Source organism: Microbacterium sp. UBA3486, assembly GCF_002377845.1.
Classification (GTDB): Bacteria; Actinomycetota; Actinomycetes; order Actinomycetales; family Microbacteriaceae; genus Microbacterium; species Microbacterium maritypicum_A.
Window position 1 is genome coordinate 595 of the sequence record NZ_DFQP01000115.1, and the last position, 54882, is coordinate 55476.

The window sequence follows — 54882 nt, forward strand, 5'->3', positions numbered from 1 at the left end:
CCGGTCGATCCCGAGGTGTAGATCACCGAGGCGAGCGCGTCGGGCGCGGGCGACGGGAACACCGTGTCCTCCGACGCCGCGGGCAGACCGGCCGTCCCGTCCCCGTCGAGCACGAGCGCACGCGGATGCGCGGCGGCCGGCGATCCTTCGATCGTGACCACGAGCCGTGGATCCGCATGCCGGAGCACGAAGGCGATCCGCTCCTCCGGGTAGGCGAGATCGATCGGCGCGACGGCTCCGCCGGCCTCGAGCACCGCGAAGATCGCGACGATCAGGTCGATACCGCGCGGCATCGCGAGGGCCACGACGTCGTCGCTGCCGATGCCCCGCGAGACGAGCACCGCCGCGAGCGATCGCACCCGCGCGTGCAGGTGGGCGAAGGTCACCTCGTCGTCGGATGCGCGGATCGCGATCGCCTCCGGAGCGGCCGCGACCGCACGGGCGAGCGCCGCCGAGATGTCGACGATCGGATATCCGCCCTCCGGCAGGGGCTCGGAGCCGGAGGCGCCGCCGTCACCGATGGCGAGCGCGGCCGACCGACCGAGCGGCTGCGCGGGTTCGGCGGCGATCCGGGAGAGGAAGCCGGCGTATCTTCTCGCGATCGCGTCCGCGTCCGCCGCGGAGTGCACATCGGGGTTCACCTCGAGTCGGAGACGCACTCCGCCATCCACCGTCGGCGTGATCGTGAGGTCGATGTCATCGACGGGGCCTGCGGCCACGGTGGCGATCGTGCCCTCGGCACCTGCGAAATCGAGCATCGGGGTGTAGGGCTTGATGTTCACCCCGGGCCCCCGGAGCAGCGATGGGATGCCGCGCTCCTGTGCGAGCGCCTCTCCGCGGATCCGCTGGGCGCGCCGGAGCACGCCGAGGTCACGGCATACGCGCAGGGCGACGGTGCAGAGGGTGTCTGCGGGGTCGACCCGCACCGGAAGGGGGAGGACGGTCACGGACATCGACGGGGTCCGCGCCGCACCGGTCGTCGCTCGCGCCGCGAAGGGCACACCGAGCACGAGACGGCGGACGCCTGCTGCTCTCCCGGCGAAGGCGGCGAAGGCGGCGACGTTCACGTCCGCCCAGGTGAGGCGGCGGTCCGTGGCCACGACGGCAGCGAGGGCATCCGCGGTCTCCGCGGGAAGGGGCACCTCGACCGCGTGGGCCCGACGCACTCCCGGTGCGGAGATTCCCGACACCGTCGGGACGTCCGCGGCATCCGCGACACCCGCCTCGTCGAGCAGCGTACGCACGGATGCCCGATCGGCCTCCGCAGCGGCCGACTCCGCGTACGCCCGCTCCTCGGCGCGCAGCGACGCGGCCCGGCCGAAGTCGGGTCCCAGGCCCCCGGCTCCCACGAGCACCCGATAGCGCTCGGCCACCCGGTGCGCCACGAGAGATATCGAGTAGCCGTCGAGAAGGGCGTGGTGCGAACGGATGAGCCACACCACGTGATCCGCAGCGGTTCGCACCACCACCTGCCCGGTCATCGACTCCGCGTCCAGTCCCCCGTGTCCGCGTGCCAGCTCCTGGGCGAACAGCTCGTCCGCTGCGGCCGTCGGGTCGGGGCGGTCCGAGACGTCGTGCACGTCGATCCGCACCGGGGCATCGACCTGCACCCGACGGGGGTGCCCCTCCGCATCGCGCACGATCCGGTCCCTCAGCGCGTCCGTCTCCGCGATGGCGGCGCGGATCGCCTCCGCCAGCAGCGCCGTCGACACGTCACCGACGATGTCCACCCGATCGGCGACCACGAACACGTCGGAGTCCGGATCCAGGAGCTGTGCGTCGACGATGCTGCGTGCGGCGGCACTCAGCACGTCGCCGTCGTCGTCGCTGTCGCTGTCGCCGTCGAACGGGGAAACAGGGGAGGTCGTGATCATCGCGGTCTTCTCTTCCTCGGGGCGTCCTTGTCATGGGCGGTCCCCGGACGGGGTCGGGCGTGCGGGACGGAGGTCAGTCCTCGTCGTCCTCGGTGTCGTCCTCGTCGTCCTCGTCGAGGTGCTCGTGCGTATCGGCGATGCCGCGCTTCCAATAGCCGGTGATCGACGAATGGTGCTTGGTGAGGCCCAGCTCGTCACGCACCCAGCGTCGGAGGGGCTTGATGGCCCCGGCCTCTCCCGCGAGCCAGACGAAGACCCGCGAACCCTCGGGGATCTCCACGGCGAGCGCACCGCGGATCAGGTTGTCGGTCGCGGCACCGCCCCCGTGCAGCCAGGTCACCGAGACGCCGTCCGGTGCATCGAGCGGCTGCTCCGACCTCGGCCCCTCGACCTCGACGACGACCGCACCCGATCGGGAGCGCGGGCTCTCCTCCAGCCAGCGGGCGACGGCGGGCAGTGCCGTCTCGTCGGCGACGAGCACGTAGAAGTCGTAGTCATCGCTCACCCGGTATCCCCCGGGAGGGCCGGCGATGTGCACCCTGTCTCCCGGCTGCGCGTCTCGCGCCCAGTCCGAGGCGAGTCCGCTCGCGTGCACGACGAAGTCGATGTCGATCTCCCGTGCGTCCGGTCGGTGGGCACGCACCGTGTACTCGCGGCTCGTGGGGATCGGTCGGGGCCAGATGAGGTCGTCGCCGTCGGGCAGGGGCAGTCGCAGCTCCCCCGTGTCGGGCTCGGGGAAGATGAGCTTCACGTGCTCGTCGAAGATCGCGCTCTCGAACCCCGCCGCTCCCTCGCCGCCGAACGTGAGCCGGATCATCGTGTCGGACAGGCGGGTCGTGCGCACGACCTCGACCTCGCGGATCCGCACCGGGAAGTCGACGTACTCGACCGGGGCAGGTGCGATCGCGGTCATCGTGCCGTCTCCGCTGCCATCGCCTCACGCAGCGAGCGCGGTCGCAGGTCGGTCCACGTGGTCTCGATGAACTCGAGGGTGGCCGACCGATCGGCCGGGCCGAAGACGATCCGCCAGCCGGAGGGGACCTCGGCGAACTCGGGCCACAGGGAGTACTGCTCCTCGTCGTTGACGAGTGCGAGGAAGACTCCGTCTTCGTCGTCGAAAGGGTTGGTGCTCATCATTCGCCTTCCTGGTGTGCGGGGTGTGCGGGGTGTGCGGGGTGTGCCGAGGCGAGTGCCGCGGCGAGGATGTCGAGGGTCGTTCCGCCGACGACGTCGGCGTACTCGATCGCGCCGCCGGCGTCGCGCACGGCGGTGAGGAGTCCGATCACGCGGACCGAGTCGAGCCCGTAGTCACGGAGGTCCTCGTCTCCCGCGACGTCGGTGAGATCGTCCGGGACGACGGCGGCGGCGAGCGCGCGGGCGCGCTCGAGGGCTTCAGACGGCGACATGTGTTCCTTTCCTGTCGTCGGCGGTCTCTCCCGCCGACGTGTCGTGGGGGTGGCGGTTCCGTCCGACGGCGGCCACCAGGGCATCCGCGATCTCCCCCGCGCGCACGGCCGTCGTCGACAGGAGCGTCGAGGTCAGACCGTGCTGGTGCTCGCCCTGACCCACGAGCACCAGGCGCGCCGTGCCGGGTTCGGTGAGGGCGGCCGAGTGATCGCGGCGGAGGACAGGGCGGCCCGCGTCATCGCGACGGAGGAGACCGGCGTCGTCCTGCAGCAGCTCTGCGGTGTCGAAGGGGCGGTAGCCGGTGCCGAACACCACCGCATCGACGTCGAGCAGAGTTCGGGAGCCGTCGAGTTCTGAGTGGATCGTCGCCTGCACTCCCGACGGCTCCTCCTGCAGGGCGACGAGTCGACTGACTCGATGCAGCACCAGACGCTCCCGGCCGAGCCACGCATCGCCGTACATCCGGTCGAAGAACGCGCGGATCACCGCGGTGCTGGCGACGCCGTTGTTGGCGTTCCGGTGCAGGGCATCGAGACGGGTGCGCACAGCGTCCGGGGCATCGAAGAGCAGGTCGACCGAGTCCGGGTCGAAGATCCGGTTCACCAGCGGCCCCTGGTCGCTCGGCGCGACGCCGAACTGCGAGGAGACGAGGTGCACGGCGGCCTCGGGGAACCGGTCGGACAGGTCGAGCGCGACTTCCATCGCGCTCTGCCCCGTTCCGATGACGGCGAGCCGTCGCGGAGCGCGCAGCTCCCCCACCCGGTGCACGTGGTCCGCCGAGTGCCATACCCGTCGTCCGGGGAGGATGCCTGCCGGGAACCGCGGCCGGAGTCCCGCGGCGACGATGACGCTGCGGGCGCGGACGGTGTGCACGCCGTCGGCCGAGGTCACGAGCACGTCGAAGGCCTCGACCTCGCCGTCGATCCGGATCGGTGTCACGCGCTCGACGCGGGATCCGTAGCGGACGACATCGGAGAAGGCTTCCGCCACCCAGCGCAGGTACGCGGCGAACTCGATCCTCAGGGGCTCGGCGCACCCGCGGTTCGTGAAGTCGACCAGACGCTGCCGCTCGTGTAGGAAGGCGACGAACGAGTAGGGCGAGACCGGATTGCGGAACGTGACCAGGTCCTTCAGGAAGGAGATCTGCATGCTCGCGTCTTCGAGGAGCATTCCCGGATGCCAGGTCGGCTCCTCCTGCGCCTCGAAGAACACCGCGTCGAGCGGCCTGCCCTCCTGCGCGTGCTCCCGGAGCGCGATCGCGATCGCCAGGTTCGCCGGACCGAATCCGATGCCGACGACATCCACCGTCTCGGGGATGTTCTCGGCGCCCTCCGTCATCGCGGCGTTCACGAATGGTTCCTCTCCTGCGCGGCGACCCCTCGACGGTCGACCTTGCCGACGCCGGTGGCCGGGAGCTCATCGACGAGGGCGATCACGTCGGGGACCTTGTACACCGCGAGCCCCACCGCCGCGAGGTGCCGACGCAGATCGACCGGGCGCAGCGGGATCGGGGTGCCGTCCGGTCGCGCACGCCGCACGACGGACGCGTGGACCCTCTCCCCCATCGCCTCGTCGGAGATGCCGACGACGGACGCGTCGTGCACGTCGGGATGCGTGAGGAGGGCGTTCTCGATCTCCTCCGGCGCGATCTTCTCGCCGCCGCGATTGATCTGGTCCTTCGATCGGCCGACGACCGTGAGGTACCCGTCCTCCCGCTCGACCACGATGTCGCCGGTGCGGTAGAAGCCATCGGCGGTGAAGGATCGCGCATCGTGCTCCGGCGCCCGGAAGTAGCCGCGGATCGTGTACGGGCCGCGCGTCAGGAGCGCCCCCGGCGTGCCCGGCGGCACCGGCCGGTCCGTCTCGTCCACGACCCGCACCTCGTCGTCGGCGCTGATGCGCAGGCCCTGGGTCGAGAGCACGGTCTCGATGTCGTCGTCCAACCGGGTGTAGTTCACGAGTCCCTCCGCCATGCCGAAGACCTGCTGCAGGCGGCATCCGAACGCGGGCTCGATCCGCTCGGCGACACTGCGGCTGAGCTTCGCCCCGCCGACCTGCACCACCTCCAGGCTGCGCAGATCGTGCTCCTGCCGCTGCGGCGCATTGAGCCAGGAGAGGATGAGCGGCGGCACCGCGGGGACGATGGTCACACCGTGACGTTCGATGAGCGCCAGCACGGCATCGGGGCCGGGGTCGGTGGTGAGCACGATGGCACCGCGCGCGGCGATGATGCCGAGGATGCCCGGCGAGGACATCGTGAAGTTGTGGGCGACGGGCATCGCCACGAGCATGCGGCTGCCCGCGTGCAACCTGCAGATGCGGGCGCTCTCGCGGACCGAGTAGAGGTAGTCGTCGTGCGTGCGGGCGATGAGCTTGGGCGTGCCGGTCGTGCCGCCGGACAGCTGGAGGAAGGCGAGATCACCGGGCGCGACCGCAACGGTCTCGGCTTCGGGACGCCCTTCCGATGCGGGGTCGACGTCGCTCGCGAGCAGAACCCCGCGCACACTCGGCACGAGCCCTGCGACCTCGGCGGCGAGCGCCGCGTGGTCGAATCCGCCGATCCGTTCCGCTGTCACGATCAGGACCGCTTCCGCCTCCCGGCAGAAGTGCAGCAGTTCCGAGCGGCGATGTGCGGGCAGGGCGAACAGGGGAACCGCACCGACCCGGAACAGGGCGAACACGACGACGACGAACTCGGCGATGTTGGGAAGCTGCACGACCACCCGGTCTCCGCGGCGCACACCGTGGTCGGCGATCAGCACCGTGGCGAGCCGCCCGACGCGTGCATCGAGGTCGCGGTAGGTCCAGGAGCGTTCGCCGTCCACCACCGCGAGGCTGTTCGGCGCCGCGGCGACGGCCTCGCGCAGCAGCTCGTCGAACGTCGCGCCGATCCAGTGCCCCGCCTGCCGGTACCGCGCCGCGAACTCCGCAGGGTAGGGCACCACGCCCTCCACCGTCAGCGGCTGTACGGTCGGCGGATCTGTGATCAGCGGATCCGTGGCGACGGGATTCATGCGACACCCGCCAGGGAGCGACGACGCACCGGCGTGACGGCGGCGAGAGCACGGAGGGCGGAGCCGAGCTTGGCTGCGGTCTCGCGGTGCTCCGCGACCGGGTCGGACCCGGCGACGATTCCGGCCCCGGCATGCAGGCGGGCGGTCGTTCCGGAGACATGGATACCCCGCAGCGCCAGCGCCCACTCCCCATCGCCGGACGAGTCCATCCACCCGACGAGGCCGGCGTACAGTCCGCGGTCCTCCGGTTCGAGGATGCGGATGAGGTCGCGCGCGGCGGCCGTCGGCGTTCCACACACGGCGGGGGTCGGATGCACGGCAGCGGCCACCTCGAGCACGGTGGCCCCCGGGAGGAGCTCGCCCTCGATCGGCGTGCCCAGGTGCCACAGACGCGGTGTCTCGACGATCACCGGTTCCGCGGGGACGGCGAGCGTCGGCGCGAAGGGGCGCAGACGCTCGGCGAGGGCCGAGACCAGAACCGCGTGTTCGTGCCGATCCTTCGCGGAAGACGTGAGCGCCGCGCGCGCGGCGTCGTCGGCGCGCGGATCGTCGTGGCGGGCGGCGGGCCCCGCCAGAGGGAGGGAGCGCAATCGCGTGCCCTCGACCGCGGCGATGAGTTCGGGCGAGGCCCCGACGAGCACGCCGCCCTCGTCGTCCGGCACGTGATACGCGTACGCGGCCGGGTTCTGCCCGGCGAAGGCCCGGAACAGCGCAGGGGTGTCGATCGGATCACCGGCCTCGAGGTGCATCGTGCGGGCGAGGACCACCTTCGTCACGATGCCGGCCTCGATGGCGCGCAACGCGGCTCCCACCGCGACCCGGTAGCCGGGGTCGTCCGGTGGGATGACGGCAGCGGCCCTCTGGGCGGGTTCGGACGATGCGCCGACGATCGGCCCCACCGGGGATCCGTCGGTCTCCCCCACCTCCGGGAAGACCTCGACCACGTGCTCCGGCACGATGATGTGCGCCGGCTGCGAGGGGTCGAACGGGATCGCGCCCAGAGCGATCCGACGCACGCCGTCTTCCGCCTCCGTCCGGCGCAGCATCGAGAGAACCGCGTCGGCGAGGCCGGGTCCGACCGCCTGCTCCCGCGCCAGCACCGCGCGACGGCCGGTACCGTGCCACCGCCGACGACCATGGAAGATGACGTCATCCGATCCGTACATGTTCTCTCTCCTCACACTGCCTGCGGGTTCGTCCGGGATCCCGGGACATCCGGGATCCCGCTCAGCACGCCGTCGCCCCGCCGTCGACGGTCAGCGTCTGCATCGTGATGTGGCGGGCGTCCTCCGACACGAGGAAGGCCACGGCGGCGGCGATGTCCTCGGGGTCGGCGACGCGTCCGAGCGGGATGCCGTTCCGGAAGCGCGCGGCGTCGCCGGTGATCGCGGCCGCCACGGCCTGCGCCGTGCGATCATCGCTCCCGGGGATCCCCTCTGCTGCGGTCGCCGCCGCGAGGGGCGCGGACTCCCGCTGTCGCCCGGCCGCGACGAGCATGGCCGTGCGTGTGCTCCCCGGAGCCACGACGTTGCATCGCACCCCGTCTGCGGCGAGCTCGAGCCCCAATCCGATCGTGTACTGCGCGACGGCCGCCTTGGAGGCGCCATAGCCGACCATGCCCGCTCGTGCGGTCGCGGCGGCGTTCGAGGAGACGGTCACGATCGACCCCTGTCCTCGCCTCGCCATCCGCGCCCCCACTGCTCTGGATACCGTAGCCACGCCGAGCACGTTCACGGCGAGCATGTCGGTGAGATCCTCCGGGTCTCCTTCCAGGGCGGATCCCGTCCGCAGGATCCCTGCGGCGTTGACGAGCACGTCGATGTCCGCCTGCGTCTTCTCGATCTCGGCGACGACGCCCTCGATCGCGGCGCGGTCGGTGACATCGATCATGACGTCCGCACCCGGATCACGGTCCAATCCGACGACCGCCCGTCCGTCGCGGCGGAGTCGGGCCACCACCGCGGCGCCGATGCCTCCCGCCGCCCCGGTCACCAGTGCGACCGTGCTCACCTTCCGGCTCCTGGAGCGCCCGGGGCGAGAGCGGCGAGAGCCGTGTCGGTGTCGAGCACGCGCGCGCACCGATTGGCCGCGTAGTCCAGCGCGAAGAGGTGATCCTCGCGAGAGAAGTCCGCGACGGCGTCGGCGACGAGAAACGGGCGGATGTCGTTCATGAACGCGTCGGCAGCGGTGAGCAGGCATCCGATGTGCGCGTAGACGCCGACGATCACGAGCTGATCCCGCTCCTGGGCCGCGAGGGTCTCGCGCAGGGGCGTCCGGATGAACGCGTTGTACCGCCACTTCGTGAGGATCGTGTCGCCCGCGACCGGACGCAGCTCGTCGACGATCGCGGCGCTCTCCTCGTCCTGCAGACCCGGACCCCAGAACTCGGACAGGAGCCCGCGATCGACGGGGTCCTGTCCGGCCGGCTGCGCGGTGTAGATCACCGGCACGCCGGCAGTCCGCGCCGCGTCGAGCAGACGGGCGATGTGGCCGATCGCCAGACCGACGGGGCCGTCGGCGTCCGCGAAGGCGTCGACGAAGTACTGCTGCATGTCGTGCACGAGGATCGCGCTGCGGGTCGGATCGAGCGTCCAGTCGACACGGCCTTCCGGGTGCTCGTCGACACCCGGAACGTCATAGGTCGCGATACGGGGAAGCCCCATGTCACTTCTCCCCGTTGCCGGCCGCGGCATCGGCGAGCACCGGGACGAGCCGCTCCAGCAGCCACGGCTCCGTGAGCGGTGTCGGGTAGGCGAGCGGCGAGGCGAACGCGTCGTCGATCACGGCGTAGCGTCCGGCGGCGACCGCGGGGATCTGGCGGAACAGCGCGTCCTTCTCCAGGTCGGAGCGGGTCAGCAGTCCCTCGTCGCCGAACGGATATCCCATGAGCAGGATGTCGGCGTCGAGCAGGTCGAGGTTCTCGCGGCTCACCGCGGCGGAGGTGGCGCCGAAGTCGGACGCGCGCTCCGGAAGGGTGAGGCCGAGCTTGGTGAAGAACGTGACGTCGCTGCCCTCGTACGAGATGTAGGTGATCTGCTCGGGGTGGATGACGGCGTAGGTGAAGGTCGTCCCGGCGAGCTCGGGGTTCGCGGCCGCCGCGGTGGCGAAGTCGGCGGCGATACCGTCGATGACCTCCTTCGCCTGGTCGCTGCGTCCCAGAGCGGCGGCAGCGGATTCGGTGCGCTGCTCCCAGGTCATCGCGCTCAGTCCGTCCTCTCCCGTGTACGAGACGATCGGGGCGATCTTCGACAACTGCTCGTAGTCGGCATCGAGGGTCCAGCCGCTGGTGGCGAGGATGACGTCGGGTTCGGCCACGGCGATCGCCTCGTAATCGACGCCGTCGGTGGAGTCGTAGGTCTTCAGCGTCGTCTCGCCCAGCTCCTCCAGAGCGTCGGTCTCCCAGGGATCGAGCTCGGCGTCGCCGTACTGCGGGCTGATCACCGGGACCACACCGAGAGCGAGGGCGATGTCGAGATCGACGGAGGACACCACGGCGACGCGCTCCGGCTTGTCCTCGAGCGTCGTCTCTCCATAGGGGCTCGTGAGCGTCATCGGATAGCCGGCCGCGGACCCGGTCGATGAGGACGGAGTATCGGCGGAGGCGCCGCATCCGGCGAGCAGCGAAGTGCTGACGACGAGGGCGGCGGCCGCCGCGGTCAGACGGCGGAGCACGGAGCGGGTCATGTGTCTCTACTTTCTTGAGGGTGAGAGAGGCTTCAGGGCGAAAGAGGCTTCGGGTAGGCGAGGCTTCGGGTGAGAGAGGCTTCAGGGCGAAAGAGGCTTCAGGTCACATCCCGTGTCGCCCCCGTGGCAGCACCAGCGGTGCTCCGGTGTCGGGGTCGGCGATGATGCGGGCCTGCACCCCGAACACCTCCGCGACGAGGTCGGCGGTGATGACGTCGGCGGGTGGACCGGAAGCGACGATGGCGCCGTCGCGCAGGGCGACGACGGTCGACGCGTAACGGGCGGCGTGCGCGAGGTCGTGCAGCACCACGACGACGGTCGTCCCCTCGGCGACGAGGTCGACCAGCAGATCGAGCACCTCCACCTGGTGGGCGATGTCGAGCGCACTGGTCGGCTCGTCGAGCAGGAGGAGCGGTGTCTCCTGCGCGAGCGCCATCGCGATCCACGCGCGCTGCCGCTGCCCGCCCGACAGCGTGTCCACCGGACGGTCGACGAGGTCGGCCACCCCGGTGCGCAGGAGCGCCCTGGCGACGATCAGGTCGTCGGAGGCCCGGGTGCTCGCGAAACGTCGGTGCGGGTGGCGGCCACGTCGCACGAGCTCGGCGACGGTGATGCCCTCGGGTGCCACCGGGCTCTGCGGGAGGATTCCCAGTCGCCGCGCGACCTCGCGGGTGGGCATCGCGTGGATGTCGGCGCCGTCGAGGAGCACCGATCCGGCCTGCAGGGGCACGAGGCGGGAGAGGGCGCCGAGCAGCGTCGACTTGCCCGATGCGTTCGGCCCGATCAGTGCGGTGATCCCGCCGCGTGCGACGAGGAGGTCGAGGTCGCTGACGATCGTCTTCGCGGCATAGCCGGCGCGAACGCCCTGTGCGGCGAGGATCGGCTCCTCCGCACGACCTGCGTGCGAGGGAGCGGAGGGCGTCTCGTCGAGTACGGTCATCAGGCGTCCGCCTTCCGGGTGAGGAGCAGGAAGATGAGCACGGGTGCGCCGATGAGTCCGGTCACGACACCGGTCGGAACGGGGCTCACGAACGGCGCGGACTGCGCCACCACGTCGGCGAGCAGGAGCAGTGCGGCGCCGACGAGCGCCGCTGGGAACGGACCGCCCTGCCGGACCAGGCGTGCGGCGATGGGTCCGGAGACGAGCGCCAGGAACGCGATCGGCCCGACCACGCTCGTCGCGAGCGCCGCCAGCAATGCCCCCAGGAGAAGCGCGGCGACGCGGATGAAGCCGACGCGCGTCCCCAGCCCCCTGGCGAGCGGATCACCGAGCCGGATCGCGTCGAGCGAGGGGTCGATGACCGCGACGGCGACGACCCCGAGCGCGAGGGCGGCGAACAGGAGCGCGACGTCGGACCACTGGGTACCGGCGAGCGAGCCGATCATCCAGCGCATCGCGCGCGTCGAGGTCATGCTGTCGGCGAAGGTGAGCAGGTAGCTCGTCACGGCCGCGAAGCACGCCCCCACGCCGATGCCGACGAGCACCAGGCGATAGGTGGAGGATTCGCGTTTCCAGCTGAGACCGAAGATCACGAGCACGGCGAAGACGGCACCGACGATGGCGCCTCCCTGCACCGCGATGCCCGTTCCGCCCAGCCCCACCAGGACCGCGACCGCCCCGGCGCTCGCTCCGCTGGAGACGCCGATGATGTCGGGGGTCGCCAGCACGTTGCCGATGAGGCGCTGGTACACGACACCCGCCATGCCGAAGAGCGCGCCGACGAGCACGGCGGTGAGCGCGCGGGGAAGGCGGGACTCCCACACCACGAGTCGTGAGACGACGGTCCCCTCGCCGAAGAGCGCCTCGAAGACGGCGTCGGGCGAGAGCTCTGCACTCCCGCCGATCAGGATCTCGATCGAGAAGGCGGCCAGTCCGACGGCGACAAGGGACGCGAAGACAGCGGTCAGACGAATCCGGGCCCGCCGTCGAGCATCTCTCAGGCTCGTGACGACGGTTCCCTCGGAGGTGACGTCCCGGTCGGGGAGCGCCCCGGCGGTGAGACCCATGACGCCCGCCCCGCTCATGCTTCGACCAGCTTCCTGGTGCGGGCCAGGACGACGAAGACGGGCGTTCCGACCACGGCGGTCATGATGCCGACCGCGATCTCCCCGTTTCCCGGAGTGATGCGTCCGGCCACGTCGGCGGCCAGCAGCACGGCGGCACCGCAGACCATTCCGAAGGGGACGAGCAGCCGCTGATCGGCGCCCACGATGAGCCGGCCGAGGTGTGCGCCGATCAGACCGATGAAGCCGATGGGTCCTGCGGCGGCGACGGCCGCGGCGCAGAGCAGGACCGCGACGAACGCGACCCCCAGCTGGGCACGGCGCACGCGGACGCCGAGAGCGGCGGCGGTCGACTCGCCCAGGGAGAGCGCGTTCAACGTGGCGCCGCACAGGAGTGCGAGGACGATCCCGGTCACAGCGAAGGGCCAGAGTTCGGGGATGGTCTCCCCGCGTCCCGCGAGCTGTCCGATCGACCAGAACCGGTAGCGGGAGAATGAGGTGTTGTCGCGCACGATGAGGAGGTTGATGACGGCGGCGAGCATCGCAGCCGTCGCCGCCCCCGCCACCACCAGGCTCATGGCGGTGGACGCCGCCCGTGAGAGGCGCGAGATGGAGAAGACGAGTGCGGCGGCGATGCCGGCGCCGGCGAGGGCGAACCAGAACGTCGCACCGACCCCGGCGAGCCCCATGAGCACGATCCCCGCCACGACCGCGCAGGCCGCTCCCATCTCGACGCCGAGGATGCCGCCGTCGACCAGCGGATTGCGGGTCAGTCCCTGCATGAGCACACCGGCCCCGCCGAGGCAGGCGCCGACCAGGAGGCCGAGAACGGTCCGAGGCAGTCGCTCGGTGATCACGACCGTCGCCTCGAAGTCGCCGTCCGGGGCGCCGCTGAGAGCGGCCGACAGCGCGCGGACGACGACGTCGGGCGCGATGTCACGCGCCCCGATCGCGAGCGAGAGCAGTGCGGCCACCGCGAGGAGAACGAGGAGCGCGACGAGCCCGAGCAACCGTCGTCGCGTGCTCGAGCGCACGGGGCCGAGGACGGCACGAGGGTCCGTGGCGATCTCCTCAGCGACCTTCCGCTCAGAGGCATCCGCCGTCTGGGTCGTACTCACCTCGTGCCCTGCTCCCGTCATCCGCGGTCATGACCTCACGCGAAGTCCGAGGTTAGGCTAACCTAACTATTTCCCACTCAGCGTTCCAGGAGTCCCATGTTCCGTCCACTTCCATCCGTCGCTCCAGAGCCGCGCTCCGAGGCGGGAGAGGATGTCGACGCCGAGACAGAGGAGCGGTCGGAGGAGGATGGATTCGGCCCATGGGGACACGGCACGCATCGCCACGACGACGATCAGTTCATCGTCGCGTTGAGCGGCAGCGCCGTGATCGACGTGGACGGCGAGCGGTTCGCGGTCGACCAGAGCCAGGGGGTGTGGATTCCCGCGGGATTCCCGCATTCCGCGCGCTTCCATCCGGGATTCGCGCCGTTCGTGCACCGCACGGGTTCGCCGACCGACGTGGTGCCGACGCCGTGTGCGGTCAGCGTGACCGGAGAGCTGCGCAACCGCCTGCTGGCGACCTCGATCTCCCGCACGGACGCCTCCCCGATCCTGTGCGCCGCGTTGCGGAAGGGCGGGTTCCACCGCCCGGTCCGCGAAGGAGGGACTCCGGTCGCCGCGGGCGGAGATCCGGTCGCCGCTGGCACGCCTGTGGAGGCCGCGGGCGGAGATCCGGACGCCGCCGGGAGCGGGTGTCCTGCCACAGAGCGCACGCGGATGCGGGCGGAGATCGCACGACTCGCTCGAGCCGAGCTGCACGGCCCCCTCACGGTCGCGATCAGTGCCGCCCTCCATGCCGACCCCTCGGATGACCGCACTCTGGACGGATGGGCCCGACGGCTGCACACGAGCACGACGAGCATCCGCCGCGCGTTCGTGGCGGAGCTCGGAACGAGCTACACGACGTGGCGTACGGCGGTCCGCCTCGAGGCAGCGGTCGCTCTTCTGCACCGGGGCTATCCGGTCGCGAACGCCGCGCGAGCCGTGGGGCTCACCCACAACGGTCTGCTCGCCGCTTTTCATCGTGGTTACGGCTGCCGGCCGAGTGCGATGCGACTCTCGCAGACGCGCGATGCGTCGCCGTCGAGCGGGAGTGCGGCGTCGCGAAGTCGGTAGTGTGAGCATCCGGCACTTCACGAGGGGAACACCCATGTCCGTTGGACTTCTGGCCGTCGTCGACGACATCCTGAGCGCAGCGATGAAGGCGTCGGCCAAGGCGGCCGGCGTCGTGATCGACGACGCCGCGGTGACGCCGCAGTACGTGCAGGGCCTCACGCCCGCCAGGGAGCTGCCCGTCGTCGGCAAGATCGCCCTCGGATCGCTGGCCAACAAGTTCCTGATCATCATCCCGGCAGCGCTGCTGCTGACCGCGTTCGCGCCGTGGGTGCTGCCGTATCTGCTGATCCTGGGCGGGGCCTACCTGTGCTTCGAGGGCGCCGAGAAGGTGCTCGAGTGGTTCGGCGTGCAGCACGGTCACGCCGACGAGGGTGCGCGTGATGAGAGGAAGCTCGTGCTCGGCGCGGTGCGCACCGACCTGATCCTCTCGACCGAGATCATGCTCATCTCGCTCGCGAGCCTCGAGAAGGGGCTCGACGTCTGGGCGACGCTGGCGATCCTCGCTGTGATCGCCCTCCTCATGACGGGTGTCGTCTACGGCGCGGTGGCGCTGCTCGTGAAGATCGACGACATCGGCCTGAAGATGGCGAAGAACCCGGTGCAGCGTGTGCGGCACACCGGCACCAGGATCGTGCGGTCGATGCCCGCGGTGTTCCGCTTCATCAGCATCCTCGGCACGGTCGCGATGCTCTGGGTCGGCGGCCATCTCGTGCTGGTGAACCTCGGCGAGGTGGGGTGGCATTTCCCGGTCGACGTGCTGCACGCCGTCGAGGACGCGCTCCATGGCCTCGGTCCGGTCGTGGTCTGGATCGTGGACACCATCATCTCCGCGATCGCCGGTCTCATCCTGGGGCTGCTCGTCGTCGGGATCGTGCTCGGCATCGCCCGCCTGTTCGGCAAGACCCCCAGCTTCCACGAGGGCGAGGCATCCCCCGCCGACGTGCACGTCTGAACATCGAGACACGACTGTCCGCACAGGCCAGAACACGAATCCACGCCGGCGCACTCACGCCGCGATGTCGTACCGGGCTCGGCCGCCGAGCCTCGGCATGCGCTCGGGGTCGACGTGCGGCGGCGGAATGAGCCACACCCGCGCCGCGAACCCCCGTCCCTCGATCCTGATCTCCCACTCGTTGTCGTGGATGCGATGATGACAGCTCCCGCAGAGCAGCACTCCGTTGTCGAGATCGGTCGGTCCGGCATCCCGCTGCCACCAGCGCAGGTGATGCGCCCTGGTGAGTTGCGGGGGCAACCCGCACATCACGCAACCGCCGTCGCGTTCTACGAGCGCGAGTCTCTGGGCGCGGGTGAACAGCCGCTTCTCGCGCCCCCAATCGAGGATCTCGCCGCCACCGCCGAGCACGACGGGGATGATGCCCCCACCCGCCGCCATCCGACGACAGGAGGCGATGCTGACCGGCCCATCGAGGCCGTCGACCGTCGCGAATCCGGTGCCGGCGGTCAGGTCGTCGAGCCCCACGCGGACGACGACGGTCGCACCGGATACCGGAAGCCCGCCGTTTTCGCATCCGCTCGCATGCGCGCAGATCTCGACGAGCGCATCGGCCTGGATCATCGCGACCGTACGACGGTCGGCATCGGGCGCTTCGGGGTCGAGCACGTGCGCCCGCGCCTGGAACGTGGCCGTCACGTATGCCTGGATCGCCGCCTTCACGGAAGTGCCGGACGCGATGTCGGTCTGCAGGGTCAGGTGCAGCGATCCGTCGCGCTCGAACATCGTCAGCGAGCGCCGCGACCGGGCCTCACCTTCGCGCGGAGCCACGCCGTCGGGGTCGAGCCAGGCCTCGGCGTGCACGACGAGCTTGCGCACGTCATCGAGCGACAGCCCTGCCGCGCGTTCGACGAGCAGTCGCTCGGCATCGACGATCCGCTCGATCCCGGCCTTCACGCGCGCCCGGTCGAGCAGGGCCACGATCAGCGCCACGGCCGCCGCACTGAGCTCACCGGCACCGATCGCCCGCTGCACCTCGGGGTACCGCGGGGGCAGCTTCTCGCCGATGATGTTCACCCGCGGCGCGGTTGCCTCCCCCACCTTGACGAGCCGCACCGCATCGCCCGTCGATCCGCCGGTCGTGGCGGCGATCATGGTCGCCGGGTTGCGGAATCCCTGCTGCTTCGCGAGACCCGCAGACCCCAGTTCCGGACGCGATTCCCGCGCGATGCCCGCCGCGATCTCGGCATGGATGCCGTCGAGCCGACGCTGTACCAGTCCCATCGCCCGGTGCGCATCGAGCAGCTGCGCGCGGCTCAGATCGGCCGCGTTCGTCGCATCGCCCCACGCGTCTTCGAGGTACGTCATCGCCTCGAGGAGCGGGCTCAGATGCGGGTTCGCCATACCTCCATCTTAGAAGATATGTTCGAATCTCAGGAAGGCCTGTGGATAACTCCGCGCCTCGTCATTGCCGTAGTCTCATCGCCATGTCCGCGTCCCCGAAGCTGCGCAGCACGAAGCGCGATGCCGACCGCTGGTTCCGTGAGCAGGGCCTTCCGACGTTCGTTCCGCTGCGCCGCTGGTTCACCGACCTCCCCCGCCGCGTCGCGCCACTGATCGCGTGGGTCGCGGTGGCCGCGTACCTCTTCCAGGACGGGCTCGAGGTCGTCTTCGATTTCGCCCTCGACGACGACTCCACGGAGTGGGAGATCCTGCTCGTCCTCTTCGCCGTCGTGATCTTCCTGCTCGCGATCGGGCTCGCGTGGGCCGCCTACTACCTCGTGCGCACCCTGCTGCGTCGCCTCCCGGTGGGCATCGGCACCGCGGTCGCGCTCGTCCTGATCGCCGCGTGCCTCGCCTTCACGATCGTCTACGGCTACAGCGCCCAGCCCGACGCGACCGTCGGGCCGGTCCTCCGCACGATCCTGGTGCTCGGCCTCTGCATCCTGGTGACCGGCATGGGCGGTGGCGCGATGATCTCCTGGGCCTCCCGCCTCGCGGTGCGCAACGCCTCGGCGATCGGTCACATGGCATCGATCGCCCTCCCGGTGATCCTGATGCTCGTCGTGTTCTCGTTCTTCTCCGCCGAGGTCTGGCAGATGGCGTCCGCCCTCTCCTGGGGATCCATCGCCCTGCTCGGCCTCGTCGTCGCGGTGCTCGCGGGCATCGTCGTGCTGCGGGTCAGCGCCTCCGAGATCGACGATGACGCTCAGGCGCCGAGCGCCGAACAGCGCGCCGCCCTGCTCATCGGCACGCCCGCCGAAGGCCGCCCCGTCGCCGACGGCACCCCGACACGCCTGCGCGCGCCGCAGCGCATCAACATCCTGCTCGCGATGACCGTGGCGCAGCTGGTGCAGGCCCTGTTCTTCGCCGGGCTCCTCGCGGCGCTGCTGATCGTGATCGGAGGCATCGCCGTCCCCACGGGCGTCGTCGGCATCTGGCTCGGACCCGGCAGCACCGCACAGCCCCTCGCGGTGCAGCCTCTGGAGTTCTTCGGGGCGAAGCTGCCACTCACCGTCAACCTGCTCAAGGCGGCCACCCTGCTCTCGGTGATCGCCGCCCTCCCCTTCGTGTTCTCCGCCGTGAGCGAGGCCCGCTACCGGGAGCGCTTCTTCGACCCGATCATGGCCGACATGCGGCGTGCGATCCTCGTGCGCGAAGCCGTGAGCACGACGGCGGCAGGCTGAGCTCTGTAACTGTTCGGTCGCAGCACGCCCGGCGCCCGCTCCTCCTGCTAGCGTCGGCGATGCGCACCCGAAGCGCCGAAGAACGATGCGCACCCGAAGCGCAGAAGAAGAGAGAACGCCCGCCGATGACAGCCGTGCGAATCAGGGACGCCGAGACCGCCGATCTCGAGACGATCACCGCGATCCACAACCATGCCGTGCTGCACACCACCGCGATCTGGAACGAGGAGGCGGTGGACCTCGCCGACCGTGTCGCCTGGCTCGCCGATCGCACCGGCCGCGGCTACCCAGTCATCGTGGCGGTCGACGACACGGGGGTGCTGGGCTACGCGTCGTACGCGCAATGGCGTCCGCACAGCGGCTATCGCCACACAGTCGAGCACTCGGTCTACGTCGTCGACGGCCAGCACGGTCGGGGCATCGGCACCGCCCTGATGTCGGCGCTCGTCGATCGTGCGCGGAATGCCGGGATGCACGTGATGATCGCCGGGATCGAGAGCGGGAACGCCGGCTCCATCGCGCTGCATGAGCGCCTGGGCTTCGTCGAGGTCGGACGCATGCCGCAGGTCGGTGCCAAGTTCGGACGCTGGCTCGATCTGAGCATGCTGCAGCTGGTGCTCGACGACCGCCCCGAACCCGACGCCGGATCCTGACGATGAACCTGCTGCAGTGGTTCGTCGACGCCTTCAACTCGCAGTGGATGCTGCCCGGCGGGCAGACGCTACTGGTGCGGGAGGTCGTGGGCAACGCGTTCGGTCTCGCCAGCGCGCTCGGCGGCATGCGACGCAAGGTGTGGGCATGGCCGGTCGGCATCATCGGCAACCTGCTGCTGCTCACCGTCTTCCTCGGCTCCGCCCTCAGCCCCGATCCGTCGCTGCCGCACCTGCTGGGTCAGGCCGGGCGGCAGATCATGTTCATCGCCGTCGCGATCTACGGATGGGTGCGCTGGCGGAACCTCGACGGCGGACGCGTGGTGCCCCGCTGGGCGCCGACGAGCGCCCGCATCGGCATGGTGCTGGTGATGGTCGTCGGCACGGTCGCCCTGACACCGCTGTTCCGCCTGCTGGGCTCGTGGGAGCCGGTGTGGGCCGACGCCTGGACGTTCGTCGGCTCGCTGCTGGCCACCTACGGCATGGCGAAGGGCTGGACCGAGTTCTGGCTGGTCTGGATCGCCGTCGACGTGGTCGGGGTGCCGCTGTTGTTCAGCTCCGGCTACTACGCCACCGGCTTCATGTACGTCTTCTACGGCGTCTTCACCGCGATCGGCTTCGTGATCTGGTGGCGGGCGCAGCACACCGCCGCACACCCGATCGAGATCCTGCCACCCGACCCGAGCCCGCGACGGCCGGAGGAGGAAGAGCTCGCCTGAGCTCCCCTCCCCCGGGCATCCCCCTCCGCCTCGATGTCGCCCCTCCTCGACACGAGGCCGTCTTCAGCGCCGGCGCTTCGCCGTGCGCGTCGTCTTCGCTGTCAGCGCCATGGCGTCGGCTGCCCACGCCGTGAGTCGTTCGAGCGGGCCCTTGCCGACCGTGCGCGTCCAGATGAGCGCGCCGGCCATCATGAGCAGTGAGAGCGCGATCCACGGCAGCACCGGGTTGGGCAGCCAGGTCGCCGCCCCCGCCAGGATGAGGATCGCCTGGACGACGTAGCCGGTGAGCGGAACCGCGCCGTAGGCTGCCAGCGGGAGAACGGCCCACCGCGCATAACGGGTCACCAGCAGGCACAGGCCGAGGACGGCCACCGCGAAGCCGCCGGATGCCAGCACCTCCAGCACGCCGCCGGAGTGGGCCGAGACGCTGATGACCGCTTCGAGCATCTTCGCGGGCGGGTCCTCCGAAGCCACGCGATCGATGTACGACTGCCCCTCTTCGATGCCGCCGCCGTCGTCCGTGAACAGCGAGGCCGTCTCCGGAGGGAAGCAGACGATGACGCCGTCACTGGTCTGGCATGTCAGTCCGGAGACGTCGACCTCGTCCCCGGGGATCATGCCCATCGAACCCGAACCCGAACCCGAACCGGACGTCGAGCTCGACGACGCGACGTCGAGCTGCGGCGGCGTGAGGAGCGCGCCCAGCGCGTAGCCGCCGATCGCGATCAGCCCTCCGCAGACGAGCATCACGACCGCCGTCTTCGCCCTGGTCAGGTCGAGGCGCCCGATGACGAGGCCGGCGCAGAGCAGCGCGGCCCAGACCGTGATCGGGTAGGTGCCGAACAGCACCAGCGACAGCCCCGGGCCGCCCAGATCCGGCGAGAGCGTGCCGATCAGGGCGAGCAGGGGAGGACCGAGGATGGCGAGCGCCGCGCCGGCGATCACCAGCACCCTGGTGCGCAGGTGGACGGTGAACGCCGCCAGGATGTAGAGCACGCCGTAGAGCGTGAGGATCACGGCGATTCCCGAGCCCAGCAGCTCGACCACGAGCCCGATCACGAAGATCGCCGCCCCGCGACCGACCAGACGCAATCGGATCTTCCGGAGCTCGTCCGGTGACGCGGTACGGGCACCGCCCGTCATCAGCGCGAGCGAGACCCCGGCCAGCAGGGCGAACAGGATCGAGGAGCGACCGTTGACGATGTCGAGCCATGTCGACGGGTCGGTCAGGGTCAGGTCGGGACCGCTCGCGACCATCAGGTGCGCACCGAACATGCCGACCAGGGCGAGCCCACGAGCGACATCCACGCCGACGATGCGGCGCCTGCCCGTGGGGGCGCCTCCGCCGCGGCGCGGGCCGTCGCCGGAGTCGGCTGCGGAGGCGTCGGCCGTCGGCGCGGCGGAAGACGGGATGATGTGGGGCGTGCTCACGTGGGGACCTCTCGAGGAATCGGCGGAGACCTCAAGCTCAGCACGCGCCTCCGAGGGCGCGCATCCACCCTCAGTACCGCTTCGATCCGTCGAGCGGATGAGCGTCGACGCCGCGCGCTTCCCGCCGGGCGTCAGTGCTGCACGCGCGCCAGGAACTCCGCGGTGGCCGCCTGCTGCGGGGCATCGAACACCTGGGAGGGCGACCCCTGCTCGACGACGACACCGTGCTCGAGGAACACGATGCGGTCGGCGACCTCACGCGCGAACGACATCTCGTGGGTCGCCATCACGATCGTGGCGCCCTGCTGCTTCAGCTGTCGCACCAGATCGAGCACCTCGCCCACCAGCTGCGGGTCGAGGGCGCTGGTGATCTCGTCGAGCAGCAGCACCTCGGGGTGCGTGAGCACCGCGCGCACGATCGCCACGCGCTGCTGCTGTCCGCCGGAGAGCCGGTCGGGGTACTCGTCGGCCTTGGCGCCGAGGCCGAGCGTGTCGAGCAACGCGCGTGCCTGGGCGCGCGCCTCCGTCTTGCGCATGCCGTGCACGCGCACGGCGGCGAGCGTGACGTTGTCGAGCACGGTCAGGTGCGGAAACAGGTTGAAGTGCTGGAACACGACCCCGATCCGGGCCCGCACCGCGTCGGCGTCCACCCGCGGGTCGGTGATGTCCTCGCCGGAGAGGAAGATCTGCCCGTCGTCGATGCCCTCGATGAGGTTCATGGTCTTGAGGAGGGTCGACTTGCCCGAGCCGGACGCGCCGATCAGCACGACCACCTCGTGCGTGCCGACCGCGAGGTCGATGCCGCGCAGCACGTCATGATCGCCGAAGCGCTTGCGCACACCCCTGGCCTCGATCACGGGCACGCTCATACGACTCCTCCGGCTTGCTCGCGCTTGTTCAGACGCGCGGTGACGACATCGGTGAGGCGGATCATCGGCCAGCTGAGCACGATGAACATGAGGCCGGCGACGACGTACGGTGTGAAGTTGTAGGTCTCGGCGACCATCAGCTGTGCCGCACGGACCGCATCGACGGCGCCGAGCACCGAGATCAGCCCCACGTCCTTCTGCATCGAGACGAAGTCGTTCATGAGGGCGGGGACGACCTTGCGCACGCCCTGCGGGATCACGACGATCCGGAGCGTCTGCCCGTGGGTCAGCCCGAGCGACCGCGCGGCGATGCGCTGCGAGGGATGCACGGCCTCCATGCCTGCACGGAGCACCTCGGCGACATAGGCGGAGTAGGTGAGGACCAGCGCGATCGTGCCCCAGAACATCGGGGGCATGCGCGGGAAGATCATCAGCGCGGGGATGCCGAACCCCACGAGGTACAGCACGATCAGCAGCGGGATGCCACGGAAGAAGTCGGTGTAGGCCGCGGCGATCGCGCGCAGAGGGAAGAACACCGGGCCGCGCAGCGAGCGCATGGTAGCCAGGAGCGTGCCGAGGATCGCGACGCACACCACGGCGATGACGAGCACCAGGAGGTTGACGAGCAGTCCCTGGAAGATCGGACCGATGCTCTCCAGCGCGACCTGCGGATCGAAGAACGTCTGGCTGACGATCGCCCAGCCGGGGGTGTTGACGACGACGACGACGAGCACCGCCAACAGTGCGATGCTGCTGCCGAACGCGATCAGGATGGATCGGGTGGTCGCCCGACGCCGCAGAGCGCGGCGTGACAGCTCGAGTTCGCTCGGCTGCCACTCCGCGTCGACGGAGGTCGAGGTCATTTCAGGACGGGGACGTCGACCGCGTCGCTGAGCCACTTCTGCTGCAGCTCGTCGAGCGTGCCGTCGTCGCGCAGGGCGTCGACGGCCTTGGTGACGTCGGCCGTGAGCGCGGAGCCCTTGGGAAGGACGATGCCGAAGTCGTCGCCGCCGTTCGCGTCGGCGAACTGACCGGTCACCACGCCGTCGTCGAGCTGGGCACCGACGACGTAGAAGGCGCCGGGGAGGTCGGTGATCATGGCGTCGATCTGTCCGCCCTTGAGCGCGAGCACCACGTCGTCGACCGAGTTGAAGACGTTGAGGTTCGCTTCGCCGAGCTGGGCCTTGGCGACCGTGTAGCTGGTGGTCCCGCTGGCCACGCCGACCTCGGTGGCCTTGAGCTCGTCGATCGTGGTCGCCGATGCCGCGGGCGAGCCGCCGACCGCGACGACGGCCTGCGTGGTCGTGTAGTACGGCGACGAGAAGTCGACGGCCTTCTTGCGGTCATCCGTGATGGAGAACTGCTGCAGGTTGATGTCCCAGTCCTTGGGGCCCGGTGCGATGGCGCCGTCGAAGGTGGTGCGCACCCAGACGATGTCGTCGGCCGTGTAGCCGAGTTGCTCGGCGACGGCGTTGGCGACCGCGCCCTCGAAGCCCTCACCGTTGGAGGGGTCGTCGTCGACGAACCACGGCTCGTAGTTGGGCTCGCCGGTCGCGATCGTGAGCTTGCCCTCGGTCACGGTCGGAAGGCCCGAGCCGTCTCCGCTGCCGGAGCCCGTGGACGGCGAGCTGCAGGCGGAGAGGGTGAGGGCGATGGCGGCGGCAGCAGCGGCGACGGCTGCAGCGCGGCGGAGGGCGGGAGCGAAGGGCACGATGACTCCAGGGCGAGGAAGGGTATGGAGAAGACGGCGAGGCAGGACGGGTCTGCTTCTGCAGACACGGTCTGCCTCTACAGAGTAGGCGATGCGGCGAGTCGCCAATCGGCGAAGTCGAAACCTGGGGACACGAAGCACGACACCAGCACCTCGTCGGCGTCGAGCGGCCTCGCGGCCTGCCAGACGCCGGCCGGCACACGCACCTGCGCCGCCTCTCCGGGGCCGAGCACGATCGCCGTCGCCTCGCCCGGTTCCGCACCGTCTCCGCCGAGGCGGAGTTCGAGTCGGCCGGGCCCGTGCCACAGCCACAACTCGTCGCTGGTCACGACGTGCCATTCGCTCTTCTCCGATGGCAGGAGGAGGTAGTGGATGCAGGTGGCCGCCGGCCGCTGACCGTTCGGCGTCTCGACGGGAAGCGGGCTCGTCCAGGTGCGGCGGAACCAGCCGCCTTCCGGATGCGGGGCGAGGTCGAGCCGCTCGGCGGTCGCGGGGCGCTGCGTCATGAGATGCCTCCAGTTCCAGGGGTGGCGATCGGAACGGTCACGGGGTGACCGCTGCACGGTCGAAGGAGTCGATCGCGTAGCGCACCTCGCCGGAGATGATCGTGGCAGCGGTACGGCCGGCACCGTGCTCGACGAGTTCGACCACCGCATCGGGGCCCGCCGGGACGTCGAAGAAGGTGAGGTCGGCGAGGGCCCCCACGGCGAGGTAGCCGGTGCGGTCCGGGCCCACGTCGATCCCCATGGCGTGCGCACCGCCGAGGGTCGCGGCACCGAGCAGGCGCGCGTGCAGGTCGCGGTCGGTGTACCCCTGCGCGCGGGCGATGCGCGCGAGCTCCGCGACGTCGGCCAGCACGTCGAGCGACGGGCTCGACGACAGCGAGTCGGTGCCGACGGCGATCGGGCTGCCCTCGCGCAGGTACGCGGCGATCGGCGGCTCCTCGAGTCCGATGACGGCGTTCGACCGCGGGCACAGGGCCACCGTCGTGCGGCGTTCCCGCAGGATCGCGCGGTCCCTGGCGCTCATGTAGACGCCGTGCGCGATGTGGCAGTCGGGCCCGAGCACGCCGAGCTGATCGACGAACTCGGTGGCGCTGGTGCCGAATCCGGCCTGGCGCAGTTCTTGGAAGCTGGCGAGCCCGGCCGTGTGCCACGCCTGGGGATGCTCGTGGGCGAACTCGCTCTCGAACGCGGCCTCGCCGAGGTGGATGTGGATGCGTCCGCCGCGCTCGCGCACGATGTCGGGGATCTCCAGCAGCGGCTCGATGTCGAGCGAGTAGGGGGCGTGGGGTGAAAGGCCCGTCCCCGGCGGGGTCGGCAGGGCGTCGAGCGCCTGCTCCACCTGCGCGCGCCCGGTACGGGCCCAGTCGGCGTTGGTCCAGCTCATCACCTCCCAGTAGGTGATGCCGTGCAGCCGGGCATCGTGCAGCGCGGTCGCCGCCGGACGATCGGTCACGACATCGGCCACAGCCGTCGTGCCGGAACGCAGCGCCTGCGTCGCACCGTCGGCCGCATCCGCCGCCCAGTCGCGACCGCCTTCGTACACCGGGTCGAAAGCGCGCACCCAGTCGTCGAAGCCGTCGTACTGCCCGCGCCCGACCGAGGCCATGCCGGTGTACTGCAAGTGCGTGTGCGCGTTCACGAGCCCGGGGGTCAGGACCCCGGGCCAGTGCACCTCGTCGGCGGCGATGCCCCGTTCGGACAGCGACCGCAGCACCCACTCGCGCTCTCCGACGTGCATGATGCGGCCGTCGCGCACCGCGACCGCGCCGTCGACGATCGGCGGCGCGGTGATCGGCACGACGAGTCCCGCGGAATAGACGGTCACGGCGGTCATGCGGATTCTCCTCGGAATCGCGGCGAGCGCCACTCGCGCTGCGCTTCGACCTGCGCCGGGCTGCGCTGGTCGATGTGCGCGCCGCGCAGGGCGAGAGCGGCCGCGCCGATGACGGTGTCGGTCTCGGGCGGCAGCGCATGCACGCCGGCGGGCAGACCGTGCGTGAGGAGGTGCTCGACGGCGAAGAGCTGCACCGAGAACGAGAGGTCCATGATCTCGATCGGGTTGCCTTCGCCGGCAGACAGGTTCACGCACCCGCCTCGGGCGATCACGAGCGCACCTTCGCCGGCGCGCTCGACGAACGGAGAGGATGCGCCCTTCTCGCCCGCGAACGGTCGCAGCGTCGCAGGGTCGAGGTCGACCTCGTGTGGAACCCCGCCCGCGACCGCGACGATCGCCGCCGCTCGCAGCACCTCGGCGTCGACCGTGTGCGGCGCCCCGGTGGCCGAGACGACGAGCGCTCCCGGGGCGAGGTCGTGCAGTCGTCCGATCCGATAGCCGTCGTGCGCGGCTCGGAGAGCACGCACCGGATCGGTCTCGGCGACGCCGACCTGCACGCCGAGGGCCCGCAGGTGCGCGGCGACGCCCTCACCGACCGGGCCGTAGCCGACGACGACGGCAGGCTGGTCGCGGAGGTCGATGCCCACTTCGTCCAGCGCATCGGCGATCGCGAACACGCACGACTGGCCGGTGCCGTAGCGGTTGTCGAAGGAGGTCTTGGTCAGGGCGTCGTTCACCGCGATCACGGGGATCTCGAGCAGCCCCTCGCGCTCCATGAGCCGCAGCGGCGTGAGTCCGCTCGTCGTCTCCTCCGCCGCACCCCGCAGCTGCCGTGCGAGACCCTCTTCATGAGCGAGGCGGATCAGGTGCGAGCCGTCGTCGAGCAGCAGGTCGAAGCCGCGGCGCAGGAACGACACCGCGGCAGCGCGCTCCGCAGCACCGGAGAGCGAAGGATCACCGTCGACGGGGATGCCGCGGGAGCGCAGCACCTGGGCGACCTCGACGTCGATCTCATCGGGGTGGGCGTAGACGGCGACCGTGGCGCCGGCATCCCGCAGCAGCAGGGCGAGCTGGGCGGTCTTGGGCTCGAGCACCATCGCGATGCCGATCCGCAGACCGCGCACCGTTCCGGCCTCGCGCAGTCGCGTCGCGAGAGCGGTCGCGACGGGCATGTGCCGTCCTGCGGCGTCGACGCGATCCTCCGCCGTCTCGCGCATCGGGAGCGCGTGGCCGTCGAGCAGGATCTCGGGGGCCTCCCCTGGCGCGAACACGACACCCGCATCGCCGAGATGAGCCCCGAGCGCCGGCAGCAGCCGGCGCAGCTCGTCGGCCACGGCATCCGTCCCGACGACAGAGAAGTCCCGACCGGAGACGAGCAGGTTGGTTTCGCGGGCGAAGCGGCGCACCAGACGCTGGGCTGTCGCGGTCTCGTCGGTCACCAGTCAAGGGTAGAGCCACGGGAGGAGGGCGCCGGACGAAACATGTACATCTCCAACACCCAGATGTACAATTGATTCATGTCCACCATCAGCGTCGCCGACGCGCGCAACAACCTCTCCACGGTCATCGCCCGCTCCCAGGAAGAGGCGGTCTTCATCGAGCGGCGCGGCCAGCGGGCAGCAGTGGTGGTCAGTCCGGAACAGTACGAGCGGATGCTGGACGCGCTCGAAGACGCCGAAGACGCAGCCGCGTTCGACATGGCGATGACAGAAGAGGGGCCCAATATCCCCTGGGATCAGGTGAAGGCCGACCTGGGCTGGACGTGAGCTATCGGATCGAACTGCGCCCAGCTGCGGTTCGAGCACTGAAGAAGGTCGACCATCAGGATCGCGACCGGATCCGCGGGGCCATCGCTCTGCTCGGTGAGAATCCCCGCCCGCCGGGAGCGAAGGCACTGCAGGGACGCAACGGACTCCGCGTCCGCGTCGGGAACTACCGCATCATCTACACGATCGACGACGACGTGCTCGTCGTCGCGGTCGTTACGCTGGGGCATCGGCGGGACGTTTACGAGCGCTGACCCATCCGGAATGTGTCCGTGCATGTCGGAGACCCTGGCTTCGCCGGCGCCCTTCGCCTTTCATGGAGCCCATGACCCGTCAGATCCGCTTCAACGCCTTCGACATGAACTGCGTCGCCCACCAGTCGTCCGGCCTGTGGCGGCACCCCGACGACCGGTCACGGCAGTACAACACCATCTCGTACTGGACCGATCTGGCGAAGCTGCTGGAGAGCGCGACCTTCGACGGCATCTTCATCGCCGACGTGCTCGGCACCTACGACGTGTACGGCGGCACGAACGAGGCCGCGATCCGCAACGGCGCGCAGGTGCCGGTGAACGACCCGATCCTGCTGGTGAGCGCGATGGCGGCCGTCACCGAGAACCTGGGCTTCGGCATCACGGCCGGCACCGCGTTCGAGCACCCCTATCCGTTCGCGCGCCGGCTGAGCACGCTCGACCACCTCACGCAGGGCCGCGTCGGCTGGAACGTCGTGACCGGCTATCTGCCCAGCGCCGCGCGCAACATGGGTCAGGAGGACCAGCTCGCCCACGACGACCGCTACGACCACGCGGACGAGTACGTCGAGGTGCTCTATAAGCTCTGGGAGGGCTCGTGGGAAGACGATGCCGTGGTCGAGGACCGCGAGCGCGGCATCTTCACCGACCCGGGCAAGGTGCACCCGATCGGGCATGAGGGCAAGCACTTCAGCGTTCCCGGCATCCACATCTCCGAGCCGTCGCCGCAGCGCACGCCGGTGATCTACCAGGCCGGCGCGAGCCCGCGGGGCGTGAAGTTCGCGGCCGAGAACGCCGAGGCCATCTTCGTCGCCGCGCCCTCGAAGGAGGTGCTCGCCGGCACCGTGAAGCGCATCCGCGGTGCCCTCGAAGCGGCGGGCCGCGACCGGTACGACGCCCGCATCTACACGCTTCTCACCGTGATCACCGCCGCGACGAGCGAGGAGGCGACGGCGAAGCACGCCGAGTACCTCTCCTACGCGAGCCCCGAGGGCGCGCTCACGTTCATGTCGGGGTGGATGGGCGTCGACCTGTCGCAGTACGCGGAGGACGAGCCGGTCGGCAACGTCGAGTCGAACGCGATCCAGTCCGTGCTGCAGCATCTGAAGGAGGAGGCCGACCTCGGCCGCGAGTGGACGGTCGGCGACTTCGGACGCCACAACGCGATCGGCGGCCTCGGGCCCACGATCGTCGGATCCGGCACTGAGATCGCCGACGAGCTGCAGTCCTGGGTCGACGAGACCGACATCGACGGCTTCAATCTCGCCTACGCGGTCACCCCCGGCACCTGGCAGGACATCATCGAGCACGTGATCCCGGTGCTGCGCGAGCGCGGCGCCTACCCCGAGGAGTACGCGCCGGGCACACTCCGCAACAAGCTCCACGGCCGTGGCGACCGGGTGCAGGACACGCACCGCGCCGCGAAGTACCGCGTCGGGGCGTTCGCGAAGGCGTAGCCGCTCTCGAATCGCGCACGTGGTCGCTTCCGCGGCGAATCGGCGACCAGGTGCGCGATTCGACGGCCGTGGGTCAGTCGTCGCTGCGGGCGAAGATCCCACGCAGGACGAGGAAGACCACCACGGCCACGACCGCGACGATCGCGAGCTTGAAGATGAACGCGAGGACCGAGAACAGGGCGCTCACGATCCACCACGCGATCACGACGGCGAGGACGACGCCGAGGATGGTCCAGAGGTTCTTGGTCATACCTCCAGCCTACGGAATCACCGCCGGGGGATCTCCTCGAGGGAGCGGTAGACCGGCAGCCCGCGCTGCTGCGCGATCTCGACGTCCTTGTCGGCACCGGACGACTCGCCCGGCAGGCGCAGCACCGCGTCGCAGTGCTGCAGCAGGCGGTGCGCGGTCTCGTACATGACGTCACCGTCACCGGCATCGGCATCGGCCGCCTCGAGTGTGCGCAGGATCGGCAGCGCGACCCACTCCCCGATCATCGGCACGTGGCCGAGGCGGAAGATCGGGCCCGAGACCTCCTCCAGGCGCGCGAGGTTCCGGGCGATGAGGTCGGGGTCGCCGTTCGTCCCGGAGCGATAGGGGCCGGCGATGAGGATCAGGAGTGGCTTCGTCATGGAGATGACTGTAGTCTGAATCATGCACAATCGTGCAACTTCGTGAGGAAACAAATGCTCGCTGCGCAACGCAAGGACCACCTGCTCGACCTTCTCGCCCGCGACGGACGCGTCGTCGCGAAAGCGGTGGCCGACGAGCTCGGAGTGTCGGAAGACGCCATCCGCCGAGATCTCCGCGAACTCGCCGAGGAGGGGAAGCTCCAGCGGGTGTACGGCGGCGCCCTGCCGATCCCCGAGCCCGAACGACCGGTGCGCGACCGGCACGGCCTCGCGACCGAGAGCAAGGAGCGGGTGGCACGTGCGGCCGTCGCGCGCATCCGTCCCGGAGCGACGATCGTGCTGGACGCCGGGACCACGACCCTCGCGATGGCTCGGCTGCTCCCCTCCGGCGCCGGCACCACGGTCATCACCCCGAGTCCCGTCGTCGCGCTCTCCGTGGCCGAACACTCCGACGCCCGTGTGGTCATGATCGGCGGGGAGCTCACCCGGCACTCCCTGGTCACCGGCGGAGGACTCGCGATGGAGGCCATCCAGCACCTCGCCGCCGATGTGTTCTTCCTCGGCGTGACCGGCGTCGATCCCGTGCACGGTCTCACGACGGGTGAGCTCGACGACGCGGTGACGAAGCGGGCACTCGCTTCGCGGTGCACGGAGACCGTGGTGCTGGCCAGCGAGGAGAAGGTCGGTGCCGCCGCCCGCTTTCCTGTCCTCCCGTTCGAGGCGATCACCGCGATCATCACCGATCCGCTCGACGCGAATCCGATCGTCGAGCGGCTCGCCGCACTGATCAGCGCTCGGGAGTGACCGACGATCCCGCCCCGGGGAGACGGCCGGCGAGCAGGTCGTGCAGGTGCCCCGCGGTACCGAGCAGGGCGACGCTACGGCGCGTGAGGTCGGCCAGCCTCTCCGTGAGGATCCGCTGGACTTCGGAGGTGCGACCGTGCGTGCGCACCTCGTCGAGGATGCGGGCGATCGCCGGAATGCCGTAGCCGCCGGAGCGGAGAGCCGCTGCCACCCGCGCCTCGGTGATCGCGGCGGCACCGTAGGAACGGGTCGACGCCGCACCCCGCAGCGGATGCACGAGCTCCTCGCGCTCCCAGTGACGCAAGGCCGACGGACGGATGCCCAGCGCCTGGGCGAGTTCGCCGATCGTCATCGCGTCCTCCTCGGCGAACACGTCGTCGGCCTCGGCCACGGCGACATCGAGTCCGCTCAGCGCCTCCCGCACCCGAGAACGCTCACGGGAGAGGTTCGCGTGCAGATCGTCGATCCGCTCGGCGGCTCCCTCGACCGTCCCCTCGATCAGGTCCGGCATGAGCCGGCGGGCGGGCACCGGGCCGAGCGCGGCTGCCATCGCGCGGTACGCCTGCAGGGCCGTGACATGCGGCATCCGATACCGGCGATACCCGTTCGCACCGCGCTCTGCCGCGGGGATGACGCCGAGGCGCTCGAGATCGCGCACCTGCTGGGTCGAGTAGCCGACCAGCCGTCCGAGCTGCACCGTCGTGAATGTCGCCTCTTGAGGGTTCTGCACCTTTTCCCCCTTCGCTTACGGACAGAAGTCCACATAAGCACTTCCACCTCACCATTGAAGGATGGAAATGCAGAAGATCATCGAGACGGTCCGTGGCTTCGACGGTGTCCTCGTCGTCGCGCCCGGGCCCGGAAGCGACTTTCCGGAGCTGTCGTGGGGAGACGCGTACTTCTCCTACGCGCCCGACGGACGGATGCCGGAGCGCACTCAGCCGTACGGCACGATCATCACGAAGGACTATCCCGACGACGCCTCATCCGCCCTCGACGCTCCGGGACGCTTCCGGGTGAACATCCACGTCGGGCGGGCACAGACCGAGTCGATCGTGGATGCTGACGCCGATCCGACCGAGGCCGACGTGTTCCACCGGCATCCGCTCTACGGCACGTCCGGTTGGGTGTGCGTGATCAACCCTGCGGAACGGACGGGGGATGCGGTGCTCACCCTTCTTCGCGAGGCGCACGAGGCTGCACGATCACGCATCGAACGCCGAGCGAGGTGAGCATGACGACCCCACAGGGCATGACCGACACAGACCGCCGCACCGTCGCGGTGTGGGCCGCCGACTGCGCGGAGCGGGTGCTCCCCTTGTTCGAGGCCGAGGCGCCCGACGACGCTCGGGCCCGGGACGCCATCGCCAGGGCACGGGCGTTCGCACGCGGTGACCTCACGGCCGCGGACGAGATCCGACGACGCTTCGTCGCCGGCAGGGCTGCCCGCAGCGCCACCTCCTCCGCCGGAGTCGCCGCAGCCCGCTCGGCAGCCCAGGCCTCAGGAGTCGCACACATGGGCGCGCACGCGCTCGGAGCAGCCGCCTACGCCGCGAAGGCCGTCGAACTGGCCCACCCGAACGCTCCCGAAGCACGTGTCGAAGAGGTGCGATGGCAGCTCCGCACGCTCTCCGTCGAGGCCGCCTGCGCACTCCGACACCTGCCGCCCCTCGGCACCGACACCGCCGGCCCCCTCGGCCCCGGGCTGCTCGACTCCGGCACCCTCGGCGAAGTGATCCGTGAGATCCAGGCTGCCCTCGCCGACTGACTTCTTCGAATCGGAGCAGGGCGAGGCGACCGCTTCAGCCCCGATTCAGCGTGGAGCCACCACACTGGAGGGATGCGGATCCTGGTGGTGGACGACGAGGTGCGTCTCGCCGAGGGCGTACGCCGCGGCCTCGAGGCCGAGGGCTTCGCCGTCGACGTGGCGCACAACGGCGTCGACGGACTCTGGCGCGCACGCGAGACGCGGTACGACGCGATCGTGCTCGACCTCATGATGCCCGGCATGAGCGGCTGGAAGGTGTGCGAGGCGCTTCGGGCCGAGGAGAACTGGACGCCCGTGCTGATGCTCACGGCGAAGGACGGCGAATGGGATCAGGTGGAGGCGCTCGAGACCGGCGCCGACGACTACGTCACCAAGCCGTTCTCGTTCGCGATCCTCGTCGCGCGCCTGCGGGCCCTCGCGCGCCGCGGAGCCGTCGCCCGTCCGGCCGTCCTGGAGGCCGGCGATCTCCGACTCGACCCCGCCGCGCACCGCGTCTGGCGCGGGGAGACGCCCGTGACCCTGACCGCACGGGAGTTCTCGGTGCTCGAGCACCTGATGCGTCATCGCGGCCAGGTGCTGTCGAAGCGGGCTCTCATCGACGGCGTCTGGGACGACGACTTCGACGGCGACCCCAACATCGTCGAGGTCTATGTCGGGCATCTGCGCCGCAAGCTCGACAAACCGTTCGGCCGTGAGGCCATCGAGACCATCCGCGGGGCGGGCTATCGGCTGGCGGCTGACGGTGGCTAGCCGCGGCTGGCGCTCAGTGCGCGGAAGGACGACGCTCGGCGCCACCGTCGTCGTCGCCGTCGCCCTGCTGATCGGCGCCTTCTCGTTCTACGGGGTGCTGAGCGCGAGCATCCACGGCAGCACCGAACGCGCCGCGGAGCAGCGGCTCAGCGAGCTCGCCGAACGTGCCGGTGGGCCGGGCGGCAAGGGCGTGGACGCGCTTGACGACGAGATCCTGCAGATCCTCGGTCCGGACGGTTCGGTACGCGCGGCGAGCGAGGAGGCTCGCGACAAGCTGGGTTCGACGCCGCTCCCCGCCGATGACGACCCGCAGACGACCACCGTCGACGGCGACACCGTCTTGGTGGTCTCGGAAGACATCGACGGCGATCAGACGCTCGTGCTCGCCGTCTCGATGGATGACGATGCCGAGACCCTCGCGACGGTCGCGACGCTGCTCGCCGTCGCGGTCCCCCTGCTGCTGCTGCTCGTGGCCGTGACCACCTGGCTCGTGGTCGGTCGCGCGCTCCGCCCGGTCGAGCGCATCCGCGAAGAGGTCGACGGCATCACCGCCGAGCGCCTGCACCAGCGAGTGCCGGTGCCGGAGACCGCGGATGAGATCGCCGCACTCGCGACCACCATGAACGGCATGCTCGACCGACTCGACGCCGCGGCCACCGCGCAACGGCGCTTCGTCTCGGATGCCTCGCACGAACTGCGATCCCCGCTCGCGACGATCCGTCAACACGCCGAGCTCGCCCAGGCCCACCCCGACGTGACGAGCATCGGCGAACTCGCCGATGTCGTGTCGGAGGAAGGGCTGCGTCTGCAGGGGATCGTCGAATCGCTGTTGCTGCTCGCCCGTCTCGACGAAGGCGCGAGCACGCTTGACGAAGCGGTCGACCTCGACGACATCGCTCTCGGGGAAGTGCGTCGGCTCCGCGCAGCGGGGATCGACGTCGACGGCTCGGGCATCCACGCCGCGCGCGTGCACGGCGACCCGCGGCTGCTCGGCCAACTGATGCGCAATCTCGCCGACAACGCTGCGCGCCACAGCCGAGGACGCATCGCGATCGGGGTGATCCCGTCCGACGGCCACGTGTTCGTCACGGTCGAGGACGACGGCACCGGGGTGCCGGCCGAGGAACGCGAGCGCATCTTCGAGCGCTTCGTGCGCCTCGACGAAGCCCGCAGCCGCGACGCCGGAGGCAGCGGACTGGGGCTCGCGATCGCCCGCGGCCTCGCCACCCGCAGTCGGGGAACCCTCACGGTCGACGACTCCCGCTGGGGCGGCGCACGGTTCGTCCTCGCCCTCCCCCTCAGCACCTGACCGGCCGGAAGTCCGGTTCCTGAAGAGGTCTTCAGGACGCTTCAGGGAGGCTTCAGCGCCCGCGCGGCACCATCGAGACATGGACGACAAGACACCCTCTCCCGACCAGACGCCGACTCCCGACCAGACGCCCACTCCCGACCAGACCGCACAAGGCACCCCGGATGCGCAGACCGTACCGGTGACCCCGGCCCCGGATGCGGCAGCCCCGAACGCGGGTGCCGGTCACCACCCGACCTTCCCCGCGGCGGAGCCGGTCGCCGTCCCCACGACATCCGCACCGAAGCCCGGACGCAAGCGCGCACTGCTCATCGGCGGGGGCATCGCGGCAGCCGTGGTCCTGGCGGGCGGCGGCATCGCGATCGGTGCCGCGATCGGCGACGAGTTCGGCGACGACGACCGCTCCTCCATGTCCGACGGTCCCCGCCACGACGACGCGGATGACCACGCCCAGCGCGACGGCAACCGCGACCACGACCGCGGCGACGCCCCCTCGAACGGCCGCGGCCCGGTGACAGGCATCGGCACGGCATCCGCCGACGAACTCATCACGATCGCGGATGCCGCACGCGGAGCCGCCGATGGCGAGGTCACCTCGATCAATGCGAAGCGCGACGGCACATGGGAGGTGCAGCTCACGACGACCGCGGGCGATGAGACCGAGGTCCGTGTCGACAAGGACCTCGCCGCATCTGTCATCTCGACCGATGTGGCCGACGGCGACGACACCGGCCCCGCGCTCACGCTCGACGACGAGACGATCCGCGCCCTGGTCTCCGCGGCCCTCGCCGAGGCCGAGGGCATGATCACCGACCTCGATGTCGACGGCGACGACGTGAGCCCGTACGACGCCTCCGTCCTCACGTCGGACAACCGTTCGATCGACATCGACTTCGGCGTCGACTTCGCGGTCGTCGGAACCGACATCGACTGAGTTGCTCGAGGAGGGGACCGAGTCGTTCGAGGAGCAGCCCCCTGCGTCCTGTCGGGCGAACCCGATGCGCCCGACTCGAGATGATGCCGCCGCCCCGCACGGGCGGCGGCATCGTCGCGTCCGGACTCGGTCGAAGCCGATTAGCATTCAAGGATGACGAACTCCGCACCGATCGACGACATCTCCATCGGCGGTGAGGTGATCCGCCTCGGGCAGTTCCTCAAATTCGCCGGCCTCCTCGATTCGGGCGGCGACGCCAAAGAGGTCATCATCGACGGATACGTCACCGTGAACGGCGAGGTCGATCGCCGACGCGGGCGCCAGCTGCGCGACGGCGACCTGGTGACCTTCGAGGGACGCACGGTCCGCGTCCGCCCCTGACCGAACATCGACGTGCGGTGGATTCCGAAGAACCCACCGCACGTGTCAGCGGCCGATTCAGCCGATGACGGTGTTCGTGTCGGTGATCTGCGACATCGGACCCGAGAGGTCCTGATAGACGTAGGCAAGGGTCTGCAGAGTGGTTCCGGGGGCGACGTCACCGACCTGGGCCGTGATGACCGCCGTGCCGGTCTCGCCGGGCTCCAGCTCGCCGAAGGAGGCGAACACATGGCTGCTGCTGACGATCGGCTCGCCGAGGGACGATTCGGCACCGGTCACGGTCAGACCGGAGGCCGTCGGGATCGCCGTGGAGATCAGGCGAGCGAAGCTGGAGCGGTTGGTCGCGGTGACCGTGATGCGCACCTTCTCGCCGACCTGCACCACATCGACGTTGTCGTCGAGAGCGACCTTCGCGGCCGATCCGAAGGTCTGCTCGGACTCCTGGCCCAGCGTGCCGTCGGCAAGTCGCACCCAGCCGATTCCCGCCTGGCCGACGCTCGTGTCATCGCTCGGCGCGAAGGGGTAGTTCACGGCTCCGTAGTTGTCGATCTGGGCTTCGGCAGCCTTGGCGGCCGGTGCGCCGATGAGCGCGACACCCGCGGCCAGGGCGATGGTGATGCCGGTGGCGGCGATTCGGTTCTTCAGCTTCATGGTGTTCCTCCGGTTGATGTCCGGCCAGGATCCGGCCGGCAACATTCAACATTTCACTGCCGCGATGGAGGTGGCCGCGTTCAGGGAATCTGTATGCCGATAGATCGGAATGCGTGGGCTTTCGGAAGAGGAGGTGCGGAGCGGTCGACTATCGCGCTTCCGACGGCAGGACCCGCCGCACGGTGACGACGATCAATGCGATGAGGAGCCCGATGATCGCCACGTCGGCGGCGATGTACGCATAGTGCGCCCAATTCGTGCCCGGCGCCTCGGCCCCGGCGATCACCAGATCGCTGCGCCGGTTGAGCACCGGGCGGATGACGGCGATCTCGAGAAGGAACACCACCCAGATCACGCCGAGGATCACCAGGGGCGTGCGCCCGACCTTCGCCCGGGCACTCACGGCTGTGAGCACGACCAGGACGACACCCGCGAGCACGTTCAGCGCGGTGAAGACGAGTCGACCGATGCCGAGTCCGATCGGGATCGTGACGCCGGGCGCGAGGAACTTCAACGGGGCTTCGAGGAAGGAGAGCGCGAAGATCGCCCCGAGCAGGAACGCCGGCAGCAGCAATTGCAGAGCCGTGTTCGTCCGTCCATTGGAAGTCATGAAGCCCCTCTTCTCCCGCCGATCGCCGCCCTCCCTCCGACGCTACTGCGGCAGGTCGAGGTCGCAGACGGTATCGACCGGAGAAAAGACGGCATCGACGGGAGAGAGACGTAGGCGCTCACAGCCACTCGATCACCTGCTCCGCGAGGATGCCGACGCCGATGACGGTCATGGCGATGCCCGCGATCCGGGTGACCACAGAGCTCGCACGCGGCCGGGTGCGCAGGAGACGACGGGCGAGCAGCCCCACTGTCGTGTAGACGATCGCGATGTTGAACAGGTGCAAGCCGCCGAGGGCGAGCATCTGCGTCGTCGACGGCCAGCCGTTCGGGCTCGTGAACTGCGGCAACAGGGCGAGCAGCAGCAGGAGCCCCTTCGGGTTGATCCCGCTCACACCGGATCCCCGCAGGAACTGCCCCCACCCCCCGGTGGCGACCGGTTCGCCGCTCTCCGCGATCGGCGCAGGGCGTGTGGCCAGCGTCGTCGCACCGAGGAAGATCAGATAGAGCGCGCCGATCACGGTCAGGGTCGTGAGGGTTACCGGATACGCGGTGACCAGCGCTCCGAGACCGAGCGCGACGGCGACGATCACGACGGTGTACCCGGCGATCATCCCGAGGATGGAAGGCGCGATCGAGCGGGCGCGCAGGCCGGCGGAGATCGCATACGCCCAGTCCGCTCCGGGGGTCAGCGCCAGCATCACGGCGACCACCCAGAACTGCATGACCAGAGCGATATCCATCGGTCCTCCTCAATCCGAGGAAGAGACTACGAAGGATCACGCGAAAGGTGCTCCGATTCTTCGAGTGATCGCGCCCTTCACCTGCAAGAATTGTCACCATGGACGCACTTGACCGGGAGATCCTCTCCCTGCTGCAGGATGATGGACGGATGAGTGCGACGCACCTCGCCTCCCAGGTCGGGTTGAGCCTGTCCGCGTGCCATCGCCGACTCAAGGAACTGGAGCAGTCCGGAGCGATCGAGCGATACCGCGCGGTCGTCGCGCCCGCAGCCGTCGGCCTCACGTTCGAGGCCATCGTGTTCGTGACGATCGGACGCACCGACAAGGACACGATCGTGGCGTTCGAGGAGGCCGTCGTGGCGATCCCCGCGGTGGTCGAGGCCCAGCGCCTGTTCGGCGACCCCGACTACATGCTGCGCATCCTCACCCGCGACATGAGCGCCTACCAGGAGCTCTACGACAACACCCTCGGGGCCCTGCCGGGGGTGCAGCGACTCACCTCGACCATGGTGATGAAGCGCCTCGGAGCGGATCGGGCGGTGCCGATCCCCTGAGGCGGCGAGCCTCCGCGTCGGCGATCAGACCGCGACGGCGCTGATCGACGCGTGCGGACGCCGTTCGTCCTGTACCCGCGCCTCGCTGTCGAGCACGGAGAACCCCGCGCGTTCGAGCAGCGCCGACATCCCGTCCACCGACCAGTAGTGCGCCGTGGTGACCGCGTGCGGGAACGGTTCGCCGTCCGTCCCGTCGAAGAACCCGATCAGCAGGTGACCGCCCTCGCGGATCGCGCGCCGCGCGGCCGCGAGCAGGGACGGCAACTCATCCGGAGTCGCATGGATCAGCGAGTACCAGGCGAGCACGCCACCGAGTGAGCCCGCCGGGACGTCGGCGTCGGTCAGCGATGCGACCCGATACGGCACCTGCGGGAACCGTGCGGAGGCATCGTCGACGAATTCCGGCACGAGGTCGATGCCCTCGGCGTCAGCGCCTCGATCGACGAGGAAGGCGGTCCAGTGCCCGGGCCCGCAGCCGACATCGAGAATGCGCCCGTCGATGCCATCCGACCAGCGTCCGATGCGCTCCCGGTCGATGTCATCCATCTGCCCGATGTCACCGAACAGCTCCGTGTACTCGCCGGCACGCGCGGCATATCCGTCGCGGATGCGCACGTCGCTTCCGGAGTGGTTCATCATGGCGCTCTCCCTTCACCGTGCGCTCACGATCGCTCCTCTCCACGGTATCCGGAGGCTGCCTCGGCTCCCCTCGACGCGAGGACAGCCGACCGATACTGTCTGGTCATGACTACGACCGACGCACCGGTGCACTCACCTCGTTGGCACCTTCTCGGCTCGCTGCCCTTCGCCGCAGCCGCGCTCGTCCTCGTTAACGGGCTCTACATCTTCCTCGTCGCCCTCGGCAACATCACCGACTACGGCACGAACTTCGACTTCGTGCAGCACGTGCTCGCGATGGACACCACGAACTTCGGCCAGGAGGCCGGAAAAGGTCTCGACCCTGACGTGATGTGGCGGGCGATCGACAATCCCGTGCTGTGGAACATCGCGTACATCGGCGTGATCATCTGGGAGTCGCTGAGCGCGATCGTCCTGATCGTCGCGGTCGTGTTCTTCGTGCGCGGATTCCTCGGCCACGGCTTCCATGCCGCCCGCGTCTGGTCGTCGATCGGACTCGTGATGATCATCCTGCTCTTCGTGGGCGGATTCATCTCCATCGGCGGCGAGTGGTTCCAGATGTGGCGCTCCACGTCGTGGAACGGGGTCGACCCCGCCTTCCGCAACTCGGTGATCGCCGGCATCGGCCTGGTGCTGCTGCACCTCCCGTCACCCCGATGGGATGACGCTCCGCCTCGGCGCGACGCCGCCCGATAGGCACGTGGGCCCACGGCGTCCTCACGAACGCCGTCGTCCCAGGGCCCAGAGCCCTCGCACGATTCCCACCGCGACGGCGCCGATGATCCCGCCGATCGTGTTCCACACGATGTCCTGCACGTCAGGGACACGCCCAGGGATCGCGGCCTGGACACTCTCGATCGCGAACGACGCACAGAAGACGAGCACGGGCGCGAGCATCCAGAGCCGCCGGCTGAGCGCAAGCGCCACCGCGGCTCCGAGAGGGACGAAGAGCAGTGCGTTGAGGGTGCTCTCCACCTCGATGAAGGTCATCGGCTCGACCAGAGGCGCCGCGAAGACATGGGCGAGGTCCATGAAGAGCGCACGAGCAGGGCTCGCGAACCGGCGCGGCGTCAGCGTGACGGCGACGACCGCCAGAGCCGCGAGGCCCGCGACGAGGAGCCGCGGGCCGGACGACGGGCGAGAGTGAGCGGAGTGAGCCATACGCCCACCTCACCGCATCCGATGTTGCGTGAGCGTATGCGTTTCGGTCGCTAACACTCGGGGGTGGAGAGCGAACCGCGATGGAACCTGACCGTCGGGCTCTGGCTCATCTACACGCCGGTCCCCTCCGGATTCGGCGACGGCGTGGTGGGTCGGGGCCGATACCTGACCGAGGCGCTGCACCGTGACGTCCGGGAAGGGCGGGCCGAAGGGTACGACTGGAAGATCGAACCCGACGGCTCCTGGAGCATCGCAGAGCGCCTCGTCGTCTTGGCGATGAGCGAGAACGGCGACTACCCCGCCTGGGACACCGGTGCCCGAGACGACGACGGCGAACTGCCGATCTTCCACACGTCTCGCTTCAACTCACTGACGCGCATAGGTGACGACCTCTATGAAGCGATCGAATGGCTTCGTCAAGGCGACCGCGAACCGGATCCCATCGACCTCACTCCCCCTCGCTCCCACCCCGCTGTGAGCGACGGAGCCGACGCTCAGTTGAAGTCGCCGCCGGGAGCCATGTCCATGAAGCGCGAGTAGTGCCCCTGGAACGCGACCGTGATCGTCGCGGTAGGTCCGTTACGGTGCTTGGCGACGATGAGGTCGGCCTCGCCAGGACGCACGTCCTTGTCGTACACCGAGTCGCGGTGCAGCAGGATGACCATGTCGGCGTCCTGCTCGATCGAGCCCGACTCTCGCAGGTCGCTGATCGCGGGCTTCTTGTCGGTGCGCTGCTCGGGACCACGGTTCAGTTGCGAGAGGGCGATGACCGGAACCTGCAACTCCTTGGCGATGAGCTTGAGGCTTCGGGAGAACTCCGAGACCTCCTGCTGACGCGACTCGACGCGCTTGCCCGAGGTCATCAGCTGGAGGTAGTCGATGATGACCATGCGCAGCCCCTCGCGCTGCTTCAGTCGACGGCACTTCGCCCGGATCTCGACGAGGGTCATGTTCGGGCTGTCGTCGATGTAGAGCGGGGCGTCGTTGATGCGTCCTCGGGTCGCGGCGACGGTGGTCCAGTCGCGCGGGTCGAGGTTTCCCTTTCGCATGTTCTGCAGCGGGATCGCACCCTCGGCGCTGAGCAGACGCATGGCGATCTCGCTCTTGCCCATCTCGAGGGAGAAGAAGACGGAGGGGAGGTTGTGGCCGATGGATGCCGCGCGCGCGAAGTCGAGCGCGAGCGTGGACTTGCCCATGGCGGGTCGAGCGGCGACGACGATCATCTGCCCGCCGTGGAGGCCGTTCGTCAGCTCGTCGAGCTCTTTGAAGCCGGTCGGCACTCCGGTCATCGATCCGTCGCGGCCGCTGGCGGCCTCGATCTCCTCGAGCGCGGCGTCGACGGCGATCTGCAGCGGGACGTAGTCTTCGGCGGTCTCGGATCCGGTGATCGAGTAGATCTCGGCCTGCGCGTTGTTGACGATGTCGGTCGCATCGCCCTCACCGGCGTACCCGAGCTGCACGATGCGCGTGCCCGCATCGACGAGCCGGCGCAGGATCGCGCGCTCGGAGACGATGCCCGCGTAGTAGCCGGCGTTGGCCGCCGTGGGGACGATCGACGTCAGCGTGTGCAGGTAGTCGGCACCGCCGGCGCGGCCGAGCTCGCCCGTCTTGATGAGCTCGTCGGTGACGGCGACGACGTCGGTGGGCTCGCCATGGGAGTACAACGAGAGGATGGCCTCGAAGATGAGCTCGTGCTTCGGGATGTAGAAGTCGGCGCCCTTGAGCGTCTCGATCACATCGGCGACCGCATCCTTCGACAGGAGCATTCCGCCCAACGCGCTCTGCTCGGCGAGAAGGTCGTGGGGAGGCGTGCGTTCCGGCGCACGCTTCGCGCCCATGCGCTCTTCTGAGATGTCAGCGATCGACACAGTCTTCCCTTCGATGCGACGTTTCCGATGCGATGTCCCGGTGAGACGCCGTCCTGATGAGACGCTTCCGTGGCGGGCCCGGTGCGGATCTCGGCCCTCGCGCCACCCCTGAACAGCAAAACAGCTGCCTCCGACATTCGGTCGCTCGCCCACGCTACGAGCGACTGTTTCCACATGCAAGACGGCCTGTGGATAACTCTGTGGAGAGCGTGCGAACAAACTCGGAGTGTCTGTGCACAACGGGTGTGGATAACCCCGTGGAGGACCGGGAAACGAAACTTTTTTATGCTGCTTGAACTGGCTTTTATCATTTCCCCAGCCTGTGGATGGAAATCAGTTTAAATCGGGCATTGAAGGTTGCCCTCTGCGGGGATGGGATGTGTAGAACTTGGGGAAAGTCAAGCCGAGATTTCTCCGGGCGCGTCACACCCGGACATCCCCGGAAACGCGCGGAGAACCCTCTAGACACGACGTCCGTGCGCGAGTATCGTCAGCCCCAATCGACGCAACGGCGTCGACGTACGTTGCCTTCGGAGGGGGAGGTCGACGTGGACGCTCGGGCCACCCGACGCGGCATACCTGCCGCCGTCTTCTGGGGTGGCATCGGCGTGCTCGCCTGGGCGACGCTCACGGTTCTCCTCGCGGGCGGATCCGCGCACGCGGACGAACAGGACGGCCCGCTCGACGGACTCACCTCGCTCACCAGCGACACGGTATCGGCCGTCACGGCCCCCGTGACCCCGGTCGTCACGCAGGTCGTCGCGCCTGTGGTGACCCAGGTGGTCGCCCCGGTGCAGCAAGCGGTGCCCACCGTGGTCGCCACCGTCACGGCGCCGATCGTGAACGCACCCGTCGTCGGTCCGGCCGTCGCACCCGTCGTGCACGCCGCGACGGAGACCGCGACCGCAGTCGTCACCCCGGTCGCCGACGTGCTGACCGGCGCCCCTGTCTCGCAGATCACCGACCCGATCCTCGACACGGTCGCCGACATCCCGGTGGTCGGCGGGCTCGCGTCCGACCTCGGTCTGATCTCCGCTGTGGGAGATGTGGTCGGCGTGGTCGACGACACCACCGCCCTTCTCGGGAACGTCGCGGACCAGACGGTCCCCCCGGTACTCGAAGCCCTCGACCCGACGACGCCGGCGACGCCGCCGACGCCCGAGCCCGGCGATGGTTCCGGACAGATCACCGAGCCCGCGGCATCGACGGTCACCGGCCTGGTGACGGAGCGCACCGCGACGACGCCACCGGCCACACCGACGACGAACTCCGCGCCCGGATCTCCCCTTTCGGGCTCGCTCCCTGCGGTGGATCGCACCGCCCCGCGAGCCGTCGACCACAGCACCCCTGTGCCCTCGGGGCCTCCGCCCGGATCCCCGCAGGGCACCACCGTTCCCGCGTCTTCCTCTGCCGGTTCCGGCGGTGCGAACGGCGCCTCCCCTGCGCGCCTCAGCGACGCGAACTCTTCTCCGCTCCGTGCTGGTGAGCGGACATCCGGTGCTTCCGACGACGAGCTTCCCTCGTCGCCGGTCGCCGACACCGACGTCTCTCCTGACTGACGGACCGTCACGTCGTTCCCCCCCGGGAACGACAGATGCCGTGCTGCGCGCGCATGTGATCGCGCGCACCCATCAGACGATCCATCCAGTCAGGAGAACGATCATGCGTACATTCATCAAGCGAGCCCTGTGGGGCGCGCTCATCGCCGGGGGCATCACGCTCCTCGGCGCAACGGCCGCGAACGCGGCCGAGACGACCGGAGACGACGGGCTGCTCTCCGGCACCCAGGCGGAGACAGCTATCACCGCACCGATCTCGGTCGTGGACAACGCGATCTCGGTGCTGGGCGACGCCGTCTCGACCGCACCGGCTCCGGCACCGGCACCGGCACCTGTACCTGCCCCGGCGCCCGCACCCGCACCCGCACAGACGAGCGGTGACTCCGGCACGGCCTCCGGCACCCAGGCCGCTGTCACCGTGAACCTCCCCGTCACCGTGTCGAACAACGCCGTGAGCGTTCTCGCCACCTCGACGACCAGCGCCCCGGCCGCGACTCCCCCGAGCCCGGCTCCCCAGACCGGCACCCCGGCCGGGGCGCCTCTCGTGACCACGGACGGCCTGGACGGAGTGCTCTCGGGCACCCAGGCGCTGCTCGCGGTCAACGCGCCGATCACCGTCACGGGCAACGCCGTGTCGCTGGTCGGCGACACCGAGAGCACCGCTCCGACAGGACAGGGAGCCGCCGCACCGGCATCCTCCGCCCCGGCGGGCGCGACCACATCCGGTGACGACGGCGTCGGCAGCGGCACACAGGTCATCGCGCCGATCACGGCACCGGTCACGGTGTCGGGGAACGCGATCTCGCTGCTCGGCGACACGAGCTCGACGGGAACCGGCTCCGCCGCTCCCACCGGCTCGACCACTCCCGCCACCTCGGCGGCGACCTCGGGTGACGACGCGATCCTCGGCGGCACGCAGGCGACCGCGCCCGTCACGGCGCCGGTCACGGTGTCGGGGAACGCGATCTCCGTCATCGACGATGCCACCGTCACCCGCACCGGCACCGGTGGAGACACCACCGCACCGGCCGCCCCCGCCACCGGAGGCAACACCACCACCGGAACCGACAGCGTCCTCGGCGGCACCCAGATCACGGCCCCCGTCACCGCCCCCATCGGCGTGACCGGCAACGCGATCTCCGTCATCGACGACGCCACCGTCACCCGCACCGGCACCGGTGGAGACACCACCGCACCGGCCGCCCCCGCCACCGGAGGCGACACCACCACCGGAACCGACAGCGTCCTCGGCGGCACCCAGCTGGCTCTGCCGATCAGCCTTCCGATCACGGTGGGCGGAAACGCCATCTCCGTGATCGGCGAGGCGACGGTGACCGATCCCCGCACGGGAACGGACCCCGGCACGGATCCCGGAACGGATCCTGGCACGGATCCCGGCACCGATCCCGGCACCGACCCCGGCACCGACCCAGGAACCGACCCGGGAACCAACCCGGGAACGACGCCTGGGACGACTCCGGTCTCGACGGCCGGAGCCGCCGTCGCCTCGGGCGCGGCGACGACCGGTCAGGCGTCAGGGCTCGCGATGACCGGCGCTCCGTCGCCGGTCGGACTGCTCGCACTCGCCGCCGTCCTGCTCCTCCTCGGAAGCGCCGGACTCCTGCGACGTCGTCTCGTGACGGCGTAGTGAGGACGCCGGTGGTGCGGCCGTCCTCGGGGGAGGAGACCCGCACCGCCGGTGCGCCGCTGCGTCCACCCCACACGTCGACGGATTCGTAGCCCCCAGCTCACACCGTCGTTCGACGCCGGCGCAGAATGGACGGATGCCCCGTGGAAACCCCACCCACGGGGCATCCGTCGCGCCTGCGCACAGGCGTTCCACGAGGTCAGGGGATGTCGTCGACCTCGCCGTATGGGATGATCGCGGCCCGGTATCGCTCGACGAGTTCGCGCCATCCGAAGCCCTCGGTGTACTCGTGCTCGTAGACGGCTTCGGTGAAGTGCCACAGCAGATACGGATGCGCGCCCAGACCGTAGAGCGCGCCGTAGTCGCGGTTGACGAAGGCGGTGCGCTCCTCGGGGGTCAGCACCCGGTCGTCGGCGACCGCGTCGGGCCCCGCTCCCCCCACGAGCCACCCGTCGACGAACCCCTCGGTGTCGGCGACGTAGGCGTTCACGTTCGCGGTGCTCATCTCGACGGCGCGGATGAACTTGTTCATCATGTACCGGCTCACGATGCGGCCCTCCAGAGGAAGAACGGACTGGAGGCGAAGCGCGAGGTCGTGGCCTCCGCGAGTTCGGCCGGGCGCCCCTGCATGGCGGCGAGCGCGGCGACGATGTTCACGTACTGGTACGTGACGTTGCCGGCGGCCATGATGCGGTCGAACCGGCATCCGGCGATCGCCCCGTCGAGGTCGCCGTCACGCATCCACCCGACCGCCTCAGCGTCGAACTCCGGATCGGGCGAGCCGTTGAACGTGCGCGGGCCACCCACGTCGGTTGCCATGTGCCCCGAGGTGAGCAGGCCCACTCTGACGTCGCTGTCCCAGGACTCGACCGCGGTGCGCAGGTGGTGTCCGAGAGCGGCGAAGCGGGCGGCGGTCGGCAGCGGCGGGAGGATCGAGTTCGCGTGGATCGGCACGATCGGCAGGTCGAGCTCCGGACGCACGTATTGCAGTGGCAGCACGAAGCTGTGGTCGAGCCGCCACTCGTGCGATACCGAGAAGTCGATGGTCTCGGGCAGCACCTCGCGGCCGGTGATCTGCGTCGCCAGCTCCGGGTTGCCGGTCAGTTCGGCGTACTCCATGCCGAAGGTGCGCACCTCGTTCTCGTAGGTGCCGTGGTACGAGGCGGCTTTGCCGACGATGAAGGCAGGTGAGTTGTCGGAGAAGAACTGCCGCACGTGGTCGGTGCCGAGCACGATGAGAGTGTCGACCCCGGCATCCGAGATCGCCTCACGGATGCGACGGAAGTTCGCCTCGACCGTCACGAGATCGTCGGGCATCGGCTCGCGCATCGCCCGCCACAGCAGCGGGTTGTGCGGGGTCGCTGCGGCCATCACCAGTTCAGCCACGTTCGGCTCCTTCCTTCGCGCTCACAGTCGGAACAGCGTGCGTGCGTTGTCGAGCAGGATCTTCCGGCGCGACTCCTCCTTGAGCCCGAGCTCGTCGAACTCGGCCATCCAGCGGTCGGCGGTCATCACGGGCCAGTCCGACCCGAAGAGCACCCGGTCGGAGATCAGCGAATCGGCGTAGCGGACCACCTCGGGCGGAAGGTACTTCGGCGCCCACCCCGACAGGTCGAGGTACACGTTCGACTTGTGCCACACCATCGCCAGGTTCTCGAGGTGCCACGGCCATGCCGGGTGCGCGCTGATGATGTTCAGCTCGGGGAACTCTGCGGCCACGTCGTCGATGTACGGCACAGGGCGGGCGTTCTCGAGCCGATATCCGCCGCCACCGGGAGTACCCGCACCGGCGCCGGGGAACCCGGAGTGGAACATCACCACGAGCCCGAGTTCGGCGCAGGTCTCCCAGATCGGGAAGAAGCGACGGTCGTTGGCGAGGAACTTCTGCCGCGACGGGTTGAGCTCGCCGACGCCCTTGATGCCGTACTCGGCGTGCATCCGACGGATCTCGGCGACCGCGGCCTCGCCCTTCCACGGGTCGATGCCGGCGAAGGCGAGGAACGCATCGGGGTGGTCCTGCTGCGCCTTGCCGAGGAGGTCGTTCGGCGCACCCTTGATTCCGCTCGTGGTCTCCGAGTCGGAGTTCACGATCACGGCCATCATCTTGCGGTCGCGGTACTGATCGGCCTGCTCGGCGAACGACACCACCGGCCGCTCGCGCCCGAAGTGCGCCGACATCTGGGAGTGCCGCTGGCCCATCGCCGCGATGAACTCCTCGGTCTGCGGGTGGGTGTGGACGTCGATCGCGACGAGGTCGTCGATACCGGGCATCAGGCTGCCCCTTCCTTCGCTCGTGCGGGTTCGGATTCAGATTCGGTCCGCAGTCCCGTGATCTCCTCGGTGTCGGCGCCGAGCGCCGGCGCGTATCGCAGCTCGGGTCGACCGGACCGCTGGAACCGGATGCTGGGCACCGGGACGCGCAGCACGCCATCAGGCCCCTCGATCTCCTCGACCAGGCCCATGCTCGCGATCTGCGGATCGTCGAACAGGTCGCCCATCGTGTTCAGCGGACCGTGCGGGATGTCGTGCGCGGCGAGCCGGTTGAGCCAGTACTGCCGGGGTCGGGTGGCGGCGATCTCCTTGAGCACCACGTCGAGCTCGTCATAGTTGCGCACGCGCGCTTCCCGGGTCGAGAAGCGCGGGTCGTCGGCGAGATCGGGCCGCTCGAGCACGTCGAGCAGTCCGGTCCAGAACTTCTCCGGCACCGACATATGGATCACGAAGGCCTTGTCGTCGGACCCCCGGCAGGCGTAGGCCTGCGCGCGGCGCGGACGCGAGTCGGGCGATGAGACCTGTCCGGTCTCGAGGAACGCCGAAGCGGACTCGGTGAGGAAGTCGAGCAGGGCACCCACCATCGTGACCTCGACATGCTCGCCCACCCCGCTGACGTCACGGGCATGCAGAGCGGCGAGCACGGCCTGTACGGCCGACATCCCCGACAGCAGATCGGAGAACGCAGGCCCCAGCGGACGGATCGTGGAGGCCGGGACCACCTGGCTGTACATTCCCCCGGTCGCCGAGATCACGGTGTCGTAGGCAGGGCGCTTCGCGGCCGGCCCGGTGGGGCCGAAACCGGTGATCGAGCACGTGATCACCCGCGGGTTGCGTTCGTTCAGCGCATCGGGGCCGAACCCGAGCCGCTCGGCGACACCGGGGCGGAAGTTGTCCAGCACGATGTCGGCATCGTCGACCAGGCCGAACAGCGCAGCGAGCCCCTCGGCGCTCTTGAGGTCGAGCACGACCCCGCGCTTGCCCCGGTTGTAGGCGGCGAACTGGGGACTCATGGTCGCCCGCCCCTCCCATCGACGCATCGGGTCCCCCTCGGGCGACTCGACCTTGACGACGTCGGCGCCGAGGTCGGCGAGCAGCTTGGCCGCGAACGGACCCGAGATGTACTGGCCCAGCTCGACCACGCGGATCCCGGCCAGCGCACCCGCGCCGGGTGATGCGGAATTCGTCACTTCTGGTCTCCTCTTCGATACCGAGGGCGGTCAGCGCACATCGACGACGACCTTCCCGTCGCCCTTGCGGGGGAAATCGCGATACGCCGTGGCGATGTCGTCCAGCGCGTAGCGGCGGCCGACGAGCGAGGGCAGGGCCCCGGCGGCGGCGAGCGCGAGAGCCTCGGCCACATCGTCGTAGCGTGCGCTGGCCACACCCGACAGCCGCTTGCGACGCAGGTAGAAGTCGCGGGCGTCGATGCGCAGGTCGCTGTCGACGGATGCCGCGCAGAACACGGCCCGACCTCCCCACCGCAACGCCGAGATCCCGACGCTCAGGGTCGGAGCGTGGCCGGAGACATCGAGCACGACGTCGAACCCCTCTCCCCCGTCGAGAGCTGCCGCCAGTGCTGCGGCACCCGATGCCTGAACGACCTGCTCGTCTCCGAGCGGTGCGAGAGTACGGCGCGACGCGGCGACGACCTGGGCCCCGCGAGCGAGTGCGATGGCCACCGCCGCACGGCCGAGGGTGCCGCCCGCGCCGGTGACGAGCACCCTGTCGCCCGCGGCGAGCGCGACCGTGCGCACGGCGTTGATCACGATGGAGGCGCTGTGCACGACGGCGGTCGCCTGTGCCGCGTCGAGGCCGTGGCGGTCGATCGCGTTGCGGGAGGGGACGACGACGTACTCGGCCGCTCCCCCGTCGCGGTGCACGCCGACGACGGTCTGGTTCGGGCAATCGGCTTCATCGTCGGCCTCGCAGTAACCGCACAGCCCGCAGGGGATGTTGGGTTTCAGCACGACGGTCTGGCCGATCCGCTTCTGGTCGACATCCGTGCCGACCGCCACGATCTCGCCGGCAGGGTCGATGCCGAGGATGCGGGGCAGTTGCGCCTGCGCCCCCGGGCCGACACCGGCGATGACGTTGAGGTCGAGCTGGTTCACGCCGACCGTCTCGACGCGCACGAGCACTTCGCCGTCTCCGGGTGCCGGCACATCCGTCTCCGTGACGGTCAGCCCGTCCAGGTCATGACGGCTCAGCACGGCGGCACGCATCTTCACCTCTTCATCGCGGGAATCTGTTTGGGATACTGTATCCAATTTTCATCACAGTCGTCTAGACCCTGTTCGAGCACGATATCCCGCAAACCATGGACACCCGATTCCAAATTGGATACCGTATCCCAAAATCCGCGTGAGGCGCCCCACTCCACGGAGGAGTCGCACGCACTTGCCCGAATGGAGAGTCATGCGCACGACACGAAACAGACTCGGCATCGCCGTGGTCGGGGGCGCAGCAGCACTGACGCTGCTCGCCGCCTGCGCCTCGCCGACGCCGACACCGGAAGGACCCGTCGACCTCGGCGACGGCGAACCCGGAGCCGCGGAGGACACCAGCATCACGGTGGCCATCCCCTTCCCCGACATCACGATGTACTCGATGTTCGTCCTGGCGTCCGACCTCGGCTACTACGAAGACGAGGGCCTCACCGTCGAGGTCATCACCGCCGACAACGTCACGGCCGCCGTCGCCAGCGGCAGCGCCGACATCGGCGTCGAGTCGACCGGCACCGTGATCGACGCCATCCGCGGCGGTGTCGAGATCGATCTGGTCTCCGGGCACTACTGCCGGCAGAACTTCGACTTCGCGGTGCAGTCCGATGTGAAGAGCGTCGACGACCTCGACGGCACGTCGATCGTGCTGGCCGGCACTCCCGGCGACCCCGCCGAGTTCCAGCGCGCCCAGGTGCTGAAAGAGGAGGGCTGGGACGTCGCATCCGTAAACACCGAGGTCGTCTACCCGGGCCCCGGATCGGAGTCGTGGACGGAGTTCTTCGTCAACGACAAGATCAGCTTGCAGCCGTTCTACGCCGACGACAGGGCAGCCCTCGAAGCACACGGCGCGAACATCGTCGTCGAGTCGCTGCGCAACTGGGCGAACGACGTGCAGATCGCCGGCACGAAGTGGGCGCAGGAGAATCCGAACACCCTCGTACGGTTCCTGCGGGCCACGCTGAAGGGCACCGACTTCATGACGGCGCCCGCACCCGGCGAGTTCCCCGAGAACGCGGAGGAGGCGCTGGACATCTACGAGGCCAACGACTTCGACGTCGCGGAACTGCGCGATTCGGACAGCGTCTGGATCCTCGACGGACACCTCGCCTGCCCGAACCTGTACTTCGACGGCGAGGCGTGGGACACCACCATCGAGACGCAGAAGCTCGAGCCGCTGGAGTTCGACGACGAGCAGCTCGTCTACCTCCGCAAGGCGCAGGAGCTGCTGGGCCTCGACAACGAGGGACCGGCCACGCTGACCTACCCGTGAGTCGCTGACCCGCACGAAAGGCCCCACCGTTGCGCATGGCGGTGGGGCCTCTTCGTCTGTTCAGGCTGCGAGATCTACCGCTGAGCGAAGAGCCCTCTGACTCCGGCGGGGTAGAGGGGCAGCGCCTCGGCGTCGTCATCGAAACTGCGCCAGACGACGGGTACGACTGCTCCGTCACTCTCCGTGAGGGTCGCGCCCTCCGCCGCAGGTTCCGGGTCGAGCCGGCCGGTGTACACGAACACGATCTCGTGCCCGACTTCGCCATCGATCCGGAAGATGTTCTCCACCACCCCGAGGTAGCTCAGATCCTGGATCGTCGCCGACAGCTCCTCGCGCACCTCGCGTCGGACCGCATCGACATGGGCCTCGCCGAGCTCGACACTGCCGCCGATGAGCCGGTGATACCCGCCTGGATTCTCTGCGGTCCCGGCATTGACGCTGACCGCATGCGCGGTTCCCTGCTCGTTCGGCGCGACGAGCATCGCCTTGACCCGGATGTGGCTTCGATCGATCGACACCCGGCCACGCTACGCCAGCCGGTTTCGAATCGCGCAAGTGGCCGTACTTCGACGGCGAATGGAGCCAGTTGCGCAATTCGAAACGGGGGAAGACAGACCCGACCCCCGTCGCGCATGAGACGGGGGTCGGGAGTCTGCGTCGGTGCCGGTCAGCCGACGATCTTGCGCTCGTCGTACCAGGGCGCGAGCCGGCGCCGGAGGATCGAGATGAGCAGCAGCGTGAGGTTGGCGATGATGACCATCACCACGACCATCGCGATGGCCTCGTCCATCCGGAACTGGTACGCCGCGAACTCGAGCAGGTGACCGAGGCCGCCGGTGCCGCCGAGGAATTCGCCGAGCACCTCGCCCGTGAAGCCGAGGGCCGCACCGCGCTGGATGCCGGAGAGGCTGTAGGGCAGCGTGGCAGGGAAGATCACCTTCCAGCCGAGGCCGATCCCCTTCGCGCCGTAGACCCGCGCCGCGTTGACGAGCGAGGGGTTCACGGTGACGGCGCCCTCCATCGTGTTCAGCAGGATCGGGAACACCGCCAGCAGGATCACGAGGGCGATCTTCGACTCGCTGCCGAGGCCCAGGCCGAGGATGAACAGCGGGGCGAGCGCGACCTTGGGCGTGGAGTACAGCACCCACAGGAACGGGGCGACCATGAAGCGCAGCACCGGCGACCAGCCGACCGCGAGCCCCACGACCACACCGACGATGATCGCGATCGCGAGGCCGATCAGCAGGTTGGTGACGCTGAACGCGAAAGCGCTCCAGAACTCGGGGTCGACCATGAGCTGGCCGAACGCCACGGCCACCGCGGTCGGTGCGGGCAGGAAGGCCGCCGGTATCCAGTGGAACCAGCTGACGGCCGCCTCCCACAGGAGCAGCACTGCGGCGATCACCCCGATCAGGAGCAGGGTCCACTTTCCCTCGCCGGAGCGCACCACACGCCGCGGCCGCACGATGCGGACGGTTCCGGTTGCCGAGACGACGCTCATCGCGTGCCCTTCCTCGTCCACGGCGCGACCCCGCGTTCGATGGCCGTGACCACCTGGGTCATGCCGACGCTCCACAGCACGACGACGGCGATCGCGGCGAACGCCTGGTCGGTCTGATACGTGTTCGAGGCGCGGATGATGAGCGCGCCCATGCCGCTCGACGAGCCCGCGAGCTCGGCCACGACCATGCCGATCGTGGCGAGGACGACCGCTTGCCGCAGCCCCGCGAACAGGAACGGGATCGTCGACGGCAGGTACACCGAGCGATACAGCCGCATCCGCCCTGCCCCGTACACGCGGGCGGCGCGGATGATCGACGGGTTCGTGGTGCGCATGCCCGCGGCGACGTTGAGCAGGATCGGGAAGATCGCGCTGATCGTCACGAGGAAGATCACCGGACCGATGCCGAAGCCGAACCACGCCTTCGCGAGCGGCTGATAGGCGATCGACGGCGTGGCGTAGATCGTCCACGCGATCGGACCGATCACTCGGTCGACGGGAAGCGATGTTCCCATCAGGAGCCCGACCGGGATGCCGACGACCACCGCGAGCGCGAAACCGGTCAGCCACGCCTGCACCGAGATGCCGGCGTTGGCGGCGAGCGATCCGTTCGCCACGATCTCGCCGAAGCCCTGCGCGATGGCCAGGGGCGGCGGCAGGAAGACCGGACTGATCCAGCCGAACACCCCGACGACCAGCTGCCAGAGCACGAGGAGGACGACGACCTCGATCGCGATGACCGCCGCCTTGCCCCGGGCGCTCAGCCCCGCGAGCCAGGCGGCGACTCCACCCCGACCGAGGTTCGGCCCGGTGGCGAGCAGCGCGGTCATTTCGACACCGCCGCTGCCGTGGCCTCACCCTCCAGCGCCTCCCAGAGGTGGTCGCGGAGTTCGAGGAAGCGCGGATCGTGCTGCACCGACCGTTCCGAGCGCGGGCGCGGGATGCCGGTCGTGATGATCTCCTTGATCGCACCGGGGTGGCTCTTGAAGACGACGATGCGGTCACCGAGGAGGATGGCCTCCTCGATCGAGTGCGTGATGAAGAGCACGGTCTTGCCCGTCGCCTCGATGAGCTTCTCGATCTCGTCGCGCATCACCTCGCGGGTGAGGGCGTCGACGGCACCGAGCGGCTCGTCCATCAACAGGATGCGCGGTTCCGCGACGAACGCGCGGGCGAGCCCGACGCGCTGCTGCATGCCGCCGGAGAGCTCACGGGGGTACGACGACTCGAAGCCCGCGAGCCCCACCATCTCGATGGCCTCCTGCACCTTCGCCCGCCAGTCGGCGGTGCGCAGGCCCTTCTGCATCTCGAGTCCGAACTTCACGTTGTCGAACACGGTGCGCCAGGGCAGCAGGGCGTAGTCCTGGAAGACAACGGCCCGGTCGGGACCAGGGCCGTCGACCTGCTTCCCATCGACGAGGACGGCCCCGGTGCTCGGCGCGACGAGGCCGGCGATGACGTTCATGAACGTCGTCTTTCCGCACCCCGACGGGCCGAGCACCGTGATGAACTCACCTTCGAACACGTCGAGGTCGACGTCTTCGATGGCTATCAGCTTCTTTCCCGTCCGCGCGACGTCGTAGCTCACCGAGAGCCCGGTGATCGAGATCAGCGGATCCGCCGAGTCCCGTGCGGTGTCATTCACGTCAGTCATCGTCGACCTCTCGTCTCATCGCCGCGCGTCGGTGCGCGACTTATCGCAGCTTCGGAAGCACCTCGGTGCCGAGGAGTTCGATCTGCTCGAAGAACCGATCGAACTTGAAGCGGAAGTCGAACACCAGGTGCTCGGTGCCGACCTCCTCGAACCGCTTGATCTGCTCGACCGCCTCGTCGGGGCTGCCGACGATGAGCTGTCCTTCGAGGTCTTCGACCGTCTCGAAGCTGCCGGACGGCGGCTTCACCGCGAACTTGGCCTTGTTCGCCCAGGCGAGAAGGCCCGGGATGTTCACGTGCTTGAGCGCCTCTTCGCGGGTGTCCTCGATCGACGTGGGCGGGATGACGGCGATGGTCGGCATCGGGCGGCCGTTCTCGTCCGTCATCTCACGCATGGTCTTGATGCGCTTCTCCATGGTGAGCAGGCCCGTGCGTCCCGGCATCCACCCGTCGGCGAACTCCGCCGCGAGACGGGCCGAACGCGGGGTCGCGCCGCAGTACCAGAACGGGATGCGTCCTCCCACGGGCTTGGGCTCGATCGTGACGTTCTCGAATGTGAAGATGCCGTCGTCGTAGGTGACGTCGTTCTCGGTGAAGACGCGGCGCAGGATCTCGGCGTTCGAGCGCACCATCTCGACGCGGTCGAGGTCGCCCCAGCCGATCGCGTCGAACTCGTGATCGAACGTTCCGGCACCGAAGCCGAGGATCAGGCGCGGGCCGAGCAGCTGGGTCATCGTGCCGGCCATGAGAGCGGTGACGAGCGGGTGCCGGAACGGGATGAGCGATCCGGTACCGAGCTCGATCTTGTCGGTGACGGCACCGATGGCAGTGAGCGTCGTCAGCGCGTCGTAGAACGTGCGGTTCGGCTTCTCCATCTCGCCGTGCGGCTCGAACACCAGGTGATCGCGCACCCAGACGGAGTCGAATCCGAAGCTCTCGGCGAGCTTCGATCCCTCCAGGAGCTTCTCCTTGCTCGCCTCCTCGCCGAAGTGCGGCAGCAGCAGTCCGAATTTCATGTCAGTTCCTCTCCAGCGGCGAACGCCGCCCTGTCTTCCGCCGATGCGGCGAGCTTTCCGAATGTGCGGTCGCCGACGACCTCGTCGCCGACGTAGACGTCGACACCGCGCACGAGCGTGCGCTGGATGCGGGCGCTGATGGTGCGCCCGTCGTAGGGGGTCCAGCCGATCTTCGACAGCACGCCGTCGTTCGTGATCGTCCACTCGTCGGCCAGGTCGGCGATGACGATGTCGGCATCCGCCCCGATCGTGAGCGATCCCTTCACACCCTCCAGGCCGAACTTGGCGGCGGGGATGTGGGCGACCATGTCGATCGCGCGCTGCAGGTCGAGCTCGCCCTTGTTGACCGCGTCGAGCATGAGCTCGTAGTAGTACTGGATGCCGGGAGTGCCGGTGTGCGAACTCCACATCTGCGTCCACCCGACCTCCTTCTCCTCGCGCGTGTGCGG

62 protein-coding genes (1 of these 62 only partly in view) are annotated in these 54882 nt (G+C 69.5%); 21 read left to right on the forward strand and 41 right to left on the reverse strand.

Annotation, left to right across the window (positions count from 1 at the left end; all coding sequences use genetic code 11):
• The 13 genes from B2869_RS17825 to B2869_RS17885 form a co-directional block, all read right to left on the reverse strand.
• The coding region (locus B2869_RS17825; RefSeq protein ID WP_292769461.1) for an AMP-binding protein at positions 1 to 1874 on the reverse strand (1874 nt) is incomplete at its 3' end.
• 73 nt (positions 1875 to 1947) lie between these two features.
• Positions 1948 to 2787, reverse strand: coding sequence for a siderophore-interacting protein (locus tag B2869_RS17830; RefSeq protein WP_292769463.1), 840 nt, complete (start codon positions 2785 to 2787; stop codon positions 1948 to 1950).
• Positions 2784 to 3008 (reverse strand): MbtH family protein, encoded by a 225-nt coding sequence (locus B2869_RS17835; protein ID WP_121657603.1) that lies wholly within the window; start codon positions 3006 to 3008, stop codon positions 2784 to 2786. The genes B2869_RS17830 and B2869_RS17835 overlap by 4 nt, the downstream gene beginning before the upstream one ends.
• The gene (locus B2869_RS17840) at positions 3008 to 3280 is read right to left on the reverse strand and encodes a phosphopantetheine-binding protein (RefSeq protein WP_292769466.1); all 273 of its coding nucleotides are present in this window, start codon (positions 3278 to 3280) and stop codon (positions 3008 to 3010) included. The genes B2869_RS17835 and B2869_RS17840 overlap by 1 nt, the downstream gene beginning before the upstream one ends.
• Positions 3267 to 4631: a lysine N(6)-hydroxylase/L-ornithine N(5)-oxygenase family protein gene (locus tag B2869_RS17845; protein WP_292769468.1), complete on the reverse strand. Its 1365-nt coding sequence runs from the start codon at positions 4629 to 4631 to the stop codon at positions 3267 to 3269. Before B2869_RS17845 ends, B2869_RS17840 begins: the two co-directional genes overlap by 14 nt.
• On the reverse strand, positions 4628 to 6295 hold the full coding sequence (locus tag B2869_RS17850) for a (2,3-dihydroxybenzoyl)adenylate synthase (RefSeq protein ID WP_292769470.1): 1668 nt from the start codon (positions 6293 to 6295) through the stop codon (positions 4628 to 4630). The genes B2869_RS17845 and B2869_RS17850 overlap by 4 nt, the downstream gene beginning before the upstream one ends.
• Positions 6292 to 7461, reverse strand: coding sequence for an isochorismate synthase (locus B2869_RS17855; protein WP_292769472.1), 1170 nt, complete (start codon positions 7459 to 7461; stop codon positions 6292 to 6294). The genes B2869_RS17850 and B2869_RS17855 overlap by 4 nt, the downstream gene beginning before the upstream one ends.
• Before the next feature lie 61 nt (positions 7462 to 7522).
• The gene (locus B2869_RS17860) at positions 7523 to 8305 is read right to left on the reverse strand and encodes an SDR family oxidoreductase (protein ID WP_292769474.1); all 783 of its coding nucleotides are present in this window, start codon (positions 8303 to 8305) and stop codon (positions 7523 to 7525) included.
• On the reverse strand, positions 8302 to 8958 hold the full coding sequence (locus B2869_RS17865) for an isochorismatase family protein (protein WP_292769476.1): 657 nt from the start codon (positions 8956 to 8958) through the stop codon (positions 8302 to 8304). The genes B2869_RS17860 and B2869_RS17865 overlap by 4 nt, the downstream gene beginning before the upstream one ends.
• 1 nt (position 8959) lies before the next feature.
• Positions 8960 to 9979 carry an ABC transporter substrate-binding protein gene (locus tag B2869_RS17870; protein ID WP_292769478.1) on the reverse strand — a complete coding sequence of 340 codons (1020 nt, stop codon included), beginning with the start codon at positions 9977 to 9979 and terminating at the stop codon, positions 8960 to 8962.
• 103 nt (positions 9980 to 10082) lie between these two features.
• Positions 10083 to 10919 (reverse strand): ABC transporter ATP-binding protein, encoded by an 837-nt coding sequence (locus B2869_RS17875; protein ID WP_292769480.1) that lies wholly within the window; start codon positions 10917 to 10919, stop codon positions 10083 to 10085.
• A complete protein-coding gene (locus B2869_RS17880; RefSeq protein ID WP_292769482.1) occupies positions 10919 to 12004 on the reverse strand; it encodes a FecCD family ABC transporter permease in 1086 nt (361 codons plus the stop codon). Before B2869_RS17880 ends, B2869_RS17875 begins: the two co-directional genes overlap by 1 nt.
• Positions 12001 to 13101 (reverse strand): FecCD family ABC transporter permease, encoded by a 1101-nt coding sequence (locus tag B2869_RS17885; RefSeq protein WP_292769486.1) that lies wholly within the window; start codon positions 13099 to 13101, stop codon positions 12001 to 12003. Before B2869_RS17885 ends, B2869_RS17880 begins: the two co-directional genes overlap by 4 nt.
• Before the next feature lie 96 nt (positions 13102 to 13197).
• On the opposite strand from B2869_RS17885, the gene B2869_RS17890 reads away from it, so the two are divergent.
• Positions 13198 to 14157: an AraC family transcriptional regulator gene (locus B2869_RS17890; protein WP_292769489.1), complete on the forward strand. Its 960-nt coding sequence runs from the start codon at positions 13198 to 13200 to the stop codon at positions 14155 to 14157.
• 34 nt (positions 14158 to 14191) lie between these two features.
• Positions 14192 to 15109 (forward strand): DUF808 domain-containing protein, encoded by a 918-nt coding sequence (locus B2869_RS17895; RefSeq protein ID WP_292769492.1) that lies wholly within the window; start codon positions 14192 to 14194, stop codon positions 15107 to 15109.
• A gap of 54 nt (positions 15110 to 15163) precedes the next feature.
• Here the strand turns inward: B2869_RS17895 and B2869_RS17900 are convergent, their stop codons facing one another.
• Entirely contained in the window at positions 15164 to 16513 is a 1350-nt protein-coding gene (locus B2869_RS17900) for an HNH endonuclease (protein ID WP_292769495.1), read from the reverse strand.
• Positions 16514 to 16596: 83 nt separating this feature from the next.
• On the opposite strand from B2869_RS17900, the gene B2869_RS17905 reads away from it, so the two are divergent.
• The 3 genes from B2869_RS17905 (at position 16597) to pnuC (ending at position 19165) form a co-directional block, all read left to right on the forward strand.
• Positions 16597 to 17796, forward strand: coding sequence for a hypothetical protein (locus B2869_RS17905; protein ID WP_292769498.1), 1200 nt, complete (start codon positions 16597 to 16599; stop codon positions 17794 to 17796).
• A gap of 125 nt (positions 17797 to 17921) precedes the next feature.
• Positions 17922 to 18449 (forward strand): GNAT family N-acetyltransferase, encoded by a 528-nt coding sequence (locus tag B2869_RS17910; RefSeq protein ID WP_292769501.1) that lies wholly within the window; start codon positions 17922 to 17924, stop codon positions 18447 to 18449.
• 2 nt (positions 18450 to 18451) lie between these two features.
• Complete coding sequence (pnuC, locus tag B2869_RS17915) at positions 18452 to 19165, forward strand: nicotinamide riboside transporter PnuC (RefSeq protein ID WP_292769504.1); 714 nt, start codon at positions 18452 to 18454, stop codon at positions 19163 to 19165.
• A 63-nt stretch (positions 19166 to 19228) separates the two neighbouring features.
• On the opposite strand, the gene B2869_RS17920 is transcribed toward pnuC, so the two are convergent.
• The 7 genes from B2869_RS17920 to B2869_RS17950 all read right to left on the reverse strand — a co-directional run bounded on the left by B2869_RS17920 (position 19229) and on the right by B2869_RS17950 (position 26454).
• The gene (locus tag B2869_RS17920) at positions 19229 to 20596 is read right to left on the reverse strand and encodes a heparan-alpha-glucosaminide N-acetyltransferase domain-containing protein (protein WP_292769507.1); all 1368 of its coding nucleotides are present in this window, start codon (positions 20594 to 20596) and stop codon (positions 19229 to 19231) included.
• Positions 20597 to 20727: 131 nt separating this feature from the next.
• Positions 20728 to 21465 carry an amino acid ABC transporter ATP-binding protein gene (locus B2869_RS17925; RefSeq protein ID WP_292769510.1) on the reverse strand — a complete coding sequence of 246 codons (738 nt, stop codon included), beginning with the start codon at positions 21463 to 21465 and terminating at the stop codon, positions 20728 to 20730.
• Positions 21462 to 22328 carry an amino acid ABC transporter permease gene (locus B2869_RS17930; protein ID WP_029260707.1) on the reverse strand — a complete coding sequence of 289 codons (867 nt, stop codon included), beginning with the start codon at positions 22326 to 22328 and terminating at the stop codon, positions 21462 to 21464. The genes B2869_RS17925 and B2869_RS17930 overlap by 4 nt, the downstream gene beginning before the upstream one ends.
• The gene (locus B2869_RS17935; RefSeq protein ID WP_292769515.1) at positions 22325 to 23176 is read right to left on the reverse strand and encodes an ABC transporter substrate-binding protein; all 852 of its coding nucleotides are present in this window, start codon (positions 23174 to 23176) and stop codon (positions 22325 to 22327) included. Before B2869_RS17935 ends, B2869_RS17930 begins: the two co-directional genes overlap by 4 nt.
• A 77-nt stretch (positions 23177 to 23253) precedes the next feature.
• Entirely contained in the window at positions 23254 to 23682 is a 429-nt protein-coding gene (locus B2869_RS17940) for a cupin domain-containing protein (protein ID WP_029267957.1), read from the reverse strand.
• 37 nt (positions 23683 to 23719) lie between these two features.
• The gene (locus B2869_RS17945) at positions 23720 to 25015 is read right to left on the reverse strand and encodes an amidohydrolase family protein (protein ID WP_292769519.1); all 1296 of its coding nucleotides are present in this window, start codon (positions 25013 to 25015) and stop codon (positions 23720 to 23722) included.
• A complete protein-coding gene (locus tag B2869_RS17950) occupies positions 25012 to 26454 on the reverse strand; it encodes an adenosylhomocysteinase (RefSeq protein ID WP_292769522.1) in 1443 nt (480 codons plus the stop codon). The genes B2869_RS17945 and B2869_RS17950 overlap by 4 nt, the downstream gene beginning before the upstream one ends.
• 78 nt (positions 26455 to 26532) lie before the next feature.
• On the opposite strand from B2869_RS17950, the gene B2869_RS17955 reads away from it, so the two are divergent.
• The 3 genes from B2869_RS17955 (at position 26533) to B2869_RS17965 (ending at position 28489) form a co-directional block, all read left to right on the forward strand.
• Positions 26533 to 26781 carry a type II toxin-antitoxin system Phd/YefM family antitoxin gene (locus B2869_RS17955; protein ID WP_292769525.1) on the forward strand — a complete coding sequence of 83 codons (249 nt, stop codon included), beginning with the start codon at positions 26533 to 26535 and terminating at the stop codon, positions 26779 to 26781.
• Complete coding sequence (locus tag B2869_RS17960) at positions 26778 to 27035, forward strand: type II toxin-antitoxin system RelE family toxin (RefSeq protein ID WP_029267965.1); 258 nt, start codon at positions 26778 to 26780, stop codon at positions 27033 to 27035. Before B2869_RS17955 ends, B2869_RS17960 begins: the two co-directional genes overlap by 4 nt.
• A gap of 71 nt (positions 27036 to 27106) precedes the next feature.
• Positions 27107 to 28489, forward strand: coding sequence for an LLM class flavin-dependent oxidoreductase (locus B2869_RS17965; RefSeq protein WP_292769529.1), 1383 nt, complete (start codon positions 27107 to 27109; stop codon positions 28487 to 28489).
• A gap of 73 nt (positions 28490 to 28562) precedes the next feature.
• Here B2869_RS17965 and B2869_RS17970 read toward each other — a convergent pair whose 3' ends face one another.
• Together B2869_RS17970 and B2869_RS17975 are read right to left on the reverse strand one after the other, a co-directional pair.
• Positions 28563 to 28739, reverse strand: coding sequence for a hypothetical protein (locus tag B2869_RS17970; protein ID WP_029260713.1), 177 nt, complete (start codon positions 28737 to 28739; stop codon positions 28563 to 28565).
• Positions 28740 to 28756: 17 nt separating this feature from the next.
• Positions 28757 to 29119: a DUF4406 domain-containing protein gene (locus B2869_RS17975; RefSeq protein ID WP_292769534.1), complete on the reverse strand. Its 363-nt coding sequence runs from the start codon at positions 29117 to 29119 to the stop codon at positions 28757 to 28759.
• Positions 29120 to 29173: 54 nt separating this feature from the next.
• Between B2869_RS17975 and B2869_RS17980 the strand changes: the two genes are divergently transcribed.
• On the forward strand, positions 29174 to 29923 hold the full coding sequence (locus B2869_RS17980; protein ID WP_292769536.1) for a DeoR/GlpR family DNA-binding transcription regulator: 750 nt from the start codon (positions 29174 to 29176) through the stop codon (positions 29921 to 29923).
• Here B2869_RS17980 and B2869_RS17985 read toward each other — a convergent pair.
• A complete protein-coding gene (locus B2869_RS17985; protein WP_292769539.1) occupies positions 29907 to 30653 on the reverse strand; it encodes a MerR family transcriptional regulator in 747 nt (248 codons plus the stop codon). The genes B2869_RS17980 and B2869_RS17985 overlap by 17 nt on opposite strands.
• A 67-nt stretch (positions 30654 to 30720) precedes the next feature.
• On the opposite strand from B2869_RS17985, the gene B2869_RS17990 reads away from it, so the two are divergent.
• The 6 genes from B2869_RS17990 to B2869_RS18015 all read left to right on the forward strand — a co-directional run bounded on the left by B2869_RS17990 (position 30721) and on the right by B2869_RS18015 (position 35065).
• Positions 30721 to 31155 (forward strand): DUF6194 family protein, encoded by a 435-nt coding sequence (locus tag B2869_RS17990; RefSeq protein ID WP_292769542.1) that lies wholly within the window; start codon positions 30721 to 30723, stop codon positions 31153 to 31155.
• Positions 31156 to 31157: 2 nt separating this feature from the next.
• Positions 31158 to 31691, forward strand: coding sequence for a putative immunity protein (locus B2869_RS17995; RefSeq protein WP_292769545.1), 534 nt, complete (start codon positions 31158 to 31160; stop codon positions 31689 to 31691).
• A gap of 72 nt (positions 31692 to 31763) precedes the next feature.
• Entirely contained in the window at positions 31764 to 32441 is a 678-nt protein-coding gene (locus tag B2869_RS18000; RefSeq protein ID WP_292769547.1) for a response regulator transcription factor, read from the forward strand.
• A gap of 16 nt (positions 32442 to 32457) precedes the next feature.
• Positions 32458 to 33750: a sensor histidine kinase gene (locus B2869_RS18005; RefSeq protein ID WP_292769549.1), complete on the forward strand. Its 1293-nt coding sequence runs from the start codon at positions 32458 to 32460 to the stop codon at positions 33748 to 33750.
• A gap of 79 nt (positions 33751 to 33829) precedes the next feature.
• Positions 33830 to 34684 carry a hypothetical protein gene (locus B2869_RS18010; RefSeq protein ID WP_292769552.1) on the forward strand — a complete coding sequence of 285 codons (855 nt, stop codon included), beginning with the start codon at positions 33830 to 33832 and terminating at the stop codon, positions 34682 to 34684.
• Between the two features lie 153 nt (positions 34685 to 34837).
• Positions 34838 to 35065: an RNA-binding S4 domain-containing protein gene (locus B2869_RS18015; RefSeq protein WP_021199452.1), complete on the forward strand. Its 228-nt coding sequence runs from the start codon at positions 34838 to 34840 to the stop codon at positions 35063 to 35065.
• A gap of 57 nt (positions 35066 to 35122) precedes the next feature.
• On the opposite strand, the gene B2869_RS18020 is transcribed toward B2869_RS18015, so the two are convergent.
• From B2869_RS18020 to B2869_RS18030, 3 genes are all read right to left on the reverse strand, one after another.
• Positions 35123 to 35716: a hypothetical protein gene (locus B2869_RS18020; protein ID WP_292769556.1), complete on the reverse strand. Its 594-nt coding sequence runs from the start codon at positions 35714 to 35716 to the stop codon at positions 35123 to 35125.
• Positions 35717 to 35864: 148 nt separating this feature from the next.
• Complete coding sequence (locus B2869_RS18025; RefSeq protein ID WP_292769559.1) at positions 35865 to 36326, reverse strand: hypothetical protein; 462 nt, start codon at positions 36324 to 36326, stop codon at positions 35865 to 35867.
• A gap of 118 nt (positions 36327 to 36444) precedes the next feature.
• Positions 36445 to 37068 carry a LysE family translocator gene (locus B2869_RS18030; RefSeq protein ID WP_292769560.1) on the reverse strand — a complete coding sequence of 208 codons (624 nt, stop codon included), beginning with the start codon at positions 37066 to 37068 and terminating at the stop codon, positions 36445 to 36447.
• Positions 37069 to 37166: 98 nt separating this feature from the next.
• Between B2869_RS18030 and B2869_RS18035 the strand changes: the two genes are divergently transcribed.
• Positions 37167 to 37622: an Lrp/AsnC family transcriptional regulator gene (locus B2869_RS18035; RefSeq protein WP_021199448.1), complete on the forward strand. Its 456-nt coding sequence runs from the start codon at positions 37167 to 37169 to the stop codon at positions 37620 to 37622.
• A 24-nt stretch (positions 37623 to 37646) separates the two neighbouring features.
• Here the strand turns inward: B2869_RS18035 and B2869_RS18040 are convergent, their stop codons facing one another.
• Complete coding sequence (locus B2869_RS18040) at positions 37647 to 38261, reverse strand: class I SAM-dependent methyltransferase (protein WP_292769563.1); 615 nt, start codon at positions 38259 to 38261, stop codon at positions 37647 to 37649.
• A 105-nt stretch (positions 38262 to 38366) separates the two neighbouring features.
• On the opposite strand from B2869_RS18040, the gene B2869_RS18045 reads away from it, so the two are divergent.
• Positions 38367 to 38957, forward strand: a complete 591-nt coding sequence (locus B2869_RS18045; protein WP_292769566.1) for a DUF2165 domain-containing protein — start codon at positions 38367 to 38369, stop codon at positions 38955 to 38957.
• A gap of 21 nt (positions 38958 to 38978) precedes the next feature.
• On the opposite strand, the gene B2869_RS18050 is transcribed toward B2869_RS18045, so the two are convergent.
• Positions 38979 to 39422, reverse strand: coding sequence for a VanZ family protein (locus B2869_RS18050; protein ID WP_029260737.1), 444 nt, complete (start codon positions 39420 to 39422; stop codon positions 38979 to 38981).
• Positions 39423 to 39485: 63 nt separating this feature from the next.
• On the opposite strand from B2869_RS18050, the gene B2869_RS18055 reads away from it, so the two are divergent.
• Complete coding sequence (locus B2869_RS18055) at positions 39486 to 39962, forward strand: hypothetical protein (protein WP_292769571.1); 477 nt, start codon at positions 39486 to 39488, stop codon at positions 39960 to 39962.
• Here the strand turns inward: B2869_RS18055 and dnaB are convergent.
• Complete coding sequence (dnaB, locus tag B2869_RS18060; protein WP_017829839.1) at positions 39917 to 41290, reverse strand: replicative DNA helicase; 1374 nt, start codon at positions 41288 to 41290, stop codon at positions 39917 to 39919. The two genes, B2869_RS18055 and dnaB, sit on opposite strands and share 46 nt — an antisense overlap.
• Positions 41291 to 41838: 548 nt before the next feature.
• Between dnaB and B2869_RS18065 the strand changes: the two genes are divergently transcribed.
• Both B2869_RS18065 and B2869_RS18070 read left to right on the forward strand, forming a co-directional pair.
• Positions 41839 to 42849, forward strand: a complete 1011-nt coding sequence (locus B2869_RS18065; protein ID WP_292769574.1) for a hypothetical protein — start codon at positions 41839 to 41841, stop codon at positions 42847 to 42849.
• Between the two features lie 103 nt (positions 42850 to 42952).
• On the forward strand, positions 42953 to 44497 hold the full coding sequence (locus B2869_RS18070) for a chaplin family protein (protein ID WP_292769577.1): 1545 nt from the start codon (positions 42953 to 42955) through the stop codon (positions 44495 to 44497).
• A gap of 199 nt (positions 44498 to 44696) precedes the next feature.
• Here the strand turns inward: B2869_RS18070 and B2869_RS18075 are convergent, their stop codons facing one another.
• Genes B2869_RS18075 through B2869_RS18095 form a run of 5 tightly spaced genes read right to left on the reverse strand, consistent with a single transcriptional unit; the run spans position 44697 to position 48993 of the window.
• Positions 44697 to 45044 (reverse strand): hypothetical protein, encoded by a 348-nt coding sequence (locus B2869_RS18075; RefSeq protein ID WP_292769580.1) that lies wholly within the window; start codon positions 45042 to 45044, stop codon positions 44697 to 44699.
• Positions 45041 to 45883: a hypothetical protein gene (locus B2869_RS18080; protein WP_051668215.1), complete on the reverse strand. Its 843-nt coding sequence runs from the start codon at positions 45881 to 45883 to the stop codon at positions 45041 to 45043. The genes B2869_RS18075 and B2869_RS18080 overlap by 4 nt, the downstream gene beginning before the upstream one ends.
• 21 nt (positions 45884 to 45904) lie before the next feature.
• A complete protein-coding gene (locus tag B2869_RS18085) occupies positions 45905 to 46768 on the reverse strand; it encodes an amidohydrolase family protein (RefSeq protein ID WP_292769585.1) in 864 nt (287 codons plus the stop codon).
• Positions 46768 to 47958 carry a CaiB/BaiF CoA transferase family protein gene (locus B2869_RS18090; RefSeq protein ID WP_292769587.1) on the reverse strand — a complete coding sequence of 397 codons (1191 nt, stop codon included), beginning with the start codon at positions 47956 to 47958 and terminating at the stop codon, positions 46768 to 46770. Before B2869_RS18090 ends, B2869_RS18085 begins: the two co-directional genes overlap by 1 nt.
• A 30-nt stretch (positions 47959 to 47988) precedes the next feature.
• Positions 47989 to 48993: an alcohol dehydrogenase catalytic domain-containing protein gene (locus tag B2869_RS18095; protein ID WP_292769590.1), complete on the reverse strand. Its 1005-nt coding sequence runs from the start codon at positions 48991 to 48993 to the stop codon at positions 47989 to 47991.
• Between the two features lie 193 nt (positions 48994 to 49186).
• Between B2869_RS18095 and B2869_RS18100 the strand changes: the two genes are divergently transcribed.
• Positions 49187 to 50263, forward strand: coding sequence for an ABC transporter substrate-binding protein (locus tag B2869_RS18100; RefSeq protein ID WP_136024766.1), 1077 nt, complete (start codon positions 49187 to 49189; stop codon positions 50261 to 50263).
• Between the two features lie 74 nt (positions 50264 to 50337).
• Here the strand turns inward: B2869_RS18100 and B2869_RS18105 are convergent, their stop codons facing one another.
• The 6 genes from B2869_RS18105 to B2869_RS18130 all read right to left on the reverse strand — a co-directional run.
• Positions 50338 to 50781, reverse strand: coding sequence for an NUDIX domain-containing protein (locus tag B2869_RS18105; protein ID WP_292769592.1), 444 nt, complete (start codon positions 50779 to 50781; stop codon positions 50338 to 50340).
• A 149-nt stretch (positions 50782 to 50930) separates the two neighbouring features.
• The gene (locus tag B2869_RS18110; protein WP_292769594.1) at positions 50931 to 51764 is read right to left on the reverse strand and encodes an ABC transporter permease; all 834 of its coding nucleotides are present in this window, start codon (positions 51762 to 51764) and stop codon (positions 50931 to 50933) included.
• The gene (locus B2869_RS18115; RefSeq protein ID WP_292769597.1) at positions 51761 to 52594 is read right to left on the reverse strand and encodes an ABC transporter permease; all 834 of its coding nucleotides are present in this window, start codon (positions 52592 to 52594) and stop codon (positions 51761 to 51763) included. The genes B2869_RS18110 and B2869_RS18115 overlap by 4 nt, the downstream gene beginning before the upstream one ends.
• Complete coding sequence (locus tag B2869_RS18120) at positions 52591 to 53418, reverse strand: ABC transporter ATP-binding protein (RefSeq protein ID WP_292769600.1); 828 nt, start codon at positions 53416 to 53418, stop codon at positions 52591 to 52593. Before B2869_RS18120 ends, B2869_RS18115 begins: the two co-directional genes overlap by 4 nt.
• Before the next feature lie 40 nt (positions 53419 to 53458).
• Positions 53459 to 54433, reverse strand: coding sequence for an LLM class flavin-dependent oxidoreductase (locus B2869_RS18125; protein ID WP_021201484.1), 975 nt, complete (start codon positions 54431 to 54433; stop codon positions 53459 to 53461).
• Positions 54430 to 54882: the end of a dihydroorotase gene (locus B2869_RS18130; protein WP_029268024.1), read on the reverse strand. Its footprint extends 960 nt past the window's final position; only the last 453 of its 1413 coding nucleotides appear in the window; its start codon lies beyond the right edge, outside the window; it ends in the stop codon at positions 54430 to 54432. The genes B2869_RS18125 and B2869_RS18130 overlap by 4 nt, the downstream gene beginning before the upstream one ends.

Bases quoted from the DNA above. Each gene is read 5' to 3' on its own strand.
- B2869_RS17830 (WP_292769463.1), bottom strand. From the start codon at position 2,787: ATGACCGCGATCGCACCTGCCCCGGTCGAGTACGTCGACTTCCCGGTG.
- B2869_RS17835 (WP_121657603.1), bottom strand. From the start codon at position 3,008: ATGAGCACCAACCCTTTCGACGACGAAGACGGAGTCTTCCTCGCACTC.
- B2869_RS17840 (WP_292769466.1), bottom strand. From the start codon at position 3,280: ATGTCGCCGTCTGAAGCCCTCGAGCGCGCCCGCGCGCTCGCCGCCGCC.
- B2869_RS17850 (WP_292769470.1), bottom strand. From the start codon at position 6,295: ATGAATCCCGTCGCCACGGATCCGCTGATCACAGATCCGCCGACCGTA.
- B2869_RS17855 (WP_292769472.1), bottom strand. From the start codon at position 7,461: ATGTACGGATCGGATGACGTCATCTTCCATGGTCGTCGGCGGTGGCAC.
- B2869_RS17865 (WP_292769476.1), bottom strand. From the start codon at position 8,958: ATGGGGCTTCCCCGTATCGCGACCTATGACGTTCCGGGTGTCGACGAG.
- B2869_RS17870 (WP_292769478.1), bottom strand. From the start codon at position 9,979: ATGACCCGCTCCGTGCTCCGCCGTCTGACCGCGGCGGCCGCCGCCCTC.
- B2869_RS17875 (WP_292769480.1), bottom strand. From the start codon at position 10,919: ATGACCGTACTCGACGAGACGCCCTCCGCTCCCTCGCACGCAGGTCGT.
- B2869_RS17880 (WP_292769482.1), bottom strand. From the start codon at position 12,004: ATGAGCGGGGCGGGCGTCATGGGTCTCACCGCCGGGGCGCTCCCCGAC.
- B2869_RS17890 (WP_292769489.1), top strand. From the start codon at position 13,198: ATGTTCCGTCCACTTCCATCCGTCGCTCCAGAGCCGCGCTCCGAGGCG.
- B2869_RS17895 (WP_292769492.1), top strand. From the start codon at position 14,192: ATGTCCGTTGGACTTCTGGCCGTCGTCGACGACATCCTGAGCGCAGCG.
- B2869_RS17900 (WP_292769495.1), bottom strand. From the start codon at position 16,513: ATGGCGAACCCGCATCTGAGCCCGCTCCTCGAGGCGATGACGTACCTC.
- B2869_RS17905 (WP_292769498.1), top strand. From the start codon at position 16,597: ATGTCCGCGTCCCCGAAGCTGCGCAGCACGAAGCGCGATGCCGACCGC.
- B2869_RS17910 (WP_292769501.1), top strand. From the start codon at position 17,922: ATGACAGCCGTGCGAATCAGGGACGCCGAGACCGCCGATCTCGAGACG.
- pnuC (WP_292769504.1), top strand. From the start codon at position 18,452: ATGAACCTGCTGCAGTGGTTCGTCGACGCCTTCAACTCGCAGTGGATG.
- B2869_RS17925 (WP_292769510.1), bottom strand. From the start codon at position 21,465: ATGAGCGTGCCCGTGATCGAGGCCAGGGGTGTGCGCAAGCGCTTCGGC.
- B2869_RS17930 (WP_029260707.1), bottom strand. From the start codon at position 22,328: ATGACCTCGACCTCCGTCGACGCGGAGTGGCAGCCGAGCGAACTCGAG.
- B2869_RS17940 (WP_029267957.1), bottom strand. From the start codon at position 23,682: ATGACGCAGCGCCCCGCGACCGCCGAGCGGCTCGACCTCGCCCCGCAT.
- B2869_RS17945 (WP_292769519.1), bottom strand. From the start codon at position 25,015: ATGACCGCCGTGACCGTCTATTCCGCGGGACTCGTCGTGCCGATCACC.
- B2869_RS17955 (WP_292769525.1), top strand. From the start codon at position 26,533: ATGTCCACCATCAGCGTCGCCGACGCGCGCAACAACCTCTCCACGGTC.
- B2869_RS17965 (WP_292769529.1), top strand. From the start codon at position 27,107: ATGACCCGTCAGATCCGCTTCAACGCCTTCGACATGAACTGCGTCGCC.
- B2869_RS17970 (WP_029260713.1), bottom strand. From the start codon at position 28,739: ATGACCAAGAACCTCTGGACCATCCTCGGCGTCGTCCTCGCCGTCGTG.
- B2869_RS17975 (WP_292769534.1), bottom strand. From the start codon at position 29,119: ATGACGAAGCCACTCCTGATCCTCATCGCCGGCCCCTATCGCTCCGGG.
- B2869_RS17980 (WP_292769536.1), top strand. From the start codon at position 29,174: ATGCTCGCTGCGCAACGCAAGGACCACCTGCTCGACCTTCTCGCCCGC.
- B2869_RS17990 (WP_292769542.1), top strand. From the start codon at position 30,721: ATGCAGAAGATCATCGAGACGGTCCGTGGCTTCGACGGTGTCCTCGTC.
- B2869_RS17995 (WP_292769545.1), top strand. From the start codon at position 31,158: ATGACGACCCCACAGGGCATGACCGACACAGACCGCCGCACCGTCGCG.
- B2869_RS18000 (WP_292769547.1), top strand. From the start codon at position 31,764: ATGCGGATCCTGGTGGTGGACGACGAGGTGCGTCTCGCCGAGGGCGTA.
- B2869_RS18010 (WP_292769552.1), top strand. From the start codon at position 33,830: ATGGACGACAAGACACCCTCTCCCGACCAGACGCCGACTCCCGACCAG.
- B2869_RS18015 (WP_021199452.1), top strand. From the start codon at position 34,838: ATGACGAACTCCGCACCGATCGACGACATCTCCATCGGCGGTGAGGTG.
- B2869_RS18020 (WP_292769556.1), bottom strand. From the start codon at position 35,716: ATGAAGCTGAAGAACCGAATCGCCGCCACCGGCATCACCATCGCCCTG.
- B2869_RS18025 (WP_292769559.1), bottom strand. From the start codon at position 36,326: ATGACTTCCAATGGACGGACGAACACGGCTCTGCAATTGCTGCTGCCG.
- B2869_RS18030 (WP_292769560.1), bottom strand. From the start codon at position 37,068: ATGGATATCGCTCTGGTCATGCAGTTCTGGGTGGTCGCCGTGATGCTG.
- B2869_RS18035 (WP_021199448.1), top strand. From the start codon at position 37,167: ATGGACGCACTTGACCGGGAGATCCTCTCCCTGCTGCAGGATGATGGA.
- B2869_RS18040 (WP_292769563.1), bottom strand. From the start codon at position 38,261: ATGATGAACCACTCCGGAAGCGACGTGCGCATCCGCGACGGATATGCC.
- B2869_RS18045 (WP_292769566.1), top strand. From the start codon at position 38,367: ATGACTACGACCGACGCACCGGTGCACTCACCTCGTTGGCACCTTCTC.
- B2869_RS18050 (WP_029260737.1), bottom strand. From the start codon at position 39,422: ATGGCTCACTCCGCTCACTCTCGCCCGTCGTCCGGCCCGCGGCTCCTC.
- B2869_RS18070 (WP_292769577.1), top strand. From the start codon at position 42,953: ATGCGTACATTCATCAAGCGAGCCCTGTGGGGCGCGCTCATCGCCGGG.
- B2869_RS18085 (WP_292769585.1), bottom strand. From the start codon at position 46,768: ATGCCCGGTATCGACGACCTCGTCGCGATCGACGTCCACACCCACCCG.
- B2869_RS18095 (WP_292769590.1), bottom strand. From the start codon at position 48,993: ATGCGTGCCGCCGTGCTGAGCCGTCATGACCTGGACGGGCTGACCGTC.
- B2869_RS18100 (WP_136024766.1), top strand. From the start codon at position 49,187: ATGCGCACGACACGAAACAGACTCGGCATCGCCGTGGTCGGGGGCGCA.
- B2869_RS18110 (WP_292769594.1), bottom strand. From the start codon at position 51,764: ATGAGCGTCGTCTCGGCAACCGGAACCGTCCGCATCGTGCGGCCGCGG.
- B2869_RS18115 (WP_292769597.1), bottom strand. From the start codon at position 52,594: ATGACCGCGCTGCTCGCCACCGGGCCGAACCTCGGTCGGGGTGGAGTC.
- B2869_RS18120 (WP_292769600.1), bottom strand. From the start codon at position 53,418: ATGACTGACGTGAATGACACCGCACGGGACTCGGCGGATCCGCTGATC.
- B2869_RS18125 (WP_021201484.1), bottom strand. From the start codon at position 54,433: ATGAAATTCGGACTGCTGCTGCCGCACTTCGGCGAGGAGGCGAGCAAG.